The organism is Streptomyces sp. CC228A (genome assembly GCF_021390935.1).
GTDB lineage: Bacteria > Actinomycetota > Actinomycetes > Streptomycetales > Streptomycetaceae > Streptomyces.
Window position 1 is genome coordinate 1,084,314 of sequence record NZ_JAJPUI010000001.1, and the last position, 57,671, is coordinate 1,141,984.

Consider the following 57,671-nt stretch of genomic DNA (forward strand, 5'->3'; position numbering starts at 1 on the left):
CATGGTGTGGAAGTACTTCGGCTTCCACATGATGCTCTTCCTCGCCGGCCTGCAGAGCATCCCGACCGAGGTCCTGGAGGCCGCCTCCCTCGACGGCGCGGGCGCCTGGCGGCGCTTCCGGCACGTGACGCTGCCGCTGCTCGGGCCGACGATCCGGATCAGCGTCTTCCTGTCGGTCGTCGGGTGCATCCAGCTCTTCGACCTCGTCTGGGTCATGACCGCGGGCGGGCCCAACCACTCCTCCGAGACGATGGCGATCGCGATGTTCCAGTTCGGGTTCAAGCGGTACCAGGTCGGCTACGCCAGCGCGATCAGCGTGGTGCTGTTCATGATCAGCCTGGTCTTCTCCCTCCTCTACCAGCGGTACGTGCTCCGCCGCGACCTGAGCGGGGCCGTCACCTCGGGAGGCGGCCGGTGAACGCCCGCCGCACCGCACGCGGACTCACGCTGCACGCCGTGGTCCTGCTGATCGCCGCGTTCGTCGCCGTGCCGCTGGTCTACGCGGTGATCTCGGGGTTCAAGAGCACCGGCGAGCTGACGACGAACCCGTTCGGGCTGCCGGAGCGGTGGAAGACCGGCAACTACACCGGCATCCTCGGCGACGGAACGTTCTGGCGGCAGACGGCCAACAGCGCCGTCATCGCCCTCGGCACGACGCTCTGCACGGTGGCGGCCGCCGCGATGGCCGCGTTCGTGCTGGCCCGGTACGCCTTCCGGGGAAGGGAGCTGTTCTACACGCTGTTCACGATCGGCTTGATGTTCCCGTTCGCGGTGGCCGTCCTGCCGCTCTTCCTCATGCTGCGCACCGTCGGCCTGCTCGACAACCCGCTCGGGGTGATCCTCCCCCAGGCGGCCTTCGGACTCCCGATGACGATCGTCATCCTGCGCGGCTTCTTCCGGACCATCCCGGCGGAGATCGAGGAGGCGGCCGTCGTGGACGGCTGCGGCAAGTTCCGCTTCTTCTGGCAGATCCTGCTGCCGATGGCGCGTCCGGCGCTGGGCACGGTCTCGGTGCTGGCGGTCGTGGCGAGCTGGAACAACTTCTTCCTGCCGCTGCTGGTGTTCAACGACCCCGCGTGGCAGACGATCCCGGTCGGGGTCCAGCAGTTCCAGGGCCAGTACGCGACCGACTACGCGCTCGTCCTCGCCTACACCGTGCTCGCCATGGTCCCTGCCCTCGCCTTCTACGCCGTCGCCGAGCGCCAGATGATCGGCGGCCTCACCGCGGGCGCCACCAAGGGCTGACCCGTACGGCGCGACCACCCCCGGGGAGGCCCTGTGACCCGCCTGGCGGCGTTCCCGTCCGTCACATTGTTAGCGCTCACATTGCGCACCGCCGGCCGCTCCGGCCGGCGGTGGTGAAGCCATGACGCCGGCCCGCGGCCAGGCGCCGCGACCGGCGGCACCGCAGGACCGCTCCCCGGCGTGTACGGCGCCGCCCCCGTCCTCCCGGCGCGGCCGCCCCGCGGCCCGTCCGGGTCCCCGCACCCTCCACCCCCAAGGAGATCCTCTGATGAGATTCCGCCGCCCACCCCTGATCCTGGGCCTCGTCCTCACCGTCCTGTCGTCCCTGCTGCTCGGGGCCGCACTCCTCGCCGCCCCGCCCGCCGCCGCGGCGACCGTCGACACCAGCGCCTGGTACGTGCTGGTCAACCGCAACAGCGGCAAGGCCCTGGACGTCCACAACCTGGCGACCGGCGACGGCGCCCGCATCACCCAGTGGACCAGGAACGACCAGCACCAGCAGCAGTGGCAGTTCACCCCCTCCGGCGACGGCCACTACCGCCTCACGTCCCGCCACTCCGGCAAGGTGCTGGACGTCCACAACCACTCCACCGCCAACGGCGGCCCGGTCGTCCAGTGGACCGACAGGAACGGCGCCAACCAGCAGTGGCGGGCGGTCGACAGCCCGGACGGCCACGTGAGGCTCATCGCGCGCCACAGCGGCAAGGCCCTCGAAGTGCAGGGGGGCTCCACCGCGGACGGCGCGAACATCGTCCAGTACGACGACTGGGGCGGCGCCAACCAGCAGTGGCGGCTCGTCCGGGTCTCCGGCGGCAGCCCCGGCACGTGCGCGCTTCCGTCGACGTACCGCTGGACGTCGACGGGCGCGCTGGCGCAGCCCAAGCCGGGATGGGCCTCGCTCAAGGACTTCACCGTCGCCCCCTACAACGGGAAGCACCTCGTCTACGCGACCACGCACGGCGCGGCGGGCACCGGAGTGGGCTGGCGTTCGGTGAACTTCACCCCGTTCGCCGACTGGCCGCAGATGGCCTCGGCCGGCCAGAACACGATGTCGACTTCCGCCGTCGCGCCCACGCTGTTCCACTTCGCGCCGAAGAACCTCTGGGTACTCGCCTACCAGTGGGGCAGGACCGCCTTCTCCTACCGGACGTCGACCGACCCCGCCGACCCGAACGGCTGGTCGCCTGAGCGGGAGCTCTTCTCCGGGAGCATCGCCGACTCCGGAACGGGACCCATCGACCAGACGCTCATCGGCGACGGCACGCACATGTACCTGTTCTTCGCCGGCGACAACGGCAGGATCTACCGGGCGAGCATGCCGATCGCGAACTTCCCGGGCAGCTTCGGCACGGCCTCGACGGTGGTCATGAGCGACACGAAGAACAACCTGTTCGAAGCCCCGCAGGTGTACAAGCTCCAGGGCCAGGACCGCTACCTCATGATCGTCGAGGCGATCGGGGCGCAGGGCCGCTACTTCCGCTCCTTCACGGCCACCAGCCTGAACGGCGACTGGACACCCCAGGCCGCGACCGAGAGCAACCCCTTCGCCGGCAAGGCCAACAGCGGCGCCACCTGGACCGACGACATCAGCCACGGCGAACTGGTCCGCACCAGCGCCGACCAGACCTTCACGGTCGACCCCTGCAACCTGCGGTTCCTCTACCAGGGACGCGACCCCCGCTCCGGCGGCGACTACGGCCAGTGGCCCTACCGCCCGGGACTGCTGACGCTGCGGCGCTGACGGTGTGACACCGCCCCGGCTCCGGTGCGGAGCCGGGGCGTGGCGGGCCCGGTACGCGGGCCGAGCCCGCCACGGACGGCTGCCTCCCGGGCCGGACACCCCCGCCCAGGGCGAGCGGTCGCCCGCCGGCCCGGTCAGCCGACGGGGCCCGCCAGGTCCGGGCCGGTCAGCCGGTCCGGGTCGGACAGGATGTCGATCGCGGCGATCCCGCCGCCGGCGACGGTGCAGCCCCTCACGGGGAACAGCTCGCCGCCGACGGTGTCGACCGGGCCGGCACCGCCGTTGGCCAGCGCCGCATGGGGGCCGCGGTGGTGGCCATGCGCCGGAGGGCCGCCGGCTGCGCGGCCGCGGCCCCGGCACCCCGGAGGGCGCTGCCGCCCGAAGGCGACCGGAGCCCGCTCGCGACCGCGCCGGTCGCCGCCACCCCGCGTGTTCCGCCGCTGCGGGCAGGACGCCGAGTCCGGCGCCGGCGGCCGGCCGTCCGCCGCGCACCGCCGGCCGGGCCGCCGGTCCCGGCAGCCGGGCCGCGGCCGCGCCGGACCCGTCGCTGCGCGTCCCGCCGCAGCAGCCGGGCGGGGGTCCCGGACCTCGGACGCGCTCCGCGGACGCGGCGCCTACCGGAAGGAGGCGTCCGCCTCGGCCGGTGCGGCGGCCGCGTGCGGCTCGTCCGGGAGGAACGTCACCTGCGGGGCGCCCGTGCGCGGATGGACGGCGACCTCGGCCGCCACGCCGTACACCTCGGACAGCAGCCGGGGCGTCAGCACGTCGGCGGGTGCGCCCGAGGCGGTGACCCTGCCGTCGCGCAGCACGTAGAGGCGGTCGCAGTAGTACGCGGCCAGGTTGAGGTCGTGCAGGGCGACCAGGACCGTGGCGGGCAGTCGCCGCAGGGCGCCGAGCACGTCCAACTGGTGGCGCACGTCGAGGTGGTTGGTCGGTTCGTCCAGGACGAGGAGCGACGGCTGCTGGGCCAGCGCGCGGGCGATGAGCACGCGCTGGCGCTCGCCTCCGGACAGCCGGTCGAAGGGGCGGTCGGCCAGTGCGGTGGCGTCCACCGCCGCGAGCGCCGCGCCGATCAGTCCGGCGTCCTCGGGGGTGTCCCCGTCGAGCAGCCGCTTGTGCGGTGTCCGGCCCATCGCGACGACCTCGCGCACCGACAGGTCGAACGCGGCGCCGGACTCCTGCACCACGGCCGCCACGGTGCGGGCCAGTCGGCGCACGGGCAGGGCCCAGGCGTCGGCGCCGTCGACGGTGACCCGCCCGGTCTCGGGGCGCAGGATGCGGTAGACGGCCCGCAGCAGGCTGGACTTGCCGCTGCCGTTCGGTCCGACCAGGCCGACGACCTCGCCGGGGCGGGCGGTGAGCGAGACGTCCTCCACCAGGCGCTGCGCACCCGCGGTGAGGGAGACGCCGTCGATGACGAGTTCGGTGGCGGTCATGCCCCTCCTCGGTCGTCGGTCCGCCGGGCGTCGCGGCGCATCAGCCACAGGAAGAACGGGCCGCCGCACAGCGCCGTGAGCACGCCGACGGGTATCTCCAGGGGAGCGGCGACGACACGCGCGGCGATGTCGGCCCAGATGAGGAAGACCGCGCCGCCCAGCGCGGCCGTCGGCAGGACGCGGCGGTGGTCGCCGCCGACGAGGAGCCGCACGATGTGCGGAAGCATCAGCCCGACGAACCCGATGGGTCCGCACGCCGCGACGATGACGCCGGTGACGAGGGAGAGCAGCACGAACATGCGGGCGCGGAAGCGGGCCACGTCCAGCCCCATCGTGGTCGCGGCCTCCTCGCCGGCCAGCAGCAGGTTCAGGTTCCGCGCGTGCACCATCAGGACCCCGATGCCCAGGAGCAGGGCGGCGCCGGGCAGCCACAGCGTGTCCCAGTTCACGCCGCCGAGGCCGCCGAGGGTCCAGGCGAGGACCGTACGGGCCTCGTTGCCCCGGTCGGTGGTGAGCAGCAGCAGGTCCAGCACGGCGGTGAGGACCGCGGCGATGGCCACACCGGAGAGGACCAGCCTCCCCGACGTGATCCGCCCCCGGTGCGGGCCGTGGCGTAGACGAGCAGCAGCGCCCCCAGCGCGCCCGCGAACGCCGCCACCGGCAGCGACACCGGCCCGAGCAGGGTCACCCCGAACACGATCACCACGACGGCGCCCAGGGACGCGCCGGAGGAGACGCCGAGCAGGTAGGGCTCGGCCAGCGGGTTGCGGATCAGCGCCTGCAGGGCGGTGCCCACCACGGCGAGCCCCGCGCCGGCCACCGCGCCGAGCAGCACGCGGGGCGCCCGCACGTCCAGCACGATGGTCTCCCGCGCCCCGGACCAGTCCGGCTCCGCCCACGACGCGCCCAGCGCGTGCGTCACGATGCCCCACACCTGCCCGGGCGGCACGTGCACGGAGCCGATGGCCAGTCCGGCCGTGGCGGACACCACCAGCAGGGCGGCCAGGGAGACGAGGGTGACGGTGAGGCCCGCCGGGCCCGCCCGTCCGTCGCCCCGCCGCCCCGGTGGCGCGGTCTGCTCGGTGGGGGGATCGGCGCGGACGGCTGAGGCCGTCACGCGAACTTCTCGGGATGGATGCCGCGGGCCAGGTCCTCCACCGCGTAGGCGGACCGCACGCCGACCAGCGTGGCCGTCAGCGGCAGCACGACGAACCGCTCGTTCCTGATGGCGGGGACGTCCTTGAGCGCGGGCTGGGCGAGCAGGAACTTCTTCTTCTGCTCGACGCTCCCGGAGCCGGCGTAGTCGTAGATCGCGATGACCTCCGGCTTGCGTGCCACGACCTGCTCCCAGGAGACGTCGCCGAAGACCTCGTCCAGGTCGGCGAAGACGTTCTTTCCGCCGGCCAGCCTGATCAGTTCGGTGCCGAGGCTCTTGCCGCCCGCGGTGAAGGCCGACTTGTCGCCGCTGTCGTACACGAAGACGGGCACCGCGGGTGCGCCCTTGACGGCGGCGGCGGCCGCGCCCACCTCCGCCTGGAGGTCGGCGACCAGCTTGTCCGCCCGGTCGGGCACGCCGAAGATCCGGCCGACGGTGCGGACCTCGTCGTAGGTGTCCTGCATCGTCACCTGCTTCTTGCCGCAGTACTCGCGGTTCAGGTGGGTGTCGATGCCGGCGTCGGCGAACGCCTTGCGGGAGCGGCCCTCCTTCTCGTCGAAGGCGCTGCCGTAGCCGCCGTAGACGAGGTCCGGTTCCGCGTCCAGGACGGTCTCGAAGGACGGCTCCCGCTCGGCCAGTTCGGGGATGGCGGCGAAATCCTTCTCCAGTTCGGGCAGCACGGCCGAGTCGGGGAAGGCGGTGCCCACCATGCGGTCCTTCAGGCCCAGCGCCAGCATGAGCTCCGCCGGGTGCTGGTGGATGGTGACCACCCGGGAGGGCGGCTTGTCGTACGTGGTCTTCACACCGCAGTTGTCGATGGTGACGGGGAAGCCCGCCGCCGAGGGCGCCGCGGCCTTCGGGTCCGCGGGGGCGTCCTTCGCCGCGCCGCAGCCGGCGGTCAGCAGGGCTGCCGACAGGGCGACGGCCGCGGCCGCGGCGCGCAGGGCACGGTGCCGGCGGGCAGGGGTGAACAGCGGGGGGCGGTTGTGCACGTGAAGCCTCCTGGGGAGTCCGCGCTCCTCGGATCGGGCCCGCGACAGGCCAGTGTCCTGACTCCCGGATCGACGCTCCGCCCCCTGGCCTTCCCGCGCGGCGCGCAGTGGCGTACGAAGGGGTGCACTCCCCGGTCACAGTGGCGGGACCGTGCCGGACTCGCACCGGCTTCCTGATCTCCCGTCGCGGTGATGACCCGCTGATCCTACGGTCTGCCCGGTCGGCGTCAAAAGGGCGTGCGCCGCCCCCCGGCGCGCCCCCCGGCCGTCAGTGCCCGCGGACGGCCCTCAGGATCAGCCGCTCGGCGTTCCCGTCGTAGGGGCGGCCGTCGAAGCCGCCGAAGACCTCCACCCGGCCGAACCCCGCGTCCTGCGCCATCCGCCGCAGTTCGACCGCGCTGTACACGAACCACACCAGGGTGGCCCGCGTCACCCGGTCGCCCCGGACCAGGACCCAGTCGCTGCGCAGCCGGGCCCAGTCGTCCAGCACGGTGTCGGTCTGCACCAGCAGGTCGTCGCCGCGCTGCACCACCTTCGGCGGGGTCACCTTCCGGGCCAGCAGCTCCTTGCCCGCGAGGTCCAGCACGAGCGTGCCGCCCGGCGCCAGGCAGCGGTACATGGTGCGCATCACCCGGGCGTTGTCCGCGGGGTCCTCGAAGTAGCCGAAGGAGGTGAACAGGTTGAGGACGGCGTCGAAGGAGTCCGGTGCCTCGTACGCGCGTGCGTCGGACCGCACGTACGTGACCTGCGCGCCCGCGTCGGCCGTCCGCTTGCGGGCCCGGTCCAGCATGGCCGGGCTCAGGTCCACTCCCGTCACGCGGTGGCCGCGCAGGGCCAGCGGAACGGTGAACACCCCGGGTCCGCAGCACAGGTCCAGCACCCGCGAGCCGGGGGCGAAGGACAGCAGGGGAGAGGTGTCCAGCAGCTCCGCGGCGTGCGTGTGGCGCTGCTCGGAGAAGAGGAAGTCGTGGAACCCGGTCCAGAAGTCATCGTCCTGGAACCCGCCCGTCCGTGTCATGAGGTGTCCGTGCTCCTTCGTCGTCGGTTGGCGGAGGGAGGTGTTCCGCTCCGCGGTCGCGCAGGGCCAGCAGCAGCGGAGGCAGCAGCAGGCACTGCGCCGCCGCCAGCAGCCAGAACCAGCCGGTGTCCCCGGCCCGTTCGCCGAAGCCGTACAGCTGGCCGCCGAGCAGCCCGCTCGCGCAGGCGCCGAGCCCCGCGGCCAGCCGCTGCCGGCCGAAGACCACGGCGTCCGAGCGGGAGCTGCGGCGCAGCGCCTCCAGGTCGTTCTTCAGGAAAAGCACGATGTCGCCCAGTGTGAGCAGCGCCGCGCCTGCCAGCAGCGCCGGACGGGTGCCGACCGCCAGGACCGCCAGCCCGGCCGCCAGCCCGGCGAAACCGACCGTGAGGGCCGTCGCGTACGGCATGCGCTCGATCAGGCCGGAGGCGAGCGGCTGGACGACGATGACCAGCGCGAAGCAGAGCAGCAGCACCAGGCTGTAGAAGGTGCCGGACGCCCGCTCGACGGCGTACACCGCCAGGTAGTGCTGGAAGTGGAAGTAGAGGTAGAACGCCAGCGCGTTCGCGGCGAACGGCAGGGCCGCCACCCCGGCGAGCAGGCCCCGCCCGGCCGTCTCACCGCCCGGCTGCCGCCCCCTCGCGCCCACCGCGGGAAGCCGCGCGTGGCCCGCGGTGACCAGTACGAACAGCGCGGTCACCACCGTGAACAGCCAGCCGGGCGAGGACAGCACGAACGGCCCCGCGACCAGCGGCCCCACCGCCATACCCGCGTTCAGGGCGGCGTTCCCCGCCGACAGGAACGCCGGGCGCCGCTCGTCCGCCACCCCGTGCACGAGGTACGCCTTGTTCGCGGGCAGGTACAGCGCGGCCCCGCAGCACGTCAGGATCAGCGCCCCCACGGCCAGCGGCGGCCAGCGCAGGGCCAGCAGGAAGCCGGCGAACCCGGCCGTGCGGACGAGCAGCGCCCACAGCATCGTCCGGCGCAACCCGATCCGGTCCGCCAGGGCCCCGCCCGCGACCCCGCCGGAGAACTGCACGAGGGACGCGGCGGCCAGCACCACGCCCACCGTGCCGAGCCCCATCCCGAGCCGCTCGTGCAGGAACACCGACATGAACGGCAGCACCATGAAACTGCCGAGCGGGATCAGGAACGAACTGAGCAGCAGGAAGCGCAGCGGGCCGTCGAGCGAGGACAGCGCCGCCCGCAGACCCGCCCCGCCCGGGGAGCGATCAGCCACCGGACTCCCCGCCGCCGGCGGCATCCGGCAGCGGGACCGGCTCGGTGAGCACCGTCAGCGCGTTGGCGGCGGCGACCGCGCGGTGCGTGGCGAGCTCCGCGGTCTCCGCCTCCGCGTAGACGATCCCCGCGTACCCGCGGCTGTCGGCCAGGTGCTCGACCCGGTCACCGACGGACCTGACCGGGTACCAGGCCGGCGACCCCGGCATGTCCGCCAGCCGGTCCAGCCCGGCGACACCGGTGAACACCCCGGGCGCGGCCGGGTAGCCCAGCACGAAGGCGACCGCCGGACCGCCGGGCAGCTCGGCGTCCATCAACCGGGGGCGGCGGCCGAGCGCCGCCTCGACCACCGCCTCGTACACGTTCGCGCCGAGCGCCCGGCACATGCCCTCGCCGACCAGGGCGCCCCCGATCCTGGGGTTGACCTCCACCACCTCCGGGCCGCCCGCCGTCAGCACGAACTCCACGTGCGCGAAACGGTCGGTGTAGCCGATCACCGCGAGCACCTCGCCCAGCCACCGCTCCAGCGCGGCCCGCCGCGCCTCGGGGAAGGCCACGGGGAACGCCGTGATCTCCTCCCGGAAGTACGGCTCCGGCGACATCAGCCGGCTGGAGACGCCCAGCAGCCGCGTGCGGCCCGCCCACGTGAGGGTCTCGGCGCTGTACACCGGCCCGCTGAAGTACGGCTCCGCGAACAGCCGCCCCCTCAGCTCCCGCCCGGCCGCCTCGCGCAGCGCCGCCTCCAGCTCCGGTTCGTCGCGGACCAGCCAGACGTTCTGGCTGCCCGTGCCCGCCGTGTCCTTCAGGACGGCGGGCAGCCCGACCTCCTTGAGCAGCACCTCCCGCAGCTCCGCCCCCGGCGCCTCCACGGCCCGCCCGCGCGACAGCCCCGCCTCGTGCAGGCGGCCGCGCACAGCCGCCTTGTCGCGGGTGAGCCGCAGGACGGCCGGGTCGAGCCCGGGCAGGCCCAGGCGCTCCGTGAGCGCGGCGCCGACCGCCGTCCACGTGTCGGTGGAGCTGATCAGGCCGCGCAGGCCGGGCATCCGGCGCAGCAGCTCCGCCACACCGTCCACGTCGAAGGTGTCGGTCTCCACGACGTCGAGGGCGTCCGCCGGGAGCCGCTCCAGCTCGTAGGCGTAGAAGGAGCGGTCGCAGGTGAGCAGCGTCAGCCGCTCCCCGAGCGCGTCGGCGGCCCGCACCAGGTGCCCCAGGCCGAAGGTGAGTGACTCCAGGGAGGCGACGCTCATGCCGCCCGCTCCTTTCCTCGTGCCGGGCCGGCGGTGCGCCGCCAGGCCATCGTGGACCAGGGCATGGACATCTCCTCGGGTGCGGTGATCTCGACCGGTTTCAGGGCGGCCGGGTCCGGGGCTTCCGCGTGCCGGGCGAAGACGCGCTCGACGTAGCGGTGCCCGGTGTCGGCGCCGATGACCAGGTGCAGCCGGTCCGGGTGGCGGCGCGCCTCGTGCGCGGCGGCCAGGTACGCGGCGCCGGTGGACAGCCCGGCGAAGACGGCGTGGTCCCGCAGCAGCGCGACCGTGCCGGCCATGGCGTGGGTGAAGTCCAGCCAGTGCACGGCGTCGTAGAGATGGTGGCGGACGTTGTCGAAGACGATGGACGACCCGATGCCGGCGATGATCGCCTCCGGGTCGTGGTGGTCCTCGCTGCCGAAGGTCACGCTGCCGAAGGGCTGCACGCCGACCAGCCGCACCGACGGGTCCGCCGAGCGCAGCCGCTCCACGACGCCGCCGGTCGAGGCTCCCGAACCGACCCCCCCGACGACGGTCAGCGGGGCCCCGGGGAACGCCGCCGCGATCCGGTCGGCGACCTCGTGGTAGCCGAGGTAGTGCACGGCGTCGTGGTATTGGCGCATCCAGTGCCAGTCGGGGTGGTCGGCGAGGAGCTCCTCGACGCGCCGCACCCGCAGCTCCTGGTCGAGTTTGAGGTCCTTCGAGGGCCTGACCTGCTCGACGGTGGCGCCGAGGACTTCCAACTGGGCCCGTGTGGTGGTGTCCACGGTCGTGGACGCGACGATGTGGCAGCGCATGCCGTGGCGGTGGCAGGCCAGCGCCAGCGCGTAGGCGTAGATACCGCTGGAGCTGTCCACCAGGGTCTGCCCCGGCCGGATCGTGCCCCGCTCCAGCAGGTGGCGGACGGCGGCGAGCGCCGAGTAGACCTTCATCGACTCGAACCGGATCAGGACGAGGCCGTCGGTGAGCCGGACGAGGTCGGGCACCTTCAGCGCGTCGGCGATGTGGGGGTGGATCACCCGTAGCCTCCTTGGGCGAAGGAACACTGGTGGCCGAGCGAGTGGAAGAACGCGGACAGCTCCGACTTGAGGGCCGCGTCGAGGCGGCCGGGGAAGAGGTAGCCGATCAGGCAGCCCGTGTGGGCGACGAACACACCGTCGGCGCCGAACCGCTCGCGGTGCGCGAGCATGCTGCCGAACGCCGCCTTGGGCAGCACGTCCTGCGACAGGGCGGCGCTGGCGGTGGCCGCCCGCGCCACGGCGGCCGGGTCGCCCGACGCGAAGCCCTTCAGCAGGTCGGTCAGGCACCGCTCGTACTCCTCCCCGCGCCGCCGGTAGTGCGCCAGCAGCAGGTCGGTGACGGCGGCGGTGTCCACCGTGCCGGGCTCGGTGACGTAGGCGGTGTGGAAGCCGAGGTCCGTGCCGAGCCGCCGGACCACGCGGTGCCGGCCGCTGAGGTACAGGGCGAACTCGTCGAGGAACACGCTGTCGGCCCGCTCCACCTCCGCCAGGACGCCGATGACCACGTCCGTGTCGTACGGCAGGGCGAAGAGCCGGAACAGGCAGCGCAGCGTCGCCACCATGTCGGCGGTGGAGCTCGCCATCCCCACGCCCACCCGCAGGTCGGAGTGGGCGCTCCAGCGGCCGGGCGGCAGCGTGAGCCCGTAGTGCTCCAGGAAGAGCCGGGCCGCCGCCGCCGACTTCTCCCCGGGCGGCAGCGGTTGGGGCGCACCCGGCCCCGGGGTGAAGTGCACCCAGGAGTGGCGGTCCACGGGGAAGGACACCACGGCGATGTCCGGCTCGGCGCCCGCCCGCAGCGGGCCCTGGTACAGCTCGCCCAGGGTGCCGTGGCACACCCCGGACACCGTGGGCCCCGGCGGCCGCCGCGCCCCGCGGGCGGTTTCTGCCGACGTCAGCACCGGCCGGTCCGGTCCGCCGCGGCGCGGGCCGGCCGGCATCCGGCGCGGACGGCGGGCACTCGCGTGGTCACGGGCATGTCCTCCTCCTGGTCCCGAGCCCCGAGGGCGACCGGGCAGGAGGCGCGGCGGGTGCCGTGCAGCCGTCCGTACCGCCGACCCAGTCCTCGAGGCCACCGCGTGCAGCCCGCTGCCAGGAGCGGGCGCAGTGGCAGGTCTTCGGACTCGCGGGCCCACCCGCCGGAGGACCCGGCAGGCACCTACCGGCCGTCGCTTCCCCGGCCCCCGGACGGGGCCCAGTGCTGGTGACGGCTTTCGTTCCCACTCACCGCTGCGGGACAGTCCCGGATTCCCACCGGGTTCCCTCTTGCGTCGCGCCGCCCGGAGGCGTGACCGGACGGGAGGCGCGAACCGACTGCTGGCCTCAGCGTAGGGCGGCTCGCGCCGCCGCGGCAGGGTCCCGCCGCCGGATGTCCGGATGCGAGCGGTACGCGGGCGGGGCGCCGGGCCCGCGCCGGACACGGCCGGCAGCCCTCCGGCGCTCGGCCGGGAGGACGCAGCCGCGCCGGGTCCGCGCGGGCCCCGGCCGACACGTCGGCCACTCTGGCCGGATGCTGCCTGGGACGTCCCGGGCGTCCCGTCCACACTGGTGGCCGACGCGGCAGCCGCACACCGCCCATGGTGTCCCGCGCACAGGAAGGCACGGGATGCTGCCGGACACGACCCCCGAGGACGACGGCGCGACCGCGCGGCCCGCCCCTGAGCGGCGCCCGGACGGCCGCGCCGCCCTGGGCGCCGACCTGCGGGCCGCACTGCCCGACGCCGGTGCGGCGGTCGCCGTGACGGCGGCCGTCTTCGCGCTCCTCTACGCCCGCATGGCGTCCGGTGACTCGGCGACGGCCGCCGTCATGCCGTTCATGGGCGACCCGGGCACCTACTGGATGTACCTGCTCAGCCAGGCGTTCGGCTGGTCCGGCCTGCTGTGGGCCTGGGGCACCGTCATGCTCGGACTGCTGCTGTCGGGGCCGCGCCCCGCCCGGCTGCCGGCCGGCCGCCGGCTCCTCGAACGCTGGCACCGCACCACGAGCCTGACCGCGATGGCCCTGATGTGCGCCCACGCCCTGATGTTCGCGGCCGAACTCGTACGGTACGACGATCAGCCGGCGTGGACCGCGCGGCTGTGGGCGGGCTTCGCGGACACCTTCGTGCCCGGCTGGTACGACTCCGGCACCGGCCGGATCGCCATCCCCCTCGGGCAGGCAGCGCTCTATCTGGCCGTCCCGCTCGGCCTGCTGTTCTACGTCCGGCACCGCATCGGGGCGAACACCTGGCGCCGGCTGCACCGCTTCGTGATCGTCGTGTACGTGCTGAGCGTGTGGCACACCCTGCTGTACGGCACCAACGTCTGGTACGGCGAATGGCCCCGCACGGTGCTGTGGCTGCTGCAGCTCCCCGTCGCGGCGCTGCTGCTGGTCCGGCTGCTGCGCCCCGCCCGCCGGGCCGAGCGGCTGGGCCCGCCGCGGGCGGGCGCGGCCCTGCCCGGCTGGGCGGTACGGGCCGCGGGCCGGGTGGCCGCGGGGGCGGTCGTCGCGGCCCTGGCCGTCGTGGCGGTGTCCGGCCGGGACGGCGGCCGGGACCGCCCCGCCGAGCCGCCCCCGGCGAGCCCGCACGCCCACGAACCCGGATGACCCGCGGACCGGCGGCCGCCCGCCCGGCCGCGGCGCACCGATGCGCGCAGCGGGTGCGCGACGATGGCGCAGAGCGGCACTGCCGCCCGACGGCGGACGAACATATGATCGTCCGTCATGTCCAACGAAACGGCTCATACGGCCGCGGCCGACCTCGGACTCGCGGAGCAGGCAAGGGAGTTACGCGAAGGCGGCGTGACCGCGACGGACCTCGTGCGGGCCTGCCTCGACCGGGTGGAGGCGACCCGCAGCACCCTCAACGCCTTCCGCTGCGTGCGGGCGGAAGAGGCCCTCGCCGAGGCGCGGGAGGCCGACCGGCGGCTCGCGGCCGGCGAGACGGCACCGCTCCTCGGCGTGCCCGTCGCCGTCAAGGACGACACCGACGTGGCAGGGCTGCCGACCCGCTTCGGCACCGCCGGGGCCGTACCGCCCGCCCGCGCCGACGGGGAAGCCGTGCGCAGGCTGCGCGCCGCGGGCGCCGTCATCGTCGGCAAGACCAACTCCTGCGAGTTCGGCCAGTGGGCGTTCACCGAAGGCCCGGCCTTCGGCGCCACCCGCAACCCGTGGAACCTCCGCCACACCCCCGGCGGCTCCTCCGGCGGGTCCGCCGCGGCCGTCGCCGCCCGGCTGGTACCGGCCGCCCTCGGCTCCGACGGCGCGGGCTCCATCCGCATCCCCGCCGCCTGGACCGGCCTGGTCGGCATCAAACCGCAGCGGGGCCGGGTCTCCGTCCACCCGTACGACGACTGCTTCGAGGGCCTGACCGTCAACGGCCCGCTGGCGCGCACGGTCGCCGACGCCGCCCTGCTGCTCGACGCGGTCTCCGGGGCGCACCCCCGCGAGGGCCTGCGGCTGCCCGCCGTCGACGCCTCGGCCGCCGCACGCCGCGACCCCGGCCGGCTCCGGATCGCGCTCGCCTGGAAGCCGCCCTTCACCGCCACGCCCGCGCCCCTCCACCCCGACATACACCGCGCCGTCACCGGCCTCGCCGAGACCCTGGCCCGGCTCGGCCACACGGTGGAGGAGGCCAGGCCCCGCTACGGCCTCATCGGCCTCGGCTTCCTGCCCCGCGCCACCGCCGGAGTCGCCGCCTACGCCGACCGGCACCCCGAGCCGGCGCTGCTCGACCCCCGCACCCGGGGCACCGCCCGCACCGGCCGCCGCCTCGGCGGCCCGCTGCTGCGGGCGGCCCGCGCCCGCGAGACCGGCCAGCACCGCAGGGTCGGCTCTTTCTTCGCCTCGTACGACGTCGTCCTCACCCCCACCACGGCGTCCCCGCCGCCCCGCGTCGGCCTCTTCGACACGATGAGCGCCTGGCGCACCGACACCACCATGGCCGCCGCCTGCCCCTACACCTGGCCCTGGAACGTCCTCGGCTGGCCCGCCGTCAACGTCCCCGCCGGCTTCACCGGATCCGGTCTGCCGGTGGGCGCCCAGCTGCTCGGGCCGGGCGGCGGCGAGGAGCGGCTGGTCTCGCTCGCCGCCCAGCTGGAGGGCGAGCTGCGCTGGCAGGAGCGGCGGCCGCACGGCCTGGAGGCGCTGTGGTCCTCCCGGACGCCGTGACCGGGGCCCGCTCGACGGGCCGCGGCGGGCGGTGGGCCGCCGGGCACACGGCATGATGTGATGGGCATATGATCGATCAGCTGCTGGACGACGCCTTCCTCACCGCCGCCGAGGACGCGGTCCGTGCCGCGGCCGCCGCCGAGGTCATGCCGCGCTGGCGGCAGCTCGCCGCGCACGAGGTCACCGAGAAGAGCGGCCCCCACGACCTGGTGACCGTCGCCGACCGCGCCGCGGAGGAACACCTGACGGCGTCCCTCACCGCCCTGCTCCCGGGCTCCGTGGTGGTGGGGGAGGAGGCCGTGCACGCCGACCCCCGCGTGTACGAGGCGGTGCGCGGCGACGCGTACGTGTGGATCGTCGACCCCGTGGACGGCACCCGCCAGTTCGTCCACGGCGACCCGGGCTTCTGCACCCTCGTGGCGCTGGCCCGGCACGGGGAGCTGCTGGCCTCCTGGACCTTCGCCCCCGCCAGGGACGAGATGGCCGTCGCGGTGCGCGGCCGGGGCGCCCGGCTGAACGGCGCCGAACTGCACGCGGGCGCGCCGCGGCCGGACGCCGCCCTGCGGGTGGCCACGTCCCACCCCGACTACACGACCCCCGACCAGAAGCGGGCCCTGCTGGGCCTGGCCGCCTCGGGGTCGACGCGCGGCCCTGCGGCTCGGCCGGGCTCGCGTACCTCGCGGTGGCCCGCGGCGAGCTGGACGCGCTGGCCTTCTCGTGGGAGTACGCCTGGGACCACGCCGCGGGCCTGCTGCTGCTCACGGAGGCGGGCGGCGCCCACGTCACGGTCGGCGGCCGCCCGTTCAGCATCACCGGCGGCAACGTGCTGCCCTTCGCGGCGGCCCGGGACGCCGCGACGGCGCAGCGGGTACGCGGGCTGATGGCGGCGCAGTAGGGCGCCGCGGACCCGCCCGCCGCGGCCTGCCGCCCGCTGCTGCCCCTGCCGAACCCGCCGCGCCTGCGGCCCGGGTCGGTGCGGGCGGCGGACCCACGGGCCGCGCAGAGCCGGCGCGCTGTGCCGGGAGGCTGCCCGGGGCGGGCCCGCATGGCGGGGACCGCATGGCGGGGGGACCGCATGGCGGGGGAGGCGGACCAGCATGGCGGCGGTCCCGCATGGCCGGGGAGGCGGATCACCATGGCGGGCGCGGGCCTGCACGGCGGGGACGGACCGGCACGGCGGCGGACCTGCACGGCGGGGGCGGACCGGCACGGCGGCGGTCCCGCATGGCGGGGGAGGGGCGGACCTGCACGGCGGCGGACCTGCACGGCGGGGAAGGTGCGGCCCCGCACGGCGGGGGAGGCGGACCTGCACGGCGGGGGCGGGCCTGCACGGCGGGGGCGGGCCTGCACGGCGGCGGACCTGCATGGCGGCGCCGGACCTGTACGGCGGGAGAGACGGACCGGCACGGCGGCGGTCCCGCATGGCGGGGGAGGGGCGGACCTGCACGGCGGCGGACCTGCATGGCGGGGAAGGTGCGGCCCCGCACGGCGGGGAGGCGGGCCCGCGGGCGGTGCCCGCGACGGCTTCTGCGCCGCGCCCGGCCGCCGGGAGTCGCGGCCTGCTCTCCGCCGGTTCCCGGGCCGGTCCTCCCGCCGTACGGCCCGTGGCCGGCGCCCGCCGTTCCGCAGCCGGCGGCCGGCAACTGCCGTCCGGGCGCCACTGTTCGGGCCCCGCGGCATATCCTGGCGCTCTTGGCGTGGTCGGCCGGGAGGCCGACGAGGATGGGCGAAGGAGGGGCGAGGTGACGTCGATGCTGGACGCCGTCGTCGTGGGCGCGGGCCCCAACGGACTGACCGCCGCCGCGGAGCTGGCCCGCCGGGGGTTCTCGGTGGCCGTCTTCGAGGCCAAGGACACCGTCGGCGGCGGTGCCCGCACCGAGGAGCTCACGCTTCCCGGCTTCCGCCACGACCCCTGCTCGGCCGTGCACCCGCTCGGCGCCGGCTCCCCGGCGTTCAAGGGGATGCCCCTGGACCGGTACGGCCTGGAGTGGCTGCACGCGCCGCTCCCGATGGCGCACCCCTTCGACGACGGCACGGCGGCCGTGCTGGCCCGCTCCGTCGCCGAGACCGCCGCGTCGTTCGGACCGCGCGACGCCGGCGCGTACCGCCGGCTTGTCGCCCCGTACATCGGCAAGTGGGACACGCTCGCCCGGGACTTCATGTCGCTGCCCGCCACCGCCCTGCCCCGCGACCCCGTCCTGCTCGCCCGCTTCGGCCTCACCGGCCTGCCGCCGTCCACGTGGCTGATGCGCCGCTTCCGCGACGACCGGGCGCGCGCCCTCTTCGCGGGCCTCGTCGCCCATGTCATCGCGCCGCTCGGCGGGCTCGCGACCGGCGCGATCGGGCTCGTCTTCGCCCTCGCCGCGCACGCGGGCGGCTGGCCGCTGCCGCGCGGCGGCTCCCAGGCCGTCTCGGACGCCCTCGCCGCGTACGTCCGCGCACTCGGCGGCACCCTCCACACCGGCTACGAGGTGAAGCGCCTCGACGACCTGCCGCCCGCCCGCGCGTACGTCTTCGACACCTCCCCGACCGCCCTCGCCCGGATCGCCGGCCTCGGCGGCCTCTATGACGGCTACCGCTACGGCGCCGCCGCCTTCAAGATCGACTACGCCCTGGCGGGCCCCGTCCCCTGGACCGCCGAGGAGCCGCGCCGCGCCGGCACCGTCCAGATCGGGCCCAGCAGCCGCGAGATCGGCACCGCCCTGCGGCAGGCGTCCGGGGGCACCGCCCCTCAGGTGCCGTTCCTCATCACCGCCCAACCGAGCCTGGTCGACCCGTCCCGCGCACCCGAGGGCAAGCACGTCTTCTGGGCGTACGGGCACGTCCCCCACGGCTGGGAAGGCGACCTCACCGACGCGATCGAGCGCCAGCTCGAACGCTTCGCCCCCGGCTTCCGCGACCTCGTCCTGGCCCGCGCGACCGCGGGCCCGCCCGAGCTCGCCGCCCGGAACGCCAACTACGTGGGCGGCGACATCGCCTGCGGCGCCGCCAGCGGCCTCCAACTGCTGCTCCGGCCCCGCGTGACGCTGCGCCCGTACAGCACGCCGCACCCGGCGGTCTTCCTGTGCTCCTCGGCCACGCCGCCCGGCCCCGGTGTCCACGGCATGTCCGGCCACAACGCCGCCAAGGCGGTCTGGCGCCACCTCCGCAGCACCATCTGACCCGTCCGACCGGCACCCCAGGAGGGCTCCGATGACCGAGCAGACCCCTGTCGTGCGCCTCGTCCAGGGCGACATCACCCGGCAGCACGTGGACGCCGTCGTCAACGCCGCCAACTCCTCCCTCCTCGGCGGCGGGGGCGTCGACGGCGCCATCCACCGCGCGGGCGGTCCCGACATCCTCGCGGACTGCCGCGCCCTGCGTGCCTCCCACTACGGCCGCGGACTGCCCACCGGCCAGGCCGTCGCCACCACCGCGGGCCGCCTCCCGGCCCGCTGGGTGATCCACACGGTCGGCCCGGTGTACGCACCGGACGAGGACCGCTCCGCGCTCCTGGCCTCCTGCTACCGCGAGTCCCTGAAGGTCGCCGACGAGCTCGGCGCCCGCACGGTCGCGTTCCCCGCCGTCTCGACCGGCGTCTACGGATGGCCGATGGACGACGGGGCGCGCATCGCCGTCGAGACCGTGCGCGGCACACCGACCCGGGTCGAGGAAGTCACCTTCGTCCTCTTCGACACGCGGGCCTACGACACGTTCGCCGCCCGGCTGGACGGCTAGCGCTCCGTCCACCGCCCGTACCAGCCGCGGCGCCCCCGCGCAGGACTGCGGGGCGCGGGCCGACTCCCCCCGCGCGCTCCGGCGCACGGCCGGGACGGCGCTGCCGCACGGCGCCCCGGGGCCCCGCCTGCTGCACGCGGCGCGCGTCGGGGCCACCACCTCGTCACACTCGCCGGGAGGCGCCGTCCGGGCGGAAGCCGTTTCACGCGCCGGGCCCTCCGCTGCCCTCCGCCCGCCGGCCGGCGGGCCCCGCCTGGCCGCCGCCGGACGGCGCGATGAGGGCCAGACCCACCTCCGGGCGGTACGTCTTGCGCAGGGTCGCCGGGCTGGTCCGCAGCACGACCTCCAGGGTGGGCCACACCCGTGCCTCCAGCAGGTGGCCGCCGCGGGTGGAGCCGTCCGCCAGGCCGAGCACCGTGTGCACGTGGGCCGCCGGTCCGTCCTCCCCTTCGGCGACGTCCCCGACCAGTGACAGGACCTCGCTCTGCTCATCGACGGGAATCCTGCGGTAGTCCCGGGCGTCCCGGTCGTACCAGCCCACCACGGCGGTCTCGAAGGCCCCCACGGCGGTGATCTGCGCGGCCCGCACCTCCCGTTCCGCGGCGAAGCCGTTCAGGCAGGCGACAGGGTCCTCGCCGGGCTCCAGGACGAGCAGGTAGGCGTCGCCGGGGCGGCCCTCTTCCAGTTGCTGCCATCGCATGGGCAGCGGGTACCCGGCCGGCCGCCCGTCATCCCGGCCGCGGGGGAGGCGGCGGGGCCGCAGCTTGCTCGTCGGCGTTACCGGCCGCCCGTGCGCCAGTGCCTTCGGCCGCCGCCTCCAGCCCTCCCGCGCACCGGCGCCGGTGGTGCTCCCGGCTGCCCGCGTACCCGCGCCCCCGGCGCCCTCGCGGCGGCGAACGGCCGCGCCCGGTGCCGCAGTCTTCCGGGGGCGGCGGACCCGTGGGCCTCCGCCCCGGCGAGCCGCCGCGCCCGCCTTCCCGGATCCGGTACGGCCTTCCCGGATCCGGGAAGGCAAGAGGACCGCGCGTCAGAACGCCCGCCGCCGCCACGACGCGGAGGCCGCCAGGCGGGCCGCCGCGCGGCTGACGTCGGCGCTCGCCACCAGGCCGACCAGCCGCCCGTCCTCGACGACCATCGCCCGGTGGGCGGAGTTCGTCTCCAGGGCGTCCAGCAGGCCCCCGAGCGGCTCGTCCGGGCCGACCGCGGGAACGGCGTCGAACGGCAGCATCACCGACGCCACGGTGACGTCCCGGCCCTCCTCCGGGACCCGCTCGACGGCGGTCCGCTCCAGCAGTCCCACCGGCTGCCGGTCCGCGTCCACGACGGGCAGGGCGCTGTCCCCGAACCGGAGACGGGGTTCGGCCAGGAGGCCGCCCACCGTCAGGGAGTCGGGCACGGCCGCCGGCACCGGGCTCATCACCTGGCGCACCGGAACGGCGGCCAGCACGTCCCGTCCGCCGCTGCCCGGCACCTCGCCGGTCGCCATGGCGACGACGAACCAGCCGAGGACGACCAGCCAGAACCCGGCGAGCAGGATCCCCGCGATGACCAGGGACAGCCCGAGCCCGATCAGCGCCCAGCCCACCGCCACCCCGGCGCCGCTCGCCACGGCGGTGGCGTGCAGCGGGTCGCCCGTCCTGCGCCACAAGGAGGCCCGCAGCAGCCGTCCGCCGTCGAGCGGGGCGGCGGCAGCGCCGTGAACCCGGCCAGGAGCGCGTTGACGGCGGACATCCAGGCCAGGGACTCGACCGGCAGCCCGGCGCCGCCCCAGGCGGCCACCGCCCAGGCCGCGAGCCCGAAGGCGACCGCCAGCCCCAGGCTCACCAGCGGACCGGCGGCGGCGATGCGCCGCTCGGCGGCCGGCGACCCGACCTCCCCGCAGCCGGGCGACCCCGCCCAGCAGCCACAAAGTGACGTCGTCCACCGCCGCCCCGCCCCGGCGGGCCGCCACCGCGTGTCCCAGCCCGTGGGCCAGCAGCGACAGCAGGAGCGCCGCGGCGCAGCCCGCGACGGCCAGTCCGTACGCCCACGCCGGCCGCCCTGGGTAGGCGTCCGTGAACCTGCGGGCCAGTCCCAGCGCCAGCACGGCCACGATCACCGCGACACTCCAGTGCGCGCCGACCCGGGCCCCCGCGAGCCGCCCCGCAGAGAGGGTCGCCTTCATTCCGCCTCCGCCTCCGCCGCCCGGGCGGCTGCCCGCACCTCGGCGACCGCCCCACCGCCGAGGGCACGCCCGCCCCGGTGTGTCATGACGCCGGTACGCGCAGGACGCCGTCGTCGTAGTCGACGGTGATCCACCCGAACTCGCTCAGCACGTCCGACCCGAGCAGCCCCCTGATGCCCCCTCCGCCGCGCGGCGGGTCCAGGTCGATGACGGTGACCTCGCCCGGATCGAGCACGACCTCGCCGGCCTGCCACTCGTCCACCTCGGCCACCGGCACCCTGCCCGTCCCCAGCACTCCGCTCACCTGGCGCTCTTCGCCGGTGAACCGCAGTCCGGCCTCGTCGGCGACGTCGTCGTCCACCACGCTCGCGGACGCCCCGGTGTCCAGCGCGAACATGTACGGGCCTTCGCCGCCGATGGTCACCGGGACGAAGGCCAGCGTCCGCCCGCCCTGGTCCACCACGCGCAGCGGCACCTCCCGGGACTCCCCGGGCGAGTCGACCGGGCCCGGCTCCTCGGTCTGCTCGTACACGACGCACCCGGCCAGCAGGACCGCCATGAGCAGGGCGGCCGCCGACCTGCGCGGCACGGACCGCCTTCCGGCGCGTGCAGCCCCGTCCTCTCGGTCCATGCCGCCCGGGGTTCCCCCGAACGGGCCCGGCAAACGCCCGCGGGCCCGCCCGCCACTGCACTCCGCCGCACCCGCACCCGCCGGGACGGGACGCCGCCGACCGGGGCTGTCCGCGGGCCGCGGCCCCGGACCCCCACGGCCGGGGCGCGCGTCGGCCGGTGGAGTTCCGGGCCCGCACGTCCCCGGGCGGGCCCGGGACCGCCGTGTGCCGTGCCTCCGCCCTCCGGGCCCTCCCGCCAGGCCCTCACGTCAGGACCGTGCGACGGTCCTCACGGCCGGCGTCCGCCCGGCGGCGTCTCCAGCAGGACCACCTCCAGGGTGCGCGGGCCGTGGACGCCCTCCACCCGGTCCAGTTCGATGTCGCTCGTCGCGGAAGGCCCCGAGATCCACGTCAGCGGGCGGCGCGGATCGAGCCGCGCCAGCGCCTGCGGCACCGATCCGACCACCTGGTCCGGCACCCGTACGACGCAGACGTGGTGGTCCGGCACCAGCGTGATGCGGCGCCGCCCCTGGTCAGGACCGCCGTCGAGGACCACGGTGCCGGTCTCCGCGACCGCCAGCGCGCAGCCCGTGACGACGCTGTCCACAGCGTCCAGCTCACGCGGCGTGCTCGCCGCCCGGTCGTGCACCCGCGTCGCGTCCACGGCCGCCGTCCACCAGGGCGGAAGCCCGGGCGGTACCAGCACCGACAGCGCCCCGCGCGCGGCGAGCAGCCGCATCAGCAGCAGCGGCAGCCCGTCCTCGGCCACGCGGTGCACGACCGCCCGGTAGTCCGCCAGGTTCCCGGCCAGCAGGTCCACCGTCTGGGCGGGTGTCCGCTCCCCGTGGACCTCCCGGTAGGCGCGCCGTACCGGCACGTCCGCCGGGCGCTCCGCGCGCGGCACGTCCGCGAGGGCGCGGCGCACCCGCGCCAGCACCCGCTCCCTGCTGCCGTAGGCGCCGCCGCCGTGCCCGGCGCTCATCGCGTGCCCCCTTCGCGGGTGCGCTGCCACCAGAGGCGGAAGGACTCCTCCGGGACCTCCGGGAGCGTCCGCGTGTCCGTCCACGCCCGGCCGGGCCCCGGCAGCCGGCCGGGGTGCAGCCGCCGGGTCCGGGCCGCCAGCCGCTGCCCCGCGCGCAGCACCGCCGGGCGGTCCAGGGCCCACCGCGCGGCCCGCATCGCCGCCCGCTCGGCGGCGTGCCCCTTCGCGGGCCGCAGGGTGACCCGCACCCCGTTCCGGACGGCTTCCCCGCCCTCCACCACCCGCTCCCGCAGGTGGACCAGCACGTCCGGGATGTCGATGGCGACCGGGCACACCTCGTAGCAGGCCCCGCACAGCGTCGAGGCGTACGGCAGGGACGCGTCGACGGCGCTGCCCGTGCCGCGCAGTTGCGGGGTGAGGATCGCGCCGATCGGCCCCGGGTAGACGGAGCCGTAGGCGTGGCCGCCGGCCCGCTCGTACACGGGGCACACGTTCAGGCACGCCGAGCAGCGGATGCAGCGCAGGGCCTGCCGCCCCACCTCGTCCGCCAGCGTGTCCGTCCGCCCGTTGTCGAGCAGCACGAGGTGGAACTCCCGCGGCCCGTCCCCGTCCTCGGGCACCCCCGTCCACATGCTCGTGTACGGGTTCATGCGCTCCGCCGTCGACGACCGGGGGAGGAGCTGGAGGAACACCTCCAGGTCGCGCCAGGTCGGCACGACCTTCTCGATGCCGACCACGGAGATCAGCGTCTCCGGGAGCGTCAGGCACATCCGCCCGTTGCCCTCGGACTCCACGACCACGAGCGTGCCGGTCTCCGCCACCATGAAGTTGGCGCCCGACACCCCGACCCGGGCCCGCAGGAACTTCTCCCGCAGGTGCAGCCGGGCCGCTTCCGCGAGCTCGGCCGGCGCGTCCGTGAGGCCCTCCGGGGCGGGGCGGCCCCACCGCCCCATCTCCCGTGCGAACAGCTCGCGGATCTCGCCGCGGTTGCGGTGGATCGCCGGGACGAGGAGGTGGGACGGCCGGTCCTCGCCCAACTGCACGATCAGCTCGGCGAGATCCGTCTCGTACGCCCTGATGCCCGCCGCTTCGAGGGCTTCGTTCAGTCCGGTCTCCTGCGTGGCCATCGACTTGACCTTGACGACCTCGCGTTCACCGGTCGCCTGCACCAGGCCCGTCACGATGCGGTTCGCCTCCGCGGCGTCGGCGGCCCAGTGGACGGTGCCGCCCGCGGCCGTCACGGCGTCCTCCAGCTGCATCAGGTAGTGATCGAGGTGGCGCAGGGTCCGGTCCTTCACCGCCTTGGCGGCGGCGCGCAGCTCCGCCCAGTCGGACAGCTCCGCGACGGCCCGGGCCCGCTTGGCGCGGATGGTGTGCGTGGCGTGCCGCAGGTTCCCGCGCAGGGTCGTGTCCCGCACGGCGGTCGCGGCCGCCCGCGGGAAGGCGGGCATGCCGAGGTAGGTGCTGTCGCCTGCTCCGCTGCTCATACGAACGGCTCCTCCTCGGTCGACGCCAGGATCTCCGCCAGGTGCACCACCCGCACCGCCGCTCCCTGCCGCTCCAGGGTTCCCCCGAGGTGCATCAGGCAGGAGTTGTCGACGGCGCAGAGCACCCCGGCGCCGGTGGCGCGGACGGCGCGCGCCTTGTCGGCGCCCATCGCGGCGGACACGGCGGCGTTCTTCACGGCGAAGGTGCCGCCGAAGCCGCAGCACTCCTCGGCTCCCGGCAGCTCCCGCAGCTCCAGGCCCCGGACGCGGGAGAGCAGCCGGCGCGGCCGGTCCCCGAGGCCGAGGGCCCGCAGCCCGTGGCAGGTCGGGTGGTAGGTCACGGTGTGCGGGAAGGAGGCGCCGACGTCCGTCACCCCGAGCACGTCGACCAGGAACTCGGTCAGTTCGTACGTTCGCGCCGCGCCCCGTGCGGCCGCCGCGGCGAGCGCGCCGCCCCGCCCTTCGGCCGCAGCCCGCGCGCCGATGCGGGGGTAGGCGTCCCGCACCATGGCGGCGCACGAACCGGACGGGGTGACGACGTGGTCGTAGGGGGCGAAGGCCGCGTCGAAGCGCCGTAGCAGCGGTTCGGCCTCGCGGCGGTAGCCGGTGTTGTACTGCGGCTGGCCGCAGCAGCTCTGCGCCAGGGGGAAGTCGACGGCCACCCCGAGGCGTTCGAGGAGCCGGACGACGGCCCGGCCGGTGCGGGGGTACAGGGTGTCGTTGACGCAGGTGACGAAGAGGGCGACGCGCATGTGCAGTCCTCCTCCGCTGGGGCGGGCGGGTCGGGGCAGCGCAGGGGGCGGCGCGGCCACCTGACGGATCGTAGTGCCGCGCGGGCCCGGGCGGGCCGGCCCGCCGACGCCTTACGGCCACCACTGCGCCCCCGGGCGGTCCCGCCCGCCGCCTCCCGCCGTGCCCTTCACCGGCCGCCCACATGCCACTGACCCCGCGGGCGCCCGGCGACCCCGTGCCGCTGTGCCGTTGTGCCTCCCTGGTGCCCCGGCCCGGCGGCGCGGCGGCGCGGCTCCGGGGGCCCGCAGGGAGCCGCGGCGGGCCGTCAGGGTTCCGTACGGCCGACTCGGCAGGGGCTCAGCAGCCGGTCCACGAGGTCGTGCCAGCCCGCTTCGACGCGCTCCAACGGCATGCCGCGCCGGGTGACCAGGTGGTCCACCAGGGCGACGTCGAGGAAACCGGCCAGGGTGTGCGCGGCGAGCTGCGGATCCGCGTCGGTGCCCGCCTGGCGCAGCAGCGCGGCGAGGTGGCTGACGCGCAGGACGCGCGCGGGCGCCAGCTCCCGGCGGGGCGCCTCCGGCTGCGCGGCCAGGTAGAGGTCCAGATGGGCCCGCTCGTGGCGCATGGCGGCGGGCCCGAAGGCGTGGAGCCGCTCGCGGGCGGGCGCGCCCGGGCCCAGGGGGCGGGGCCGGCCATGAAGGCCGCCTGGAAACGCTGCTCCTGGTGGTCCAGCAGGGCCAGCAGCAGTCCTGCCCGGTCCCCGAACCGGCGGAAGACGGTGCCCTTGCCGACCTGCGCGGCGCAGGCGACGGCCTCCATGGTCAGGTTCGCCGCCCCCGCTCCGCAGCCAGCCGGGCGGCGGCCTCCAGCAGCCGCGCGCGGTTGCGGGCGGCGTCCGCGCGCAGCGGTGGTGCGGCGCCGACCGGGGAGAGGGACAGCTCGGTGCGCCCGGCGGAGGGGGACGTGCTCATGGGACCAGCGTACCCAGCCCGGGAATGAAAGTGGACCGCGGTCCGGTTAGGTGGTACAACTGTGTCAGGAAAACGGACCACGGTCCGCTTAGCCGTCCTCTTGCATCCACGGGAGTCACCATGTCCGCTCGCATCGTCGCCCTCGTCGGCAGCCTCCGCGCCGGCTCCACCAACCGGCAGCTGGCCGAGGCGGCCGTCGGCATCGCCCCCGAGGGCGTCACCGTCGAGCTGTTCGAAGGCCTCGCCGAGGTGCCGTTCTACAACGAGGACATCGACGTCGAGTCGAGCCTGCCCGAGGCCGCGGCGCGGCTCCGCGCGGCCGTGTCCGACGCCGCCGGCCTGCTGCTGGTCGTCCCCGAGTACAACGGCACCATGCCCGCCGTGCTGAAGAACGCGATCGACTGGCTGTCCCGCCCCTACGGCAGCGGCGCCATCAAGGACAAGCCGGTCGCCGTGATCGGCACCGCCTTCGGCCAGTACGGCGGCGAGTGGGCCCAGACGGAGGCCCGCAAGGCCGCCGGTGTGGCCGGCGGTGTGGTGGTCGAGGACGTGAAGCTCGCCATACCCGGCTCCCTGACCCGCTTCGCGGACACCCACCCGTCGGAGGACGCCGAGGTCATCACGGGCCTGTCCGCGGTCCTCGCCTCCCTCGCCGCGGCGGCCACCGCCCCCGCCAAGGCCTGACGCCCGGCCCCGCGTTCCGTGCCCCCGCCCCCGGCGGGGGCACGCGCGCGCCACGCCCCGGCAACGGCCGCGGTGCCGTCCGGCCGCTGAAGTACCGACGCCGCGCGCCCGGCCCCGTCGCTCCACCGGCCCCCTCCCGCACGCAGCCGCACGCGAAGGCGGCTCCGCACCCGTGGGCGCGCCCAGCCCCGCACCGCCCGGCGGCCTCCCCCACGCGGCGCCACCCCGACTGCGCCACGCCCCGCCCTGATGCGCTCCCGCCCCAGTGGCCCCCGACTCCTTGCACACGCGGCCGCCACCCCTCCAAGGCGGCTCCGCGCCCGGGAGCGCGCCCAGCCCCGCACCGCCCGGCGGCCGACCCTCCGGCACCCGGCACCCGGCACCCGGCACCCGGCACACCGGCCTTCCGCCGGAGCAACGCCACAGCATTCCGTCGAGCCGCAGGCAGGGGAAGGCTCATGTCGGATTTCCGCCAGCGCCAGGGGCCGCGCGTCGCGGATGCTGGACAGCATGCACACCGACACCGAGCGCTGCGTGCGGGCCGTCCGCTCGAAGGACGCCCGCTTCGATGGCTGGTTCTTCACCGCCGTCCTCACCACCCGCATCTACTGCCGCCCCAGCTGCCCGGTCGTGCCGCCCAAGCCGCAGAACATGGTGTTCTACCCCAGCGCGGCCGCCTGCCAGCAGGCCGGCTTCCGGGCCTGCAAACGCTGCCGGCCCGACACCAGCCCCGGCTCCCCGGAGTGGAACGCGCGCGCCGACACCGTCGCCCGCGCCATGCGCCTCATCAGGGACGGTGTCGTCGACCGGGAGGGCGTGCCCGGTCTCGCCGCCCGGCTCGGCTACTCGACCCGGCAGATCGAACGCCAGCTGCGCGCCGAACTCGGCGCGGGCCCCCTGGCCCTGGCGCGAGCCCAGCGAGCCCAGACCGCCCGCGTCCTCATCGAGACCACCGACCTGCCGTTCGCGGACGTCGCCTTCGCCGCAGGCTTCTCCTCGGTGCGTACCTTCAACGAGACCGTACGGGAGGTCTTCGCGCTCGCCCCCGGCGAACTGCGCGGCCGCGCCGCCCGCAGCGCGGGTCCCGCCGGCCGGGCCACCGCACCCGGGGCCATCAGCCTCCGCCTCCCGTACCGCAGGCCGCTGCACCCGTCCAACCTCTTCGGCCACCTCGCGGCGACGGCCGTCCCCGGCGTGGAGGAGTGGCTGCCGCGCGGCCTCGACAGCGCGGACGGCGTACCGACCGGCTCCTACCGGCGCACCCTCCGCCTCCCGTACGGGCACGGCATCGCCACCCTCGCCCCGCGCGACGGCCACATCGCCTGCCGCCTCACCCTCACCGACCTCCGCGACCTCACCCACGCCATCAGCCGCTGCCGCTGGCTCCTCGACCTGGACGCCGACCCCGTCGCCGTCGACGAGCAGCTGCGCACCGACCCGATGCTCGCGCCCCTCGTCGACGCCGCGCCCGGCCGCCGGGTGCCCCGGACCGTCGACCCCGCCGAGTTCGCCGTCCGGGCCGTGCTCGGCCAGCAGGTCTCCACCGCTGCCGCCCGCACCCACGCCGGGCGCCTCGCCGCCGCCCACGGCACCCCCGTCGACGACCCCGAGGGCGGCTTGACCCGCCTGTTCCCCACGCCCGAGGCGCTGGCCGGGCTCGACCCCGGCACCCTGGCACTGCCGCGGTCCCGCCGTGCCACACTGACCAGGCTCGCCGCCGCCCTCGCCGACGGCACCGTCACCCTCGGCCCGGACAGCGACTGGGACGAGGCCCGCGCCCGCCTCCGCGCGCTCCCCGGCTTCGGCCCCTGGACCGTCGAGGCCGTCGCCATGCGGGGCCTCGGCGACCCGGACGCCTTCCTCCCCACCGACCTCGGGGTGCGCAAGGCGGCAGCGGCCCTGGGGCTGCCCGGCACGCCCGCCGCGCTCACCGCCCGCGCAGCCGCCTGGCGGCCCTGGCGCGCCTACGCCGTGCAGTACCTGTGGGCCACCGACAGCCACCCGATCAACCACCTGCCCGACTGAGGGAGCACGCCCATGACGCACCGCAGCCACACCGTCGTCGACAGCCCGTACGGCCCGCTCACCCTCGTCGCCACCGACGGCGTCCTCAGCGGGCTGTACATGACGGACCAGCGCCACCGGCCGCCGGAGGAGGCCTTCGGCGCGCCCGACCCCCGCCCGTTCACCGAGGCCGCCCGCCAGCTCGACTCCTACTTCCGCCGCGACCTCACGTCCTTCGACCTGCCCCTCCACCTGCACGGCACCCCGTTCCAGCGCGCCGTGTGGCAGCGGCTGCTGACCATCCCGTACGGCGAGACCCGCAGCTACGGGGAGCTCGCGGAGCAGCTCGGCAACCCGGCCGCCTCCCGCGCCGTCGGCCTCGCCAACGGCCGCAACCCCGTGGGGATCATCGTCCCCTGCCACCGCGTCGTCGGCGCCGACGGCGCCCTCACCGGCTACGGCGGCGGCCTGGACCGCAAGCGCCGCCTGCTGGCCTTCGAAAGCAGCGCCCGAAGCGCACCCCAGGCCCTGTTCTAGGAGGGCGCGAGCCGGTCCAGCAGCGTCGGGAGGGCAGTCCTGATGGGTTCGCGCACGACCTCGGCGGCCAGCGCGTCGTAGGGGGTGGGCTCGGCGTTCACGACCACGAGCCGCGCCCCGTGCTCCGCGGCGATCCCGGCCAGCGACGCCGCAGGCTGCACCCGCAGCGACGAGCCCACCGCGACGAACACCTCGGCCGCCTTCGCGATCCCCACCGCCCGATGCAGCACGTCCGGGTCCAGCCGCTGCCCGAACATCACCGTGGCCGACTTCAGGATGCCGCCGCACGCCGTGCACGCCGGATCGGCATCGCCGGCACGCACCCGTTCCAGCGCGTCGCCCATCGAGGACCGCGCCTGGCACGCCGTGCACACGACGGCCCGCGCGGTGCCGTGGAGTTCCAGCACCTTGTGCGGCGGCATCCCGCCCGCCTGGTGCAGCCCGTCCACATTCTGGGTCAGGACCCGCACGGCGAACCCGGGCGTGCGGTCGAGCGCGGCGATGGCCCGGTGCGCCGCGTTCGGCTCGGCCCGCAGGACCGGTCCGTCCAGGCGTATCCGCCAGGCGCGCCGCCGGACCTCCGGGTCGCTCATGTACGCGTCGTACGCGACGAGCTTCTCCGCCGCCGGATCCTTCCGCCACACCCCGTTCGGCCCCCGGTAGTCCGGGATCCCGGAGTCCGTCGAGATGCCCGCCCCGCTGAGGAACGCCACCATCGTCATGCTTCCGAGCCTAGGCACCCCGCACCGCGGCGGGCGAACGGGCAGGCGAACGGGTACCCGTCCCGCCGGATCGCCGGTAGAGTCCGGGCATGGCTCGGGTGAACATCGGCGTGGACGCCGAACTCGTCGTGGAGGTCATGGTGTTGGCGGGGGTCGGCAACCCGCAGGACGCCGTGGAGCTGGTGCTGCGCGACTACATCAAGCGGGGGCACCGCACCGAGGCCCGCACCGCCTCCCCCGACGAGGACCTCCGCGTCCGCGAGCCCCGGTCCGACGGCCACGCCGGCTGACGCCCGGCCCCGTCGTCAGCGCTCCGGGCGGCCGTCGACCAGCTCCGCGGGGCCGGTGCCCGCTGCCAGGGCGTCCAGCGCGGCCCGCACCCGCGGGCCCAGCGCCCCGGGGAGGTACGCAGCGGCCTCCTCCGGCTCCACCAGCTTCCAGGACAGCAGCTCCGACTCCTGCAGCCGGATCGCCCGGAACTGCTCCCCGTCCAGCACCCCGCCGTCGTACACGTACGCCACCAGCGGCGGACGACCCGGGCCGCGCACCCAGTCCACGGCGAGCAGCGCACCCGGCTCCACGGCCAGGCCGATCTCCTCGCGCGTCTCCCGGCGCGCGGCCTCCCGCGGCGTCTCGCCGCCGTCCGACTCCACCGTGCCGCCCGGAAGGGCCCAGCCCTCGCGGTAGTTCGGCTCCACGAGGAGGATCCGCCCGTCGGCGTCCCGGAACAGGCAGGCGGCGCCGGCCAGCACCTTCGGCAGCCCGGCGATGTACGCGGTGTAGTCGGGCGACGTCATCCGGCCAGCCTACCGGCCGGCATCGTCCCCCGGGGGCTCGTCGCCGCCCTGCCCCGTACGGGTGCGCGCGGCCCGGCGCAGCCGGTGGTGCCGGGTCCCCGACTGCTCCGTCACCGCGTCCCCGACCATCGTCCGCACCACGTCGCTCAGCCCGTGCAGGCCGTGGTGCCGCGCCGGACCGGCCCCCGGGTCGTCGCGCAGCTCCTTCACCAGCGCCCAGCACAGCAGCAGCATCACCACCACGAACGGCAGCGCCACCAGGATCGTCGCCGTCTGGAGCGAGTCGAGACCGCCCACCACCAGGAGCACCGCCGCCACCGACGCCATCAGCACGCCCCACACCACGACCAGCCAGGTCGGCGGGTGCAGCGCGCCGCGGCTGGTGAGGGAGCCCATCACGAGGGACGCCGAGTCGGCGCTCGTCACGAAGTACGTCATCACCAGCACCATCGCCACGAACGACGTGACCGTCCCGATCGGCAGTGCGTCCAGCATCGCGAACAGCGACGCCTCCGCCCCGTCCTGCACCGCCGCCGCCAGGTCGGCCTGCCCCGTCGACTGCAGGCGCAGCGCCGAGCCGCCCATCACCGAGAACCAGACGACCGTGGCGCCGCTGGGCACCAGCAGCACCCCGATCAGGAACTCCCGGATCGTGCGGCCGTGCGAGATCCGGGCGATGAACGTGCCCACGAACGGCGCCCACGACAGCCACCACGCCCAGTAGAAGATCGTCCACGCCCCCAGCCACTCCGGGTCGGAGAACGCCCCGGTACGGGTCGCCATCGGCAGCAGGTTCTGCAGGTAGCCCCCGATCGACGCGGGGATCGAGTCCAGCACGTACACCGTCGGCCCCACCAGGAACACGAACACCATCAGCAGGGCCGCCAGGACGATGTTCAGCGTCGACAGCCACTTCACGCCCCGGTGCAGCCCGGAGAACGCCGACACCACGAACGCCGCGGACAGCGACGCGATGACGATCAGCTCCGTCGTCAGGTCGGGCGTCACCCCGGCGGTGATGTCGAGTCCCTCCGCGACCTGCAGCGCACCCAGGCCGAGGCTGGTCGCCGTGCCGAAGACCGTGGCGAACACCGCGAGCAGGTCGATGGCCCTGCCCTGCCAGGACACCGCCCTGCGCGCCCCGATCAGCGGCACGAACGCCGCGCTCAGCCGGTTGCCGCGCCCCTTGCGGAAGCCCGCGTAGGCCAGCGCGAGACCGGCCACCCCGTAGATCGCCCACGGGGTGAGGGTCCAGTGGAAGAACGAGTGCTCCATCGCCGCCCGGGCCGCCTCGCCCGACTCGGCGCGGGCGCCGCTGGCCGGCGGGGGGTTCAGGTAGTGCGTCAGCGGCTCCCCGACTCCGTAGAACATCAGGCCGATGCCCATGCCCGCGCTGAACATCATCGCGATCCACGCCAGGTTCCCGAACTCCGGCTCCGAGTCGTCCCGGCCCAGCCGGATCCGCCCGAACCTGCTGAAGGCGATGACCAGGCACAGCACCAGGAAGACGTCCGCGGCGACCACGAAGAGCCACCCGAAGGTGTCCAGCACCCAGCCCAGTCCGGTGGACGACGCCTCGTCGAAGGACTCCTTGCCCAGCCAGGCCCACAGCACCACGGCGGCGACGGCGCCCACGCCGATGCCGACGACCTTGCGGTCGGGGCGGGCCTCCACCGGATGGCTCGCCGGTCCACCGGGAGCCGGGGTCTCCGGAGGGGTTCGATCGAACGGTTCCGTACTCATGAGGCACCACTATGGTGCGAAAACTCGTCTTATCGGGGGGTGGCACGCCGTCTGGCGGTATGGATAGGGTCACTCCTGGCGCGACTGCCTGTTCGATAGCAAGGGATGCAAGAGTGACGGACGGAGCAGTTACTGGAGCCGCACCGCGCGCACCGCACGTGCTGGTGGCGGCTGACAAGTTCAAAGGGTCGCTCACGGCCGTCCAGGTGGCCGAGCGGGTGCGGGCCGGTCTCTGCGCCGGCGCCCCGGGCGTGGAGGTCGAGACCCTGCCGGTCGCCGACGGCGGCGACGGCACGGTGGCGGCGGCCGTGGCCGCCGGGTTCGAACGGCGTGAGGTCCGCGTGACCGGCCCGCTCGGCGAGCCCGTGACGGCGGCGTTCGCGCTGCGCGACGGCACCGCCGTCGTGGAGATGGCCGAGGCCTCCGGCCTGCAGCTGCTGCCGGAGGGCGTCTTCGCGCCGCTCACCGCCACCACCTACGGGTCGGGCGAGCTGCTGCGGGCCGCGCTCGACGCCGGAGCCCGCAGGCTCGTCTTCGGTGTCGGCGGCAGCGCCACCACCGACGGCGGCGCCGGCATGCTCGCGGCGCTCGGCGCGCGGTTCCTCGACGCGGACGGGCAGCCCGTCGGCCCCGGCGGCGCCGCGCTGGCCGACCTGGCGAGCGCCGACCTGTCGGGCCTGGACCCGCGGCTGGCCGACGCGGAGGTCGTCCTGGCCAGCGACGTCGACAACCCCCTGACCGGGCCCAAGGGCGCACCCGCGGTGTTCGCCCCGCAGAAGGGCGCCACCCCGGAGGACGTGGCGGTGCTGGACGCCGCCCTCGTCCACTACGTGAAGGTCCTGGAGCAGGCCGTCGGACCGCGCGCGGCCGAAGCCGCCGTCTCACCCGGCGCGGGCGGCGCGGGCGGCATCGGCTACGGCGCCCTCGTGGGGCTGGACGCGGGCTTCCGCCCCGGCATCGAGCTGATGCTCGACATCCTGGGCTTCCACGCGGCACTGGAACGCGCCACCCTCGTGATCACCGGCGAGGGCTCCCTCGACGAGCAGACCCTGCACGGCAAGGCCCCGGCGGGCGTCGCGGCCGCGGCGCGGGCGGCGGGCGTCGAGGTCGTGGCGGTCTGCGGCCGCCTCGCGCTCCCGCCCGAGGCCCTGGGGCGCGCCGGGATCCGCCGGGCCTACCCGCTGCTGGCGCGGGAGCCCGATCCGGCGACGTGCATGGCGCAGGCCGGCCCCCTGCTGGAACTGGTGGCCGCCGACCTCGCCCGGGACTTCCTGGCCTGACGGTCCGCCCCGGCGGGGCCGCCGCGTGCGGGTACACCCCGGCCCGCCCGGGCGGGTCCCGCCGCGGGGCCCCGTCCGCGCGTCACCACACTGTGCGGACCCGCCCGCGCGGCGGCACACCCTACGGGCCCCGCCCTGCCCGTCGGCTCGCTGAGCGGACCCCGGCCGTGTGCCGGCGCGCCCCGCCCTGTACGCCTGCCCCCGCCCCGTACGCCTGCTCCACTCCACGGGCCCGCCCCGCCCCGTACGCGCCCCGCCCCACACGCCCGCCCTGCCAGCCCCCGCCCCGTACGCCCGCCCCATCCCACGGGCCCGCCCCCGCCCCACCCACGCGCCCCGCCTCACAGGCCCGCCCCATCCCCACACGCCCGCCCCGCCCTACGCACCCCGCCCCACACGCCCGTGTCCACCGGCGTCCCGCCGCCGCGTCGATCGGGCAGGGCGGTGGCGTTCCGGGCGTGTGACCGGGGCGTAACACGGCGGTGCCATGATCCCGGCATGTATCCGGAGACCGTGACCATCGAAGCGCTCACCGCCGAGCGAATCCGTGCCGCCGAGGGGGAGCTGGCGGCCCTCCTCCAGGACGCTGTGCACGACGGCGCCTCCGTCGGCTTCCTGCCGCCGCTCGGCGCGGCCGAGGCCGCCGCCTGGTGGCGCGGCGCCGCAGAGGAGTCCGAGCGGGGCGCACGCACCGTGTGGGGCGCCCACGGGGCCGAGGGGCGGGTCCTGGGCGTCGTGTCGCTCGTACGGGCCGCCTCCGCGAACCAGCGGCACCGCGGCGACATATCCAAGCTGCTGGTCCACACCTCCGCCCGGGGGCGCGGCCTCGGCAGGCGGCTGCTCGCGACCGCCGAGGCGGCCGCCGCCGGCACGGGGCTCCGGCTGCTCGTCCTCGACACGGAGACCGGCAGCGCCGCCGAGGGCCTGTACCGCTCCGCCGGGTGGACCAGGGCCGGGGTCATCCCCGGGTACGCGGAGGGGCCGGGCGGCACGCTGCTGGCCACCACGTACTACTACAAGGCCCTGGGCTGAGCCGGCCCGCCCGGGAAGGGGCGGGACACACGGAGGGGCCCGGGTGCGTCCTGCACCCGGGCCCCTCGGCCGTACACCGTCCGCCGCTACGGCAGCTGCGCCGCCCGCGCGGCCTCGCGGCTCTCGCGCCGGTTGTCGCGGAACGTGTTCACCCGCCGCGCCGTCGCGAACAGCGGGATCACCGCCCCCAGCACCACCTGGAGCGCGCAGCCCGTCTGCAGCAGCAGGTGGCCGCCGGGCGCGTCGAACGCCCAGGCCGCCAGCAGGCCCATCGCACCGACGATCCAGCTGAGCATCGCCACCGCGAGGACACCGCGCGGCTTCGGGTACTCGACCCGGCTCACCATCAGCCACGCCGTGCCGACGATCGCCAGCAGGGTGGGGATGAACGGCAGCTCCAGCAGGACGATGGAGACCACCGTCAACGCCCCGAAGGGGCTCGGCATGCCCTGGAACATGCCGTCCTTCATGGTCACGACCGAGAACCTGGCCAAGCGCATGACCACGGCCAGCAGCACCACGATCGCCGCCACCGCGGAGACCCGCTGGTGCGCGTCGTCCGCGACCATCCCGTACACGAGCACGAAGTACGCCGGCGCCAGACCGAAGCTGATCAGGTCCGACAGGTTGTCGAGCTCGGCGCCCATGGGGGAGGACCGCAGCTTGCGCGCCACGAGACCGTCGAAGAGGTCGAAGATCGCGGCGCACAGCATGAGGATCACGGCGGTCGCGGCGGAGTGCCGCGCCATGCCGGTCTCCTCGCTGCCCGTGAGGTGCGGGATGAGGATGCCGGTGGTGGTGAAGTACACCGCCATGAACCCGCACGTGGCGTTACCGAGCGTGAGGGTGTCCGCTATCGACAGACGGAGCGACAGCGGCATCTCCTCCTGCTCGTCCGCCGTCTCCGCCTCGGCCTCCGCCACCCACTTGGCCTGGGTGCCAGGGTCAATCACGGTCAATGCGAGTCACCCCCGCGGTCGTGGCCTGCCCCACCTCGACGGCGACCTCGACACCCTCCGGCAGGTAGATGTCGACGCGCGAGCCGAAGCGGATCAGGCCGATACGGTCACCTTGCTCGACCTTGGCGCCCTGCGCCAGGTACGGCACGATGCGACGGGCGACCGCGCCGGCGATCTGCACCATCTCGATGTCGCCGAGCTCCGTGTCGAAGTGCCAGACGACGCGCTCGTTGTTCTCGCTCTCCTTGTTGAACGCCGGCACGAACCCGCCCGGGACGTGCTCCACCGACGTCACCGTGCCCGCCATGGGCGCGCGGTTGACGTGGACATTCAGCGGGCTCATGAAGATGGCGACGCGGGTGCGCCCGTCCTTCCACGGCATGATGCTCTGCACGACGCCGTCGGCGGGGGAGATGACCCTGCCCTGAGCGATCTCGCGCTCGGGGTCGCGGAAGAACCACAGCATGCCGGCCGCCAGGGCGGTGGCCGGCACGGCGAGGGCCGCGGCGCGCTTGGAGCGGCGGGCACGGGCCAGGCTGACCGCCGCCGTGGCGACGGTCGGCAGGAGCCACGGCGATGCTCCGCGAGCGATGCGGACGGGACCGCGAGATGCAGAGTGTGGGCTGTGGGGCATGGATGACCTTCGTAGCGGATGATGCCGCGCTCGGTACCGGGGGGACGGCGGCTTTTCAGCGATGCTATCGGTTGCGGGCCGCAACTGGGCAAGCCAGAAGCCGAGTCGAGGGCCGGAAGAAGATGACTGGATGTGATCTTCTTCGCGGCATTTTCCCCTCGAATGCTCCACAAACCCGACAATCAGCCCTGGACTCGATACTCTTCGAGCAGGCGCCGACCGATGATCATCTTCTGGATCTCGGCCGTACCCTCACCGATGAGCAGCATCGGCGCCTCGCGGTAGAGGCGCTCGATCTCGTACTCCTTGGAGAAGCCGTAGCCGCCGTGGATGCGGAAGGCGTCCTCCACGACCTCCTTGCAGTACTCGGAGGCGAGGTACTTCGCCATCCCTGCTTCGAGGTCGTTTCGTTCCCCGGAGTCCTTTTTGCGAGCTGCGTTCACCATCATCGCATGAGCGGCCTCGACCTTGGTAGCCATCTCCGCCAGCTTGAACTGGATCGCCTGGTGCTGGGCGATCGGCTTGCCGAAGGTGTGGCGCTGCTGGGCGTACCCGACACCAAGCTCGAAGGCACGCTGCGCGACACCGCAGCCACGGGCGGCGACGTTGACCCGGCCGACCTCGACGCCGTCCATCATCTGGTAGAAGCCGCGGCCGGTGACCCCGCCCAGCACGCGATTGGCCGGAATCCGCAGGCCGTCCATGATGAGCTCGGTGGTGTCGACCCCCTTGTAGCCCATCTTGTCGATCTTGCCGGGGATGGTCAGACCGGGGCGGACCTCGCCGAAACCGGGCTCCTTCTCGACCAGGAACGTCGTCATCGACCGGTGCGGCGCCGTGCCCTCGGGGTGACCCTCGTCACTCCGGACGAGGACGGCGACCAGCGTGGACGTGCCGCCGTTCGTCAGCCACATCTTCTGGCCGTTCAGGACGTACTCGTCGCCGTCCTTCACCGCCTTCGACGTGATGGCCGACACGTCCGAGCCCAGCCCCGGCTCCGACATCGAGAACGCGCCGCGCACCTCGCCGGCCGCCATCCGCGGCAGGAAGGTGTCCTTCTGCTCCTGCGTGCCGTGCTGCTTGAGCATGTACGCCACGATGAAGTGGGTGTTGATGATGCCCGAGACGGACATCCAGCCGCGGGCGATCTCCTCCACGCACAGCGCGTACGTGAGCAGCGACTCGCCCAGACCCCCGTACTCCTCGGGGATCATCAGGCCGAACAGGCCCAGCTCCTTCAGCCCGTCGACGATCTCCTGCGGGTACTCGTCGCGGTGCTCCAGCTCCGTCGCGACCGGGATGATCTCCTTGTCGACGAACTCCCGGACCGTCGAGACGATCTCCTGCTGGACCTCCGTGAGACCGGGGGTCTGCGCGAGTCGGGCCATGGCTACTTCTCCTGCGCCTTCAGTTCCGGGCGGCCGGGCTGCTCGCCGCCGCGCTCCTTGATGTACTCGGCCGTCGGGACCATCACCTTGCGGCGGAAGACGCACACGAGCGTGCCGTCCTGCTTGTAGCCCTTGGTCTCGACGTAGACGATGCCGCGGTCGCTCTTCGACCGGGACGGCGTCTTGTCGAGGACGGTCGTCTCGCCGTAGATCGTGTCGCCGTGGAAGGTCGGCGCGATGTGGCGCAGCGACTCGATCTCCAGGTTGGCGATGGCCTTGCCCGAGACGTCCGGCACGGACATGCCGAGCAGCAGCGAGTAGACGTAGTTGCCGACGACGACGTTCTTCTTGAAGTCCGTCGTGTTCTCGGCGTAGTTCACGTCCATGTGCAGCGGGTGGTGGTTCATCGTCAGCAGGCAGAAGAGGTGGTCGTCGTACTCGGTGACCGTCTTCCCGGGCCAGTGCTTGTAGACCGCGCCGACCTCGAACTCCTCGTAGGTGCGTCCGAACTGCATCTGCCTCACGCCTCCGGGGCTTCGAACTTCGAGGTGCGCCGCAGACCGGCGGCCCGGCCCTTGCCGGCGATCACCAGGGCCATCTTGCGGCTCGCCTCGTCGATCATCTCGTCGCCGAGCATCGCGGAGCCCTTCTTGCCGCCCGCCTCGGACGTGCACCACTCGTACGCGTCCAAGATCAGCTCCGCGTGGTCGTAGTCCTCCTGGGAGGGCGAGAAGACCTCGTTGGCGGCGTCGACCTGGCCCGGGTGCAGCACCCACTTGCCGTCGAAGCCGAGCGCGGCGGCGCGGCCGGCGACCGCGCGGAAGCCGTCCACGTTCTTGATCTGCAGGTAGGGGCCGTCGATGGCCTGCAGGTCGTTGGCGCGGGCCGCCATGAGGATCTTCATCAGGATGTAGTGGTAGGCGTCCGCCGGGTAGCCCGGCGGCTGCTCGCCCACGACCAGCGACTTCATGTTGATCGACGCCATGAAGTCGGCCGGGCCGAAGATGATCGTCTCGATCCGCGGGGACGCCTGCGCGATCGCGTTGACGTTGTTCAGGCCCTGCGCGTTCTCGATCTGCGCCTCGATGCCGATCCGGCCGACCTCGAAGCCCATCGTCTTCTCGATCTGGGTCAGCAGCAGGTCGAGCGCCACGACCTGCTCGGCGTTCTGCACCTTCGGCAGCATGATGCAGTCGAGGTTCTGGCCGGCGCCCTCGACGACCGTGACGACGTCCCGGTACGTCCAGTGGGTCGTCCAGTCGTTGACCCGCACGACCCGGGTCTTGCCCGTCCAGTCGCCCTCGTTCAGGAACTTCACGATGGTGTGGCGTGCCTCGGGCTTGGCGAGCGGCGCGCAGGCGTCCTCCAGGTCGAGGAACACCTGGTCGGCGGGCAGGCCCTGGGCCTTCTCCAGGAACCGCGGGTTCGAGCCGGGCACGGCCAGGCAGGAGCGGCGCGGACGCAGCCGGTTCACCGGGGACGGGACCGTCGTCTCGGTCATGCGGGGACCTCCGTGGTGTCGAGAGGGTTGAGCTTGTTGGCTTGACGGATCTCGTCGACGATACGACCGATGATCTCCGTGATCCCGAAGTCCTTCGGGGTGAAGACGGCGGCCACACCCGCCCGCCTCAGTTCTGCGGCGTCCGCGTTCGGGATGATCCCGCCGACGACGACCGGGATGTCGGCGGCGCCGGCCTCCCGCAGCCGGTGCAGCACGTCGGGCACCAGCTCGGCGTGCGACCCCGACAGGATGGACAGGCCCACGCAGTGCACGTCCTCCGCGAGCGCGGCGTCCACGATCTGCTCGGGGGTGAGCCGGATGCCCTGGTAGACCACCTCGAACCCGGCGTCGCGGGCCCGTACGGCGATCTGCTCGGCGCCGTTCGAGTGCCCGTCCAGGCCCGGCTTGCCCACCAGCAGCCGCAGCCGCCCCGCGCCCAGCTCGTCGGCCGTCCGGGCGACCTTGTCCCGGACGACCGCGAGCGGGGTGCCCGCCTCGGCCGCGACGGCGACCGGGGCGGACGAGACGCCCGTGGGCGCGCGGAACTCGCCGAAGACGTCCCGCAGCGCCCACGCCCACTCCCCGGTGGTCACCCCCGCACGGGCGCACTCCAGGGTCGCGGCGAACAGGTTCCCGTCCCCTGCGGCCGTCGCCTTGAGGGCGGCGAGGGCCTCCTGGGCGCGGGTCTCGTCCCGGTTGTCGCGCCACTCGTGGAGCGCCGCGACGACCCGGGCCTCGTTCGCCGGGTCCACGGTCTGGATCGCGGTGTCCAGATCCGCGGTCAGCGGGTTGGGCTCGGTGGACTCGAAGCAGTTCACACCGACGATCTTCTCCTCGCCGGCCTCGATCCGGGCGCGCCGCTCCGCGTGCGACGCGACCAGCTGCGACTTGAGGTAGCCCGACTCGACGGCGGCCATCGCGCCGCCCATCTCCTGGATCCGCCGGATCTCCTCCAGGCACTCCGCGACGAGGGCGTCCACCTTGGCCTCGATCACGTGCGAACCGGCGAAGATGTCGTCGTACTCCAGCAGGTCGCTCTCGTGCGCCAGCACCTGCTGGATGCGCAGCGACCACTGCTGGTCCCACGGCCGGGGCAGGCCGAGGGCCTCGTTCCACGCCGGGAGCTGCACGGCGCGGGCGCGGGCGTCCTTCGACAGCGTCACCGCCAGCATCTCCAGGACGATGCGCTGCACGTTGTTCTCCGGCTGCGCCTCGGTCAGCCCCAGCGAGTTGACCTGCACGCCGTAGCGGAACCGGCGCTGCTTGGGGTTCTCGATCCCGTACCGCTCTCGGGTGATCTTGTCCCAGATGCGCCCGAAGGCGCGCATCTTGCACATCTCCTCGACGAAGCGGACGCCCGCGTTCACGAAGAACGAGATCCGGGCGACCACGTCGCCCCTGCGGTCCTCGGGGACCTGCCCCGAGGCGAACACCGCGTCCAGGACCGCGATGGCCGTGGACATGGCGTACGAGATCTCCTGGACCGGGGTGGCCCCCGCCTCCTGCAGGTGGTAGCTGCAGATGTTGATCGGGTTCCACTTCGGGATGTGGTTCACCGTGTAGGTGATCATGTCGGTGGTGAGGCGCAGGGACGGACCCGGCGGGAAGACGTGCGTCCCGCGCGACAGGTACTCCTTGACGATGTCGTTCTGCGTCGTCCCCTGGAGCCTGGAGATGTCCGCGCCCTGCTCCTCGGCCACCACCTGGTAGAGCGCCAGCAGCCACATGGCGGTGGCGTTGATGGTCATGGACGTGTTCATCTGCTCCAGGGGGATGTCCTGGAACAGCCGCCGCATGTCACCGAGGTGCGAGACCGGCACGCCGACCCGGCCGACCTCGCCGCGGGCCAGCACGTGGTCCGGGTCGTACCCCGTCTGCGTGGGCAGGTCGAACGCGACCGAGAGGCCCGTCTGGCCCTTGGCGAGGTTCCGCCGGTACAGCTCGTTGGACGCCTCGGCGGTCGAGTGGCCGGCGTACGTCCGCATGAGCCACGGCCGGTCCTTCTGACGCTCACTCATCGATGGACCCTCAGATGTTCCGGAAGCGGTTGATGGCGGCGAGGTGCTTCGCGCGCATCTCCTGGTCGCGCACGCCCAGACCCTCCTCCGGGGCCAGGCACAGGACGCCGACCTTGCCCTGGTGGACGTTGCGGTGCACGTCGTGGGCGGCCTGGCCGGTGTCCTCCAGGGAGTACACCTTCGACAGCGTCGGGTGGATCTTGCCCTTGGCGATCAGGCGGTTGGCCTCCCACGCCTCGCGGTAGTTCGCGAAGTGCGAGCCGATGATCCGCTTCAGCGACATCCACAGGTAGCGGTTGTCGTACTCGTGCATGTAGCCCGAGGTCGAGGCGCAGGTGGTGATGGTGCCGCCCTTGCGGGTGACGTAGACGGAGGCGCCGAAGGTCTCGCGGCCCGGGTGCTCGAAGACGATGTCGATGTCCTCGCCGCCGGTGAGCTCGCGGATGCGCTTGCCGAAGCGCTTCCACTCCTTCGGGTCCTGCGTCTGCTCGTCCTTCCAGAACTTGTAGCCCTCGGCGGTGCGGTCGATGATCGCCTCGGCGCCCATGGAGCGGCAGATCTCCGCCTTCTGCGGGCTGGAGACGACGCAGATCGGGTTGGCGCCGCCGGCGAGGGCGAACTGGGTGGCGTAGGAGCCGAGGCCGCCCGAGGCGCCCCAGATCAGGACGTTGTCGCCCTGCTTCATCCCGGCGCCGTTGCGGGAGACCAGCTGGCGGTACGCGGTGGAGTTCACCAGGCCCGGCGCCGCCGCCTCCTCCCAGCTGAGGTGGTCCGGCTTCGGCATCAGCTGGTTCGACTTCACCAGGGCGATCTCGGCGAGGCCGCCGAAGTTGGTCTCGAAGCCCCAGATGCGCTGCTCCGGGTCGAGCATCGTGTCGTTGTGGCCCTCGGAGGACTCCAGCTCGACGGACAGGCAGTGCGCGACGACCTCGTCGCCGGGCCGCCAGGCGTTGACGCCCGGGCCGGTGCGCAGCACGACGCCCGCGAGGTCGGAGCCGATGATGTGGTAGGGCAGGTCGTGGCGCTTGGCCAGGTCGGACGTGCGGCCGTAGCGCTCCAGGAAGCCGAAGGTCGACAGCGGCTCGAAGATCGACGTCCACACCGAGTTGTAGTTGACCGAGCTGGCCATCACGGCGACGAGGGCCTCGCCCGGGCCGAGCTCGGGCAGCGGGACGTTGTCGAGGTGGAGCGACTTGCGGGGGTCCTTGTCGCGGGTGGCGAGGCCGGCGAACATCTCGGTCTCGTCCTTGTGCACGGTGATCGCGCGGTACGACTCGGGGAGCGGCAGGTTGGCGAAGTCGGCGGACGTCGAGTCCGGCGACTGGATCGCGTCCAGGATTTCCTTCACGGTGGTGCCTCCGGCGAAGAGCAGGCGTCTGCGAAGACGCTGGGAGAACGTCGAGGTGCTGCAGCTGTGGAGGTGTGCCGTCGGTTCGGCCGGGTGGTGCTTGGCGGCGCGGGGTGGTGCGCGGAAGTGCCTGTGACGCAGGCGTCCGGACGCGCGGCCCCGGGAGGGGCTGCGGGGACAACCGGCGTGCGGGGGATCCCTGCACTCCGGCCGCCCGGACAACATCAACGTATGGCACGCCGTGCCAGGTGACAAGACACTGCGTGCCAACAATTTCTCTCAACTGCGACCGGTCGCCCTCGAATGAGCGATGATCGATCGTTCGTCCTGGTCCAACACCGCTGACCTGCACAAACGCACAGAGGCGGCCGCTCCCCGCCAGGGGGAGCGGCCGCCTCTGTGACCTAGATCGCGAACCGGCCGGGGGCCTCAGCCGCGCGGCCGCCGATCGCGGACGGCGTCCGCGCGGACGGGCAGCACCGCGGCGTCAACGCTCACCGGCGCCCGCGGCGCCGCGCCGCCGGACCGCGAGGAGCGTCGCCGCACCGGCGGCGGTCAGGGCCGCCGCGGCTCCGCCGAGCACCAGGGCACCGTCCGCACCCGTGCGGGCCAGCGCACCCGGATCGCCCTGGGCCGCCGGGCCGCCGCCGACGGCACCGCGGCGGACGGCGAGGCCGAAGCGGTCGGCGCCGCGCTCGCCGACGGGCTGCCGCTCGGGCTCGGCTCCGCACCGCCCGCCGCGGACGCGGACACGGTCAGGAACGCCACCCGCGCCCGCTGCTCGGCGTCGTACGGGCTCTCGGCGGCACGAACACCACGCCCCGCGCCGCGTCGAGGACCCGCGCCGCCTTCAGCGTGAAGCCGAACAGCCGCTTGCCGCCCGGCTCCAGCGCCGCGTCGTCCGTGCAGCGGTAGACCGCGCCGGACGGCACCGGCGCCACGTCGCCCGGCCGGTCGCCGAAGGACGGCTTGCCGCCCTTCCCGCCGTCCGGCCAGGTCGTCGGCGCGCACCGCTCGTCGGGCCGCACGACCTCCACACCCCGCGGGACCTCGACCAGGACGCCAGGACGGGCCAGCGGCGCCCGCCCCCGGTTCTCCACGCCGACCTCGGCGCTGAACTCCTCCCCGGCCGCCGTCCGGGCGCTCGCCCCGACGGCCGCACCGTCCGCGGCCGCCGCGCTGCGCACCGCCAGGACGTTCCGCGCCCACGTGATCTCTGTCGACCGGCCGCGGCACCCGCGGCGGCACCGGCGACGTGCGCGGCGCCAGCGCCAGGGGCGCGGAGCCGCCCTTGACACCCGTGCGCTCCACCGCGGTTGTCGTGGCGTACACCTCGATGCGGCCGGACTCGGCCAGGCCCGCCATGGCGACCTGGAGCTCCGGGGCGACGGTGTAGGTGCGGCCCGGCTCCAGGACGGTGTCGATCTCGCAGGCCATGCCGATCCGCGCGGAGCCCGGCTTCGCGGGGTCCGCGGTGCGGTACCAGCAGTTGCCGTGGTCGCCGGGCAGGGTCACGGTCCGGTCCCCGTCGAAGCCGTCGGCGACCACGGTGACCCGGTCGAGGGGCCGCGCCCCGATGTTCGTGATGTCGAACGAGAAGCCGGCCGTGCCGCCCGGCGCCACGTCGAGCTGCGGCGGGTCGGGGAAGCCCCCGTCGGCCACGGCGTCCCGGTCCTCGATGCGGACCTCCGTCTCGGCGGGCCGCTCGGTGGCCGCCCGCGCGTTGTCCGCGCGGACGGTGGCCCTGACGACGCCGCGGTCGCCGGCGGCGGTGCCGAGCCGCGGCCGCACCAGGAACGGCAGTACCGCGCCCGGGTCGTGGGCCTCGTCGGGCACGGTCACGGGGCAGACCGCCTCCACCTCGGTGACCCGGCACGACGCCGGGAAGCGGAACTCGGCCACGTCCTCGGCGCCGCTGGTGTCCACGATCAGCTCGGCACCGGTCACCGGACGGCCGTCCGGCCGCAGCCCCGACACCGTGTACTGGTACGTGGTGAAGTGCGCCTCGGTGAGCGCACCCGCCGGCCGGGGCAGCGGGCCGGCGCCGTGGCTGCCGATGTTCAGCACCGCCGGCGGCTCCGGATCGGGTTCGGCCTGCGCGGGCATGGCGGCCGCGGCCGCCAGCCCCGACAGGAGCACGGCCAGCGCTGCGCCGCCCCCGGCGGCACGGCGTACCGGCCCGGGCTGGTAATGCGTCATGGAGGAAGACCACACCTCTCGACAGGAACGGTTCGGTGAGCGGAGGCGCAGGGCGTCACCCTGTGTGCTCCGCCCCGCGTTCCGCTGGTTGGACTCCTGCCGGGGCCGGAGGGTTGCACGGGAATCCGATCACCCGTCCGGCGCGGGTCCGCGCCCGTGGCTCAGGCGTCGGCGCCGTGGCCGAGGGCCCGCGTGATGGTGCGCATGACCTGGTCGAGCGGCGCGTCGGTGCGGGCCACCGCCACCAGGACGCCGCCTTCGTCGGAGGCGGTCACCGCCGGGCCCTCCGCGCCCTGCACCGGAGCGGTCCGGCCGGCGCCGATGCCCGAGCCGAAGGTCCGGCGCACGATCGCGAACGCGTGGTCGAGCTGGGTCTCCACGTCCCCCTTGCCGCCGGCCCGCAGCCAGCGGCGCAGCACGTGGTTGTGCGCGGTGACCACCGCGGACGCCGCGACCTCCGCCAGCAGCGGGTCGTCGTTGCCGTCGTGGTGGTCCCGCTCGTCGAAGTGGCTCAGGAGGTAGCGGGTGAACAGCCGCTCGTAGCGGGCCACCGAGGCGATCTCGCGCTCCCGCAGCGTGGGCACCTCGCGGGTGAGGCGGTAGCGGGCGACGGACACCGCCGGGGAGGCGGCGTACATCTTCATGACCTCCTTGATGCCCCGGCACACCGTGTCCAGCGGGTGCTCGTGCGCCGGCGCGGCGTTGAGCACCGCCTCGGCCCGCATCAGCGTGTCGTCGTGGTCCGGGAAGATCGCCTCTTCCTTGGAGCGGAAGTGCCGGAAGAAGGTCCGGCGGGCGACGCCCGCCGCCGCGGCGATCTCGTCGACCGTCGTGGCCTCGTACCCCTTGGTGGCGAACAGCTCCATGGCCGCCGCGGCCAGTTCCCGGCGCATCTTCAGCCGCTGGGCGGCGGCGCGGCTGCCCGCGGCGGTCTCCTGGGTGTCGGGTGCGGCGGCGGTGGCACGGGGTGACTTCGCGGGCTGGGGCATGCCCCGAACGTACTGCATCCGGGCAGGTGGACGCGTCGGCGGGGGAGGGCCGCCCGAGCGTTCGAGCAGCCCGCCCCACGTCCCGTACGCGCCGCGCGGTCCGGCGGCGCCGCGCGGGCGGGGCGCCGCCGCCCCTCCGCGGCGGCGGCTGCGGGGCCGGGCCCACCGGAGACCTCCGGAGAGCCGGCCCCGTGCTCCGGGCCCCGCGCGGCGGCCGTACCTCGCCGGTCAGCGCCGGGCATACTCGCGGAAGCCGCGGCCCGTCTTGCGGCCCAGGCAGCCCGCCGCGACCAGGTGCTCCAGCAGCGGCGCGGGCGCCAGGCCCGGCTCGCGGAACTCGCGGTGCAGGACCCGCTCGATGGCCAGCGACACGTCCAGCCCGACGACGTCCAGCAGTTCGAACGGCCCCATCGGGTAGCCGCCGCCCAGCCGCATCGCCGCGTCGATGTCGTCGAGGGAGGCGTAGTGCTCCTGCACCATCTTGATCGCGTTGTTCAGGTACGGGAAGAGCAGCGCGTTCACGATGAAGCCGGCGCGGTCCCCGCAGTCCACCGGGTGCTTGCGGATCCTCGTGGTGACGGCGCGGACCGTGGCGTGCACGTCGTCGCCGGTGAGGACGGTGCGGACGATCTCGACCAGCTTCATCGCCGGCGCCGGGTTGAAGAAGTGCATGCCGATCACGTCCTGCGGGCGCGAGGTCGCGCGGGCGCAGGCGATGACAGGCAGGGAGGAGGTGGTGGTGGCGAGGACGGCACCCGGCTTGCACACCTTGTCCAGGGTGGCGAAGAGCTGCCGCTTGACCTCCAGGTCCTCCGCGACCGCCTCCACCGCCAGGTCGACGTCCGCGAAGGCGTCCAGCGACCCGGCGGGGGAGATCCGCGCCAGCGTCGCGTCCCGGGCGTCGGCCGTCATCCGGCCCTTGTCGACGGACCGGGCCAGCGACTTGGCGATCCTGGCCTTCGCCGCCTCCGCCTTCTCCGGCGAGCGGGCCGCCAGCACCACGTCGTAGCCGGCCTTCGCGAACACCTCCGCGATGCCCGATGCCATCGTGCCGGACCCGGCGACGCCCACGGACGACACCTGGCGCCCGCCGTCCGGGCCCTCGCCGCCGCCCCGCGGGGTCAGCGCGTCCGGCACGACCGTGCCGCTGCCCGGCGCCTCGTACGTGTAGAAGCCGCGTCCCGCCTTCCGGCCGGTCAGCCCGGCCTCGCTGAGCTGCTTGAGGATCGGCGCCGGCGCGTGCAGCCGGTCCTGCGACTCGGCGTACATCGCCTCCAGGACCGTGCGGGCCGTGTCGACGCCGATCAGGTCGAGCAGCGCCAGCGGCCCCATCGGCAGGCCGCAGCCCAGCCGCATCGCCGCGTCGATGTCCTCACGCGACGCGTACCGGGACTCGTACATCGCGGCGGCCTGGTTGAGGTAGCCGAACAGCAGGCCGTCCGCGACGAAACCGGGCCGGTCGCCGACGGCGACGGGCTCCTTGCCGAGGGCGATCGCCAGGTCCGTGACCGCGGCCACGGCCTGCGGCGCGGTCAGCACGGACGACACGATCTCGACCAGCTTCATCGCCGGCGCCGGGTTGAAGAAGTGCATCCCCAGCACCCGTTCCGGGTGCGCCGAGTCGGCGGCCAGCCGGGTCACCGACAGCGCGTTGGTACCCGTCGCGATGATCGCCCCGGGCCGCAGGACCCCGTCCAGCGCGCTGATCACCTGCTGCTTCAGCTCGTACGACTCGGGGACCACCTCGATGACCAGGTCGGCGTCGGCCGCGGCCTGGAGGTCGGTGAACGTCCGGAACCGGGCGAGGATGTCGCGCCGCTCCTCCTCGCTGATCCGCTCCCGGGCCACGGACCGTGCCGTGGCGGCCTCCAGGGCGGCGACCGCGCCGCGGGCGGCGGTCTCACTGGTGTCGATGCCGATGACCTCGCGGCCGGCGCGGGCCAGGACCTCGGCGATACCGCCGCCCATGGTGCCGAGGCCGACGACGGCGATGGTGGAGAGAGGGGTGTCCATCACGGGACTCCAGGGATGAGTGACGACTGGTGATGAGGAGGGCGCGCGGACGCCGCAGCTCGCACACGCGCAGGCGTGGCGGAAGAGGGGCGGCAGGACCGCGCGCGACGGGCGCTGAGCACACGCGTCGCACGGTGGAAGGGCCGACGGACTCTGTCCCGGAGTCGCATCGTGAAAAGGTGCTGAACCGACTGGCACGCGGGCGGCTGCGTCACCAGGCCGCCCGAGGGCGCGGGGTGGAACCCCGCTGTGCGGGGAGTGTGCCCCGCTCACCTGAGATTAACTCGCGGGTAATGAGCGCGCCAGTCCCCGTGCGCTGTGATCTGGATCGCGGTGGCCGCGTCTCGCTACGCTCCCGCCATGGACGCGGACGAGGCCGAGTGGGGTTCGCTGACGGACCGGTTGGCGGACGAGGCCGGCGCGGCCGGGGACACCGACGCATACGAGCGGCTCGCCGCGACCGGCGACCCGGAGGACCTGGCCGACGTGCTCACCGCCCCTGGCCGGCCGCTGTGGGCGCGGGAGCTCGCGGCGTTCCGGCTCGGCCTCGGCGGCGACCGGCGGGCCTTCGAAGCGCTGGTGCTGCTGCTCAACCACCGGGACGCGGAGCGCTGCGTGTCCGCGGCGTACGCCCTCGTCCGGCTGGGGGACCCGCGCACCGCGCGGGCGGCCGCCGCCCTGGCCACCAACGAACTGCGGGTCGCCTACGCCCTGGCCCCGGTCCGCCTGCTGGCGGCGCTGCGGGCCCCGGAGGCGGTGCCCGCGCTGATCACGGCCCTCGGGCGGCGCCTCGCCCCCGGCGACCCGCACTGGCGGGTGGGCGTGGCCTGCGCCGAGGGCCTGGGGGCCCTCGCCGACCCGCGGGCCCGGCCGGTGCTGGAGGCGGCCGCGCCGCACCCCCGCATCGGCGCCGCGGCGCGAGCCGCCCTGGGCAACCTGCCGGTCTGACCTGGCCGGGCCGCCCGCCACGGCGGTACGGGCGGCCCCGCCCCGGCCCGCCGCAGGAGCACCCGGGCACGCGGCGCCGCGGGACCGGGCGGGCGCGATGGATGCGGAAGAGTGCGGCGGGGCGGGACCGCGCGAGGCGGCCGACCCGCCGCGAAGGGGCTGGAAGCAGTACGACGGGGCCGGAGCGGCGGCTGCCCCGCCGCAGCACCGTGCGGTGCGCCGGCCGCGCCGCGCGGGCGTCAGAAGCGGGCGAACAGGGGAGTGACGCCCCGGCCGGGACCGGCCGCGGCGCCGGGCGCCCCGGGAGCCGCCGCGGAGCGGGGCTTCGCCTCGGGCCGCGGGTCCGGGCGGCCGCGCACACCGCGTCGGCCTCCGCCCCCTCCGCGGCCCGCGGGAGCTCCCCGCTCTCCAGGTACCGGACCAGGTGCCGGTCCACGCAGGCGTTGCCGCGCAGGCTGACGCCGTGGTTGCCGCCGCCCTGCTCCACCACGAGCCGCGCACCCGCCATCAGACGGCGCAGGGCGACCGCTCCCTCGTACGGTGTGGCCGCGTCCTCCGTCGCCTGCACCAGCAGCACCGGCGGCACCGCGTCGTTGGCCACGTCCACCGGTGTGCGCGAGGCGGCCGGCCAGAACGCGCACGGCGCGTTGTACCAGGCGTTGTTCCAGGTCGAGAACGGCGCCTTCGCGTGCGTCGCCCAGGTGTCCCGGTGCCAGGTGCCCCACGTCCTGGGCCAGCGGGCGTCGCGGCACTCCACGGCCGTGTACACCGAGTAGCCGTTTCCGATGGCCTCGTCCGGCCCCGCCACCGCCTCGTACGCCGCGACCAGCGGGGCTGCGTCCGCGTCGTTCACGTACGCGGAGAAGGCCGCGGCCAGGGTGGGCCAGAAGCCGTTGTGGTAGCCGCCCGGCAGGTACGTGTCCTCCAGCTCCGCGGCGCCGACCTTGCCGCCCGCGGGCTCCTCCCGCAGCGCGTCCCGCATCGCGTACCAGCGGGCCTCCACCTCCGCCGGGTCCGTGCCGAGCCCGTACACCCCGTCGTGCCGGGCCACCCACGCCGCGAACGCCTTGTGGCGGGCGTCGAACGCGTGGTCCTGCGCCAGGTTCGCGTCGTACCAGACGTCCCCCGGGTGGACGACCGAGTCCAGGACGGCCCGCCGCACCCGGTGCGGGAACAGCTTCGCGTACACGGCCCCGAGGTACGTGCCGTACGAGTAGCCGAGGTAGGTGATGCGGGGGGCGCCGAGGGCGGCGCGGATCGCGTCCATGTCGCGGGCGGCGCTGACCGTGTCGAGGTGCGGCAGCATCGCCCCGTGCCGGTCGCCGCACGCCCGGGCGAAGGCGGCGGCGCGGGCCGTGCCCTTCCGCTCCTCCGCCGCGTCGCGCGGCACCGACGCGTGCCGCACCGGCGCGAAGTGGCCGGGCAGGCAGTCCAGTGCTGGCCTGCTGCGGCCCACCCCGCGCGGGTCGAACCCGATCACGTCGTACTGCGCGGCCAGTGCGGGCGGCAGCGTCGCCGCCACGTACCCGGCCAGGGTGCGGCCGCTCGCCCCGGGGCCGCCCGGGTTCACGAGGAGCGGCCCCTGCGAGGTGGCCGCGGTGTGCGGGATCCGGGACAGGGCGAGGGTGATCCGCTCGCCGTCCGGGTCGTCGTGGTCGAGCGGCACCGGCAGCGAGGCGCACTCCAGCTTCGGGAACTGCTTCGTGCCGCACTTCTCCCAGGCCAGGCGGGGAGGTTCGGCGGTCGGCGGTGCGGCGCTCGTCGGGGCCGCGGTGACCGCGCCCGCGATGAGCGCGCCCGCGGCGATCAGGACTCCTGCGCGTTTCTGCATCCGGTCAGTCTCGACGCGCGGGCCCGCCGATCCGCGGCGGACGGCGCGCGGACGCCAGGAGTTGACCCGAACGGGGGTCGGCCCGGCGCGCCGTGTCGACGATGCCCGGCGGGCACTGCCGCGGATCGTCCTGGCCGCGCGGTCCGGCGGTGCGCCGCGGCGGTCCGGCCCGGCGGACCGGCTCGGTCAGCCGCCGCGGCTCATCGCGCGACGGGCGGCCGGGGCCGCCGCGCGGACCGCCGCCGTGTCACAACAGGCTGAGCTGTGTGGCCTCCTGTGCGGGCGGCGCGGGGGCCGGCGGCCGCCGCCCCCGTCGCCCTCCCGCCCGGGGCGTGCGGCACCGCGCCGGGCGGTGGGGCCGATGCCGTACTCGGCGGCCAGTTCGTGGACCTGGCGGGTGACCCGGCGCTGGTACCAGGTCGGCGCGTAGGCCCCGGAGGCGTACAACCGCTCGTAGCGGCCCACCAGTTCGGGATGGTGCCGGTGCAGCCACGCCATGAACCACTCCCGCGCCCCGGGCCGCAGGTGCAGCACCAGCGGTGTGACGGAGGTGGCGCCGGACGCGGCGACGGCCCGCACCGTGGCCCGCAGTTGCTCGGGCCGGTCGCCCAGGAAGGGCACGACGGGCGCCATGAGGACGCCGCAGCCGATGCCGTGCTCCGTCAGCGTCCGCACGACGTCGAGGCGCCGCTCCGGCGGGGGCGTGCCCGGCTCGACGGTCCGCCACAGGTCCCGGTCCGTGAAGCCGACGGACACCGAGATGCCGACGTCCGTCACTTCCGCCGCCTGCCGGAGCAGGTCGAGGTCGCGGAGGATGAGCGTGCCCTTGGTGAGGATCGAGAAGGGGTTGGCGCGGTCGCGCAGCGCCTCGATGATGCCCGGCATCAGCCGGTAGCGGCCCTCCGCCCGCTGGTAGCAGTCCACGTTCGTGCCCATGGCGATGTGGGCGCCCTGCCAGCTCGGCGACGCGACCTGGCGCCGCAGCAGCTCCGGCGCGTTGGTCTTCACCACGATCTGCGTGTCGAAGCCGATGCCCGTGTCCAGGTCGAGATATGCGTGCGTCCTGCGGGCGAAGCAGTAGACGCAGGCGTGGGAGCAGCCGCGGTACGGGTTGACGGTCCACTCGAACGGCATGCGGGAGGCGCCCGGCACCCGGTTGAGGATCGAGCGGGAGCGGACCTCGTGGAAGGTGATGCCCCGGAACTCGGGCGTGTCGAACGTACGGGTCCGCACCGCGGCCGCGCCGAACAGCGCGGCGTCACCGGACGGGGCGGGGGAGTCGTCCGCCAGGTTGTCCCACCGCATGGCGCCCTCCTCGGCGGTCTCGGGAGGCCGCGGCCGTGTCCGCGCCTCATCACGGACGCCACAATAGAACACATGTTCCCATGATCGCCTCCGTGCGGATTTGGGTCCGCCTCCCCCCAGGTGGTTGGCTGGTGCCCCCTGACGGACGACTGCTGGAGGACATGGCAATGGCGCAGGTCGAGGCCACGACGGAGCGGGTCATCGCGGCGGACGCGGAGACGGTGTTCGACGCCCTGGCCGACTACAAGGACACCCGCGCGAAGCTCCTGCCCGAGCACTTCAGCGAGTACGAGGTGCGCCAGGGCGGCGACGGCGAGGGCACCCTCGTCCACTGGAAGCTGCAGGCCACCAGCAAGCGCGTCCGGGACTGCCTGCTGGACGTCACCGAGCCCACCGACGGGCAGCTCGTGGAGAAGGACCGCAACTCCTCCATGGTCACCACGTGGATCGTCACGCCCGCCGGGGAGGGCCGCTCCAAGGCCGTCGTCACCACCGTGTGGAACGGCGCCGGCGGCATCGGCGGCTTCTTCGAGCGCACCTTCGCGCCCAAGGGCCTCGCCCGCATCCACGACGCGATCCTGGCGAACCTCGCCGCCGAAGTGGAGAACCGGCAGGGGGAGTGACCCCGGTCCACCCGCCCGCCGGATCCCCCGTCCGGGTGGTTCCTGCATCCGCCCGTCCGGCGTGCCCGGCGCGCCGGACGGGCGTCCCGCTCCCCGCCGCCCCCGGCGAACGGCCTGCTGAGGCCCCGCCGGGGCGCGCGGTGCGCCTCCGCCGCGCCGACGTGCGCCTCCTCGCCCCACTGCGCACCACTTGATCCCCGTACGCGCCTGATGCGAACAATGGCCGCGCGCACGTGGGCGCCGCGGCGCCGCGGACGACGGACGAGGGGAGCAGGCCCGTGGGTGGGACGACGCTGGCGAAGGACGACCGGGGACCCGACACCCCGCCCGGCGGAACGCGCCGGGCGACCGACGGCTCCGCCGCCTCCCGCGGCACCTCGGCACCCGGCGGCGAGGGCGCCGGCCCCGCCGCCCCGCCGCTCTCCGGCCCCGCCGCCCCGCGGTCCGCACCCGGCCCCGGGCGGGTCCGCTCCGTCCTGGCCGGTACCGGACTCGCCCTCGGGCTGCTGCTCGCCGCCCTCCAGCAACTCGCCCCGGCCGCCGCCCTCCCGGCCATCGCCGCGGACCTGCCCGGACACGCGGGCCACCCCGGGCACACCTCCTGGGCCGTCACCGCCTACCTCCTCACCGCCACGGCCTCCCTGCCCCTCCACGGCAAGCTCGGCGACCTCCACGGCCGCAAGGGCATGGTCCTGCTGGCCCTCGCCCTGTTCACCGCCGGCACCGCGCTCTGCGGCTGGGCCCGGACACTCGACGAGCTCGTCGCCTTCCGCGCCGTCCAAGGGCTCGGCGCCGGCGGCCTGCTGACGGGAGTGCAGGCCCTCGCCGCCGAAACCACCCCGGCCCGCAGCCGGACCCGCCTCACGGGGCTGCTCGCCGCGGTGTTCGCCACCGGCTCCGTCGCCGGCCTGCTCCTGGGCGGCCACCTCGCCGCCCCGGCCTCCTGGCGCTGGGGCTTCCACCTCACCGTCCCGTGCGCGCTCACCGCCCTCGTCCTGCTCGCCGCCGCGCTCAGGACCCGGCCGGCGGCCGGCCAGTCCGCCCGGCGGGCCCGTCCCGACATCCTGGGCGCGCTGCTGCTCACCACCGCCACCAGCTGCGCCGTCCTCCTCCTCGCCTGGGGCGGCAGCCAGCACGACTGGTCCTCCCGCACGGTCCTGGGCCTGGCCTGCGGCGCCGTCGGCACCGGCCTGCTCTACCTCGTCGCCGCCTACTGGGCGCCCGAGCCGGTCATGCCGCTGCGCCTCCTGCGTGACCCCGCCCTCCTCGTCTCCGGCCTCGTCGCCGCGGCCTTCGGCGCCGCCCTGTTCGGCACCGCCGCGTTCCTGCCCGCCTTCCTCCAGCACGCCGCCGGCCCGGGCACCGGGGCCCTGCGCACGGGGCTGCTCCTCCTGCCCTTCCTTGCCTCGCTGGCGGCCGGCTGCCTGATCGCCGGCCACCTCCTCGCCCGCACCGGCCGCCCCAGCGCGTACGCGGTGACCGGCGGGGCCGTCGCCCTCGTCGCCATGTGGCTGCTCACCCAACTCCGGCCCGACACGCCGCGGCTCGACCACAGCGTCTGGCAGGCCCTCCTCGGCATCGGCATCGGACTGGTGCTGCCCGCCCTCTCCGTGACGGTGCAGCACGCCGCCCCGGCAGCCGACCTCGGCGCCGCCACCGGCGCCCACGTCCTCTTCCGGCAGCTCGGCGCCTGCGCGGGCGCCACCCTGCTGGGCACCCTCGTCACCGGGCGGCACGACCGGCCCGGCGCCCTCGGGGAGGGGGCCGCCGCCTACACCCGGGTGTACGCCGAGGCCGCGCCGCGCGCCCTGCTGCACCTGCTGCCGGTGCTGGCCGCCGGACTGCTCCTCGCCTTCTTCCTCAAGGACAGGCCGCCGGTGCCCGGCCCCCGCGCCGAGGAGGGCGCCGTGCCCCCGGCGCGGACACCGCGTCCCGTCCCGCCCCCGGCCCGGCCCCCGCCCTCGGCTCCGCGCCGGTCACGGGCCCCGCCACCGGAGCCGTGCCGAGGACAGGCCGCGTGCCGGCTGCCGCAGCGGCCTCCTCCGAGCGCCGCGCCCTCCCGGTCACGGCCGCCCCGCTGCCGCGACCTCCCCGGCACCCGCCGAGGCGGGCCGCACCGGCGGGCCCGCAGCAGGCCCGGTGGCGGACGCGCCCGACGCGGCGGAGCGCCTCACCGCACCCGTGCGGCGACCCGCGCCCGAGCAGGAGGCCGAGCCGCCGGGCGCGGCCGCGACCGGAGCCCTGGCGGCGGCGACCGCGGGGCTCGCAGCCGACCCGGCGGCCGCGCACGCGCCGGAGGACACGGCGGCGACCGGGACCGCCCGGCGCCGGCCCGCCGGGACGCCCACGCAGGGGAGGGGACCGGAGCGGCAGGCGCCGAAGCGCCGGGGCCCACGTACCCGAGCCCGCCGGCCGCGGAGCCCGGTCCCGCGCGCCGGCACCCCCTCGCCGTCGAAGCCGACCCGGACTTCGTACCGCTGAGCCCCCTCGCCGTCGAAGCCGACCCGGACTCCGTACCGCTGCACCCCCTCGCCGTCGAAGCCGACCCCGTACCGCTGAACCCCCAGGCCGCAGGGCCCGGGTCGGTGCCGCTTCGCTCGGCCGCAGGGCCGGACACCGTGCCGCAGCACCGCTTCCCCGCAGGGGCGGAGGCCGCGCACCGCTCGGCCTCTGGAGCCGGTGGCGCGTCCTCTCCCGCCCCCCCGCCCCCCTCGGCCGCCGGGACCGCTCCCGTGCCGGGGAGGGGGCACCGGGGCGGGGCGCCGCTCCGTGGCACCGTCCGCCACCACGACGGCTCCGGTGTCCCCGGTGCCGCGCTCACGCTCGTCGACGCGGGCGGCGGGCAGGCCGCCGTACGGCGAGCGGCCCCGACGGGCACTACACGCTCACTGCGCCCGCCCCCGGTCCGTACGTCCTGATCGCCTCCGCCGACGGGCACCAGCCGCAGGCACTCACGGTCACTGTCGGCGAACCGGTCGCAGGGCCCGCCGCCTACGACATCGTGCTGGGCGGCGCGGGCCGCCTCTCCGGCACCGTCACCACCGCTGACGGCACCCCGGTGGCCGACGCGGCCGTCACCCTCACCGACGGGCGCGGCGACGTCGTCGCCTCCGCCCGCACCGGCCCCGGCGGCGGGTACCGCCTCACCGACCTCGTGGCCGGTGCGTACACCCTCGTCGCCGGCGCGCCCGCGCTGCGGCCCACCGCCCTGCCGGTGAGCGTGCGCGCCGACCGCGAGACCCGGCAGGACGTCGAGCTGGCCGGCGGGGCGGTGCTCCGCGGCACGGTGCGCGCCCCCGGCGGCCGGCCCGTGGAGGCGGCGCGCGTGACCCTCCTGGACGCGGCCGGGAACGTCGTCGACACCCTCACCACCGGCCCCGACGGCATCTTCCGCTTCGTGGACCTGAGCGGCGGCGCGTACACCGTCATCGCCTCCGGCTACCCCCCGAGCGCCACGGCGCTGCAGGTGGCGGGCGGCGGCCGCACCGAACGTGACGTCCACCTCGACCACCGGGACTGAGGACCGGTCAGTTCCGCACACGCCGCCGGGGATTGTCCTGATGGCCCGCGCGTGGCAGCCGTGCGGCCGTACGGTGGTGTGCGGACAGCCGCGCCGGACCAGCGCGGCAGGGAAGGAGCCAGCCAGTCATGGACAGCGGCGCACCGCAGCAGCAGCCGGGGTGGACCCCCGAAGCGGGCCGCGTTCCCCTCGCCGTGGTCGTGGTCGACCGCGACGGGAAGGTGTCGCACTGGTCCACCGGCGCACGCCGCCTCTTCGGCCCCGACCGGAGCGAGGCCGTGGGCCGGCCCGCCGGCGAACTGCTGCCCGTCTCCGGCGTGCTCGACGGGGAACAGGACGACGCGTACGGGGCATGGCGGTCGACCGGCCTCGCGGCCGCCCCCGGGCGGCACCGCGTCCCGCCCGCCGTGCCGCACGCGCGCCCGGCCCCCGACCGCGCCCCCGGGCCCGACCGCACCCGCGGGGCCGATGGCGCAGCCGACCGCGTGTCCCGGCCCGGACCCGTGCCGGGGTCCGACGGCTGGTACGGCGGCGCCCCGGAGGACGAGCCGTGCCCGGTGTCGGGGCGCGCCCGCCTCCCCGGGCCCGCCGGGGAGCCCGCACGGACGTGCTGTGGTGGGCGTACCCGCTGGTCGGCCCGGGACCCGGGCGGCTCCTCGTGCTCGCCGCCGACGCCGCCCGCTACGGGAACGGCCAGGAGGTCGCGCCCGGCTTCGCCCTCCACACCGAGTTCGACGGCTCCGACGAACTGGCCGCCCGGCTGCCCGAGATCCTGCCCAGCATGAGCGTCGGCGAGGCCACCCGCATCGTCGACCAGGTCCTCGAACTCGGCTACCCGGTGCTGGAGTTCAGCCACCGCGACCGCATCCCCGTGACACCCGACTGGGGCGTTCCCCGGCGCCCCGGGCGCCGCCCGCACCGCCCCGCCTCCCCCGGCGAGGGGAGCGCCGCGCACAGGGCGGCCGCCGGCGCGGAGGCCGCTGGCGACCTGGAGTACGCCGCCGTGCGGGAACGGCTGGAGTTCCTCAACGAGGTCAGCTCCCGCATCGGCTCGTCCCTCGACCTCGGCCGGACCATCCAGGAGGTCAGCGCGGCCGTCGTCCCGCGCTTCACCGACGTCGCCGGCACCTATCTGCGGGAGCAGGTCGTCGCGGGCGAGGGGTTCCCCGACGGACCGCCCGACGCCACCACGATGTGGCACCGCGTCGCCGTGGAGCACGTCGACGAACCGGGCCGCTGGGACGACGTGGTCCCCGTCGGGGAGGCCATGCCGTTCCCCGTCCACACCCCGTTCTTCCAGTGCATGACCACGGGCGAGCCCGTCCTCGTCCCCCGGATCAGCGAGCAGGCCGGCACCGAGATCGCCGCCCGGTTCGAGAAGCGGGACATCAGGCCCCTCATCACCGGCCGCTCCATGCTCGTCGTGCCGCTCAAGGCACGCACCGTCGTCCTCGGCTTCATGATCCTGCTGCGCCACCCGGGGCGCGCGCCCTTCGACGACATGGACCGCGTCACCGGTGCCGAACTCGCCGCCAGGGCCGGGCTGGTGCTGGACAACGCGCGCATGTACACCCACCAGGAGAACGTCGCCGAGACCCTCCAGGACGCCATGCTGCCGAAGGTCCCGGCCCGCCTGCCCGGCTGCGACACCGCCACCCGCTACCTGCCCGGCACGCTCCTCGGCCGGGTCGGCGG

General features: G+C 75.1%; 42 protein-coding genes, 7 pseudogenes and 2 riboswitches (2 of these 51 cut by a window edge). Of the genes and pseudogenes, 19 read left to right on the forward strand and 30 right to left on the reverse strand.

Annotated elements, in window-relative coordinates; translation table 11 throughout:
- The 3 genes from L6E17_RS04780 to L6E17_RS04790 all read left to right on the forward strand — a co-directional run.
- Positions 1–418 carry the end of a carbohydrate ABC transporter permease gene (locus tag L6E17_RS04780; RefSeq protein WP_236239662.1) on the forward strand. The gene continues 488 nt to the left of window position 1, outside the view, so the window shows 418 of its 906 coding nt (coding positions 489–906); its start codon lies beyond the left edge, outside the window; the stop codon is at positions 416–418.
- A complete protein-coding gene (locus tag L6E17_RS04785) occupies positions 415–1,245 on the forward strand; it encodes a carbohydrate ABC transporter permease (protein WP_236239466.1) in 831 nt (276 codons plus the stop codon). Before L6E17_RS04780 ends, L6E17_RS04785 begins: the two co-directional genes overlap by 4 nt.
- 268 nt (positions 1,246–1,513) lie before the next feature.
- On the forward strand, positions 1,514–2,986 hold the full coding sequence (locus L6E17_RS04790) for a non-reducing end alpha-L-arabinofuranosidase family hydrolase (RefSeq protein WP_236239467.1): 1,473 nt from the start codon (positions 1,514–1,516) through the stop codon (positions 2,984–2,986).
- 614 nt (positions 2,987–3,600) lie between these two features.
- On the opposite strand, the gene L6E17_RS04795 is transcribed toward L6E17_RS04790, so the two are convergent.
- From L6E17_RS04795 to L6E17_RS04830, 8 genes and pseudogenes are all read right to left on the reverse strand, one after another.
- On the reverse strand, positions 3,601–4,422 hold the full coding sequence (locus tag L6E17_RS04795; protein WP_236239468.1) for an ABC transporter ATP-binding protein: 822 nt from the start codon (positions 4,420–4,422) through the stop codon (positions 3,601–3,603).
- Positions 4,419–5,428: pseudogene (locus L6E17_RS04800) on the reverse strand (FecCD family ABC transporter permease). Before L6E17_RS04800 ends, L6E17_RS04795 begins: the two are co-directional and overlap by 4 nt.
- 107 nt (positions 5,429–5,535) lie before the next feature.
- Positions 5,536–6,570, reverse strand: a complete 1,035-nt coding sequence (locus tag L6E17_RS04805; RefSeq protein ID WP_236239469.1) for an ABC transporter substrate-binding protein — start codon at positions 6,568–6,570, stop codon at positions 5,536–5,538.
- Between the two features lie 29 nt (positions 6,571–6,599).
- Positions 6,600–6,786: riboswitch (cobalamin riboswitch) on the reverse strand.
- 52 nt (positions 6,787–6,838) lie between these two features.
- Positions 6,839–7,588, reverse strand: coding sequence for a class I SAM-dependent methyltransferase (locus L6E17_RS04810; protein WP_236239470.1), 750 nt, complete (start codon positions 7,586–7,588; stop codon positions 6,839–6,841).
- On the reverse strand, positions 7,557–8,825 hold the full coding sequence (locus tag L6E17_RS04815) for an MFS transporter (protein ID WP_236239471.1): 1,269 nt from the start codon (positions 8,823–8,825) through the stop codon (positions 7,557–7,559). The genes L6E17_RS04810 and L6E17_RS04815 overlap by 32 nt, the downstream gene beginning before the upstream one ends.
- The gene (locus tag L6E17_RS04820) at positions 8,818–10,071 is read right to left on the reverse strand and encodes an ATP-grasp domain-containing protein (protein WP_236239472.1); all 1,254 of its coding nucleotides are present in this window, start codon (positions 10,069–10,071) and stop codon (positions 8,818–8,820) included. The genes L6E17_RS04815 and L6E17_RS04820 overlap by 8 nt, the downstream gene beginning before the upstream one ends.
- Complete coding sequence (locus tag L6E17_RS04825) at positions 10,068–11,090, reverse strand: cysteine synthase family protein (protein WP_236239473.1); 1,023 nt, start codon at positions 11,088–11,090, stop codon at positions 10,068–10,070. Before L6E17_RS04825 ends, L6E17_RS04820 begins: the two co-directional genes overlap by 4 nt.
- Positions 11,087–11,926, reverse strand: coding sequence for a hypothetical protein (locus L6E17_RS04830; protein WP_236239474.1), 840 nt, complete (start codon positions 11,924–11,926; stop codon positions 11,087–11,089). The genes L6E17_RS04825 and L6E17_RS04830 overlap by 4 nt, the downstream gene beginning before the upstream one ends.
- A 273-nt stretch (positions 11,927–12,199) precedes the next feature.
- Positions 12,200–12,355: riboswitch (cobalamin riboswitch) on the reverse strand.
- A gap of 338 nt (positions 12,356–12,693) precedes the next feature.
- On the opposite strand from L6E17_RS04830, the gene L6E17_RS04835 reads away from it, so the two are divergent.
- The 5 genes and pseudogenes from L6E17_RS04835 (at position 12,694) to L6E17_RS04855 (ending at position 18,954) form a co-directional block, all read left to right on the forward strand.
- Complete coding sequence (locus tag L6E17_RS04835; RefSeq protein ID WP_236239475.1) at positions 12,694–13,674, forward strand: ferric reductase-like transmembrane domain-containing protein; 981 nt, start codon at positions 12,694–12,696, stop codon at positions 13,672–13,674.
- A gap of 117 nt (positions 13,675–13,791) precedes the next feature.
- Entirely contained in the window at positions 13,792–15,237 is a 1,446-nt protein-coding gene (locus L6E17_RS04840) for an amidase (RefSeq protein ID WP_236239476.1), read from the forward strand.
- A 68-nt stretch (positions 15,238–15,305) separates the two neighbouring features.
- A pseudogene (locus L6E17_RS04845) lies at positions 15,306–16,132 on the forward strand (inositol monophosphatase).
- A gap of 847 nt (positions 16,133–16,979) precedes the next feature.
- Positions 16,980–18,398: an NAD(P)/FAD-dependent oxidoreductase gene (locus L6E17_RS04850; protein WP_236239477.1), complete on the forward strand. Its 1,419-nt coding sequence runs from the start codon at positions 16,980–16,982 to the stop codon at positions 18,396–18,398.
- A 31-nt stretch (positions 18,399–18,429) separates the two neighbouring features.
- Positions 18,430–18,954, forward strand: a complete 525-nt coding sequence (locus L6E17_RS04855; protein WP_236239478.1) for an O-acetyl-ADP-ribose deacetylase — start codon at positions 18,430–18,432, stop codon at positions 18,952–18,954.
- A gap of 202 nt (positions 18,955–19,156) precedes the next feature.
- Here the strand turns inward: L6E17_RS04855 and L6E17_RS04860 are convergent, their stop codons facing one another.
- The 7 genes and pseudogenes from L6E17_RS04860 to L6E17_RS04890 all read right to left on the reverse strand — a co-directional run bounded on the left by L6E17_RS04860 (position 19,157) and on the right by L6E17_RS04890 (position 25,901).
- Complete coding sequence (locus L6E17_RS04860; RefSeq protein WP_236239479.1) at positions 19,157–19,654, reverse strand: PPC domain-containing DNA-binding protein; 498 nt, start codon at positions 19,652–19,654, stop codon at positions 19,157–19,159.
- 327 nt (positions 19,655–19,981) lie between these two features.
- Complete coding sequence (locus L6E17_RS04865) at positions 19,982–21,118, reverse strand: CBS domain-containing protein (protein ID WP_236239480.1); 1,137 nt, start codon at positions 21,116–21,118, stop codon at positions 19,982–19,984.
- Positions 21,119–21,200: 82 nt separating this feature from the next.
- Positions 21,201–21,707, reverse strand: coding sequence for a retropepsin-like aspartic protease (locus L6E17_RS04870; protein WP_308315824.1), 507 nt, complete (start codon positions 21,705–21,707; stop codon positions 21,201–21,203).
- Between the two features lie 311 nt (positions 21,708–22,018).
- Entirely contained in the window at positions 22,019–22,711 is a 693-nt protein-coding gene (locus L6E17_RS04875; protein ID WP_236239481.1) for an LUD domain-containing protein, read from the reverse strand.
- Positions 22,708–24,198 (reverse strand): lactate utilization protein B, encoded by a 1,491-nt coding sequence (locus tag L6E17_RS04880; protein WP_236239482.1) that lies wholly within the window; start codon positions 24,196–24,198, stop codon positions 22,708–22,710. The genes L6E17_RS04875 and L6E17_RS04880 overlap by 4 nt, the downstream gene beginning before the upstream one ends.
- The gene (locus tag L6E17_RS04885; protein ID WP_236239483.1) at positions 24,195–24,950 is read right to left on the reverse strand and encodes a (Fe-S)-binding protein; all 756 of its coding nucleotides are present in this window, start codon (positions 24,948–24,950) and stop codon (positions 24,195–24,197) included. The genes L6E17_RS04880 and L6E17_RS04885 overlap by 4 nt, the downstream gene beginning before the upstream one ends.
- Positions 24,951–25,255: 305 nt before the next feature.
- Positions 25,256–25,901, reverse strand: a pseudogene (locus tag L6E17_RS04890) (TetR/AcrR family transcriptional regulator).
- A 120-nt stretch (positions 25,902–26,021) separates the two neighbouring features.
- Between L6E17_RS04890 and L6E17_RS04895 the strand changes: the two are divergent.
- The 3 genes from L6E17_RS04895 (at position 26,022) to L6E17_RS04905 (ending at position 29,126) form a co-directional block, all read left to right on the forward strand.
- On the forward strand, positions 26,022–26,585 hold the full coding sequence (locus L6E17_RS04895; RefSeq protein WP_236239484.1) for an NADPH-dependent FMN reductase: 564 nt from the start codon (positions 26,022–26,024) through the stop codon (positions 26,583–26,585).
- Positions 26,586–27,095: 510 nt separating this feature from the next.
- Positions 27,096–28,610 (forward strand): AlkA N-terminal domain-containing protein, encoded by a 1,515-nt coding sequence (locus L6E17_RS04900; RefSeq protein ID WP_236239485.1) that lies wholly within the window; start codon positions 27,096–27,098, stop codon positions 28,608–28,610.
- Positions 28,611–28,622: 12 nt separating this feature from the next.
- Positions 28,623–29,126, forward strand: a complete 504-nt coding sequence (locus L6E17_RS04905; protein ID WP_236239486.1) for a methylated-DNA--[protein]-cysteine S-methyltransferase — start codon at positions 28,623–28,625, stop codon at positions 29,124–29,126.
- On the opposite strand, the gene L6E17_RS04910 is transcribed toward L6E17_RS04905, so the two are convergent.
- Positions 29,123–29,848: a Sir2 family NAD-dependent protein deacetylase gene (locus L6E17_RS04910; RefSeq protein WP_236239487.1), complete on the reverse strand. Its 726-nt coding sequence runs from the start codon at positions 29,846–29,848 to the stop codon at positions 29,123–29,125. The genes L6E17_RS04905 and L6E17_RS04910 overlap by 4 nt on opposite strands.
- An 89-nt stretch (positions 29,849–29,937) precedes the next feature.
- Between L6E17_RS04910 and L6E17_RS04915 the strand changes: the two genes are divergently transcribed.
- Positions 29,938–30,138, forward strand: coding sequence for a type II toxin-antitoxin system VapB family antitoxin (locus L6E17_RS04915; RefSeq protein WP_236239488.1), 201 nt, complete (start codon positions 29,938–29,940; stop codon positions 30,136–30,138).
- A 15-nt stretch (positions 30,139–30,153) separates the two neighbouring features.
- Here the strand turns inward: L6E17_RS04915 and L6E17_RS04920 are convergent, their stop codons facing one another.
- Both L6E17_RS04920 and L6E17_RS04925 read right to left on the reverse strand, forming a co-directional pair.
- On the reverse strand, positions 30,154–30,645 hold the full coding sequence (locus tag L6E17_RS04920) for an NUDIX hydrolase (RefSeq protein WP_236239489.1): 492 nt from the start codon (positions 30,643–30,645) through the stop codon (positions 30,154–30,156).
- A 9-nt stretch (positions 30,646–30,654) separates the two neighbouring features.
- A complete protein-coding gene (locus L6E17_RS04925; protein WP_236239490.1) occupies positions 30,655–32,388 on the reverse strand; it encodes a BCCT family transporter in 1,734 nt (577 codons plus the stop codon).
- A 113-nt stretch (positions 32,389–32,501) separates the two neighbouring features.
- Here L6E17_RS04925 and L6E17_RS04930 point away from each other — a divergent pair, with 113 nt between their 5' ends.
- Positions 32,502–33,668 carry a glycerate kinase gene (locus L6E17_RS04930; RefSeq protein WP_236239491.1) on the forward strand — a complete coding sequence of 389 codons (1,167 nt, stop codon included), beginning with the start codon at positions 32,502–32,504 and terminating at the stop codon, positions 33,666–33,668.
- Between the two features lie 498 nt (positions 33,669–34,166).
- Positions 34,167–34,700 (forward strand): GNAT family N-acetyltransferase, encoded by a 534-nt coding sequence (locus L6E17_RS04935; protein WP_236239492.1) that lies wholly within the window; start codon positions 34,167–34,169, stop codon positions 34,698–34,700.
- A gap of 86 nt (positions 34,701–34,786) precedes the next feature.
- On the opposite strand, the gene pssA is transcribed toward L6E17_RS04935, so the two are convergent.
- The 10 genes from pssA to L6E17_RS04985 all read right to left on the reverse strand — a co-directional run bounded on the left by pssA (position 34,787) and on the right by L6E17_RS04985 (position 47,749).
- A complete protein-coding gene (gene pssA / locus L6E17_RS04940) occupies positions 34,787–35,653 on the reverse strand; it encodes a CDP-diacylglycerol--serine O-phosphatidyltransferase (RefSeq protein WP_071265230.1) in 867 nt (288 codons plus the stop codon).
- Positions 35,646–36,293 carry a phosphatidylserine decarboxylase gene (locus L6E17_RS04945; RefSeq protein WP_236239493.1) on the reverse strand — a complete coding sequence of 216 codons (648 nt, stop codon included), beginning with the start codon at positions 36,291–36,293 and terminating at the stop codon, positions 35,646–35,648. The genes pssA and L6E17_RS04945 overlap by 8 nt, the downstream gene beginning before the upstream one ends.
- A gap of 182 nt (positions 36,294–36,475) precedes the next feature.
- Positions 36,476–37,681, reverse strand: coding sequence for an acyl-CoA dehydrogenase family protein (locus tag L6E17_RS04950; protein ID WP_071281162.1), 1,206 nt, complete (start codon positions 37,679–37,681; stop codon positions 36,476–36,478).
- A gap of 2 nt (positions 37,682–37,683) precedes the next feature.
- Positions 37,684–38,196, reverse strand: coding sequence for a MaoC family dehydratase (locus L6E17_RS04955; protein WP_236239494.1), 513 nt, complete (start codon positions 38,194–38,196; stop codon positions 37,684–37,686).
- A 5-nt stretch (positions 38,197–38,201) separates the two neighbouring features.
- Positions 38,202–39,182: a CoA ester lyase gene (locus L6E17_RS04960; RefSeq protein WP_236239495.1), complete on the reverse strand. Its 981-nt coding sequence runs from the start codon at positions 39,180–39,182 to the stop codon at positions 38,202–38,204.
- Complete coding sequence (locus L6E17_RS04965; protein ID WP_236239496.1) at positions 39,179–41,200, reverse strand: protein meaA; 2,022 nt, start codon at positions 41,198–41,200, stop codon at positions 39,179–39,181. The genes L6E17_RS04960 and L6E17_RS04965 overlap by 4 nt, the downstream gene beginning before the upstream one ends.
- 10 nt (positions 41,201–41,210) lie before the next feature.
- The gene (gene ccrA / locus L6E17_RS04970) at positions 41,211–42,548 is read right to left on the reverse strand and encodes a crotonyl-CoA carboxylase/reductase (protein ID WP_236239497.1); all 1,338 of its coding nucleotides are present in this window, start codon (positions 42,546–42,548) and stop codon (positions 41,211–41,213) included.
- Positions 42,549–43,103: 555 nt separating this feature from the next.
- Entirely contained in the window at positions 43,104–44,747 is a 1,644-nt protein-coding gene (locus tag L6E17_RS04975; protein WP_236239498.1) for a hypothetical protein, read from the reverse strand.
- Positions 44,748–44,908: 161 nt separating this feature from the next.
- The gene (locus tag L6E17_RS04980; protein WP_236239499.1) at positions 44,909–45,736 is read right to left on the reverse strand and encodes a TetR family transcriptional regulator; all 828 of its coding nucleotides are present in this window, start codon (positions 45,734–45,736) and stop codon (positions 44,909–44,911) included.
- Between the two features lie 228 nt (positions 45,737–45,964).
- Positions 45,965–47,749: a 3-hydroxyacyl-CoA dehydrogenase family protein gene (locus tag L6E17_RS04985; protein ID WP_236239500.1), complete on the reverse strand. Its 1,785-nt coding sequence runs from the start codon at positions 47,747–47,749 to the stop codon at positions 45,965–45,967.
- Positions 47,750–48,109: 360 nt separating this feature from the next.
- Here L6E17_RS04985 and L6E17_RS30880 point away from each other — a divergent pair, with 360 nt between their 5' ends.
- A complete protein-coding gene (locus L6E17_RS30880) occupies positions 48,110–48,697 on the forward strand; it encodes a HEAT repeat domain-containing protein (protein WP_308315825.1) in 588 nt (195 codons plus the stop codon).
- Between the two features lie 239 nt (positions 48,698–48,936).
- Here the strand turns inward: L6E17_RS30880 and L6E17_RS04990 are convergent.
- Together L6E17_RS04990 and L6E17_RS04995 are read right to left on the reverse strand one after the other, a co-directional pair.
- Positions 48,937–50,528 (reverse strand): annotated as a pseudogene (locus L6E17_RS04990) (alpha/beta hydrolase).
- Positions 50,529–50,714: 186 nt separating this feature from the next.
- Positions 50,715–51,833, reverse strand: coding sequence for an Rv2578c family radical SAM protein (locus L6E17_RS04995; protein ID WP_236239502.1), 1,119 nt, complete (start codon positions 51,831–51,833; stop codon positions 50,715–50,717).
- Between the two features lie 167 nt (positions 51,834–52,000).
- On the opposite strand from L6E17_RS04995, the gene L6E17_RS05000 reads away from it, so the two are divergent.
- The 4 genes and pseudogenes from L6E17_RS05000 to L6E17_RS05020 all read left to right on the forward strand — a co-directional run.
- Positions 52,001–52,456: an SRPBCC family protein gene (locus L6E17_RS05000; RefSeq protein ID WP_236239664.1), complete on the forward strand. Its 456-nt coding sequence runs from the start codon at positions 52,001–52,003 to the stop codon at positions 52,454–52,456.
- Positions 52,457–52,734: 278 nt separating this feature from the next.
- Positions 52,735–54,147 (forward strand): annotated as a pseudogene (locus L6E17_RS05005) (MFS transporter); the annotation flags it as partial.
- Positions 54,148–55,119: 972 nt separating this feature from the next.
- A pseudogene (locus tag L6E17_RS05010) lies at positions 55,120–55,976 on the forward strand (collagen binding domain-containing protein); the annotation flags it as partial.
- 128 nt (positions 55,977–56,104) lie between these two features.
- Positions 56,105–57,671, forward strand: a pseudogene (locus L6E17_RS05020) (SpoIIE family protein phosphatase) (it continues 994 nt past the right edge of the window).

Excerpts from the sequence above, each read along its gene's own strand:
- L6E17_RS04855 (WP_236239478.1), top strand. The coding sequence starts at position 18,430 with ATGACCGAGCAGACCCCTGTCGTGCGCCTCGTCCAGGGCGACATCACC.
- L6E17_RS04865 (WP_236239480.1), bottom strand. The coding sequence starts at position 21,118 with ATGAAGGCGACCCTCTCTGCGGGGCGGCTCGCGGGGGCCCGGGTCGGC.
- L6E17_RS30880 (WP_308315825.1), top strand. The coding sequence starts at position 48,110 with ATGGACGCGGACGAGGCCGAGTGGGGTTCGCTGACGGACCGGTTGGCG.
- L6E17_RS04975 (WP_236239498.1), bottom strand. The coding sequence starts at position 44,747 with ATGACGCATTACCAGCCCGGGCCGGTACGCCGTGCCGCCGGGGGCGGC.
- L6E17_RS04885 (WP_236239483.1), bottom strand. The coding sequence starts at position 24,950 with ATGCGCGTCGCCCTCTTCGTCACCTGCGTCAACGACACCCTGTACCCC.
- L6E17_RS04925 (WP_236239490.1), bottom strand. The coding sequence starts at position 32,388 with ATGAGTACGGAACCGTTCGATCGAACCCCTCCGGAGACCCCGGCTCCC.
- L6E17_RS04995 (WP_236239502.1), bottom strand. The coding sequence starts at position 51,833 with ATGCGGTGGGACAACCTGGCGGACGACTCCCCCGCCCCGTCCGGTGAC.
- L6E17_RS04840 (WP_236239476.1), top strand. The coding sequence starts at position 13,792 with ATGTCCAACGAAACGGCTCATACGGCCGCGGCCGACCTCGGACTCGCG.
- L6E17_RS04790 (WP_236239467.1), top strand. The coding sequence starts at position 1,514 with ATGAGATTCCGCCGCCCACCCCTGATCCTGGGCCTCGTCCTCACCGTC.
- L6E17_RS04960 (WP_236239495.1), bottom strand. The coding sequence starts at position 39,182 with ATGACCGAGACGACGGTCCCGTCCCCGGTGAACCGGCTGCGTCCGCGC.
- L6E17_RS04985 (WP_236239500.1), bottom strand. The coding sequence starts at position 47,749 with ATGGACACCCCTCTCTCCACCATCGCCGTCGTCGGCCTCGGCACCATG.
- L6E17_RS04880 (WP_236239482.1), bottom strand. The coding sequence starts at position 24,198 with ATGAGCAGCGGAGCAGGCGACAGCACCTACCTCGGCATGCCCGCCTTC.
- L6E17_RS04895 (WP_236239484.1), top strand. The coding sequence starts at position 26,022 with ATGTCCGCTCGCATCGTCGCCCTCGTCGGCAGCCTCCGCGCCGGCTCC.
- L6E17_RS05000 (WP_236239664.1), top strand. The coding sequence starts at position 52,001 with ATGGCGCAGGTCGAGGCCACGACGGAGCGGGTCATCGCGGCGGACGCG.
- L6E17_RS04900 (WP_236239485.1), top strand. The coding sequence starts at position 27,096 with ATGCACACCGACACCGAGCGCTGCGTGCGGGCCGTCCGCTCGAAGGAC.
- L6E17_RS04910 (WP_236239487.1), bottom strand. The coding sequence starts at position 29,848 with ATGACGATGGTGGCGTTCCTCAGCGGGGCGGGCATCTCGACGGACTCC.
- L6E17_RS04820 (WP_236239472.1), bottom strand. The coding sequence starts at position 10,071 with ATGAGCGTCGCCTCCCTGGAGTCACTCACCTTCGGCCTGGGGCACCTG.
- L6E17_RS04915 (WP_236239488.1), top strand. The coding sequence starts at position 29,938 with ATGGCTCGGGTGAACATCGGCGTGGACGCCGAACTCGTCGTGGAGGTC.
- L6E17_RS04955 (WP_236239494.1), bottom strand. The coding sequence starts at position 38,196 with ATGCAGTTCGGACGCACCTACGAGGAGTTCGAGGTCGGCGCGGTCTAC.
- L6E17_RS04875 (WP_236239481.1), bottom strand. The coding sequence starts at position 22,711 with ATGAGCGCCGGGCACGGCGGCGGCGCCTACGGCAGCAGGGAGCGGGTG.
- L6E17_RS04920 (WP_236239489.1), bottom strand. The coding sequence starts at position 30,645 with ATGACGTCGCCCGACTACACCGCGTACATCGCCGGGCTGCCGAAGGTG.
- L6E17_RS04965 (WP_236239496.1), bottom strand. The coding sequence starts at position 41,200 with ATGAGTGAGCGTCAGAAGGACCGGCCGTGGCTCATGCGGACGTACGCC.
- L6E17_RS04810 (WP_236239470.1), bottom strand. The coding sequence starts at position 7,588 with ATGACACGGACGGGCGGGTTCCAGGACGATGACTTCTGGACCGGGTTC.
- L6E17_RS04935 (WP_236239492.1), top strand. The coding sequence starts at position 34,167 with ATGTATCCGGAGACCGTGACCATCGAAGCGCTCACCGCCGAGCGAATC.
- L6E17_RS04795 (WP_236239468.1), bottom strand. The coding sequence starts at position 4,422 with ATGACCGCCACCGAACTCGTCATCGACGGCGTCTCCCTCACCGCGGGT.
- L6E17_RS04860 (WP_236239479.1), bottom strand. The coding sequence starts at position 19,654 with ATGCGATGGCAGCAACTGGAAGAGGGCCGCCCCGGCGACGCCTACCTG.
- L6E17_RS04835 (WP_236239475.1), top strand. The coding sequence starts at position 12,694 with ATGCTGCCGGACACGACCCCCGAGGACGACGGCGCGACCGCGCGGCCC.
- L6E17_RS04905 (WP_236239486.1), top strand. The coding sequence starts at position 28,623 with ATGACGCACCGCAGCCACACCGTCGTCGACAGCCCGTACGGCCCGCTC.
- L6E17_RS04980 (WP_236239499.1), bottom strand. The coding sequence starts at position 45,736 with ATGCCCCAGCCCGCGAAGTCACCCCGTGCCACCGCCGCCGCACCCGAC.
- L6E17_RS04950 (WP_071281162.1), bottom strand. The coding sequence starts at position 37,681 with ATGGCCCGACTCGCGCAGACCCCCGGTCTCACGGAGGTCCAGCAGGAG.
- L6E17_RS04945 (WP_236239493.1), bottom strand. The coding sequence starts at position 36,293 with ATGCCCCACAGCCCACACTCTGCATCTCGCGGTCCCGTCCGCATCGCT.